This window comes from Pantoea sp. BS_8 (genome assembly GCF_041954965.1).
In the GTDB taxonomy this organism is placed as follows: Bacteria; Pseudomonadota; Gammaproteobacteria; order Enterobacterales; family Enterobacteriaceae; genus Pantoea; species Pantoea stewartii.
Map to the genome: position 1 here is coordinate 1 of NZ_JAVAXU010000010.1, position 56630 is coordinate 56630.

Here is a 56630-nt window from a genome sequence, read left to right on the forward strand (position 1 = left end):
TGAGAACCTCCGCCACCAGCCCCGCATCTTTAATCTCTGCCAGCGCTTTAGCCGTTTGCAGATACTGGCTATGAGGGTTTGCCGCATCGACATGCTTCTTCATCACGTCGTCGGTATAGGCTTTCACTTCGATGACTTTGTCATCCACATACTGCCGCGTGGCCAGCACCACCGAAGGATCAATCTTTAATGTGACGGCACTGGTGCTGTTCACGATCAGAATCATGCGCACGGTCTGGGTACGGCCGCTGCCTTCCTGAAGTTGTGGCTTATAAGTTTCAGCGCAGTTTGCCACCGCAACCATAACGCCATCGGCGTCATACAGGCCAATTTCGCGGATCCAGAAGCCACCTTCGCCTTCAGGGATAATCTGCTCAGCAATAATCTGACTAGCGTTCGCCGCATCCACCTTCAGTGAATTCAGCGCGGCGCGTCGCTTTTCGCCGACCAGTTTGGTCTGTGCAGGATCGGGCGTGGGCAAAGTGCCGCCGCCATCCCCCACCGCCATTTGGGTGATTTGCAGTTGGGTACCCAGGGCCGCGGCATTGGCCAGCTTTGCCGCGCCCTGATTGGTCAGTAGGGCAAAATATTTCGTTGTCATGCTCTCACTTCCGTCAGGTCAATAAGATGGACCGCTGCGCCGGTGTAACCGGAACCGCCTGCGGTGATAACTTCAGGTGTATAGGGATAAACGGTAAGCTCATCGCCACTGTAACTGGCGGCCGCAACAGGAACGGTGCCGGTGCTGTCCAGATTGATGGATAACCCCGTCAGATGACGGCTGACCGGTTTGGCATCGGCAATTAATCGCTCCAGCTCGTTGTACATGGCCTCAGTGATACCGGTTTCCAGCACGCCCACGTCCAGGCGGAACGTGCCCGGCGCTTCGTTGGTGTTCCACCATTCCTTGATGCGGATTAGATAGCCAAGCGGCTCCACCACACGGCGCAGCGATCCAATCGTTCCCTTGTGCTTATGGATGTATTCCGATGCGGCAACCACGCTGCGCTTGGTGCTTTCGCTCCAGCCTGAATCCCAACGGTCAACCGACCAGGCCCAGGCCAGATAAGGCAGCAGCTCGACCGGGCAGGTCTGAGCATTCCACAACATGCGCATCGGCGCAGGGATGGCCTCCAGCGTTGCGCAGGCTTCCGCCGCCGCCACTTCCAGTGCCGAAGATCCGGTGGGCAGCAGGCGTTTACTCATCAGAACCTCCTACCGTGATCTGATAACCGGTGCAGAACGCCGCCTGGGTTTTATCCAGCACCACATCCGCAGTCGGCTGCGCCAGTTCGACACGCTGTACGCCTTCGACGTGCAGGGCGGCGTAAAGCGCAGACTTACGGATATCGCGGCCCAAACGTGCCTGGGTGTTCACGAACGCCTGCAGTTTTGCTTCTGAGGCAGCGCGAATAGGTTCGGCTTCGGGGCCGGGATAGAGGTACAGCGTGGCCTCGACGCGATAATCCACAATCTGAGCCGACTGAACAGTGACGCGGTCGGCGACCGGTCGTACATCTTCATCGTTCAGGGCGGCATCCACGATTGCCAGCAGATCGTTATCCGCCACGCCGTTGCCCTCGCGTGACAGCACGGTAATGGTGACGCTGGCAGGAGACGGACTGATGGCGGAAGCATCGGCGACGCGTCCGTCGGCACTGCGCGCATGAAACTCATAGGCACCCGATGGCCCTGCCACACTCAGCCCCTCAAAGGCGGCAGCAATGCGGGCGCGAAAATCTTCGTCGCGCTCCATTACGGCTTCAACAGGCGGCGTGGCGGTGGGATCTGCAGGGATCAGTACCAGCCGCGTCACGCCGTTATTTGCGCCCAGTTGATCCAGATCGCTGCCGTTGGCCCAGGCAACCATCACCGCCTTTGCCGCCTCGTTAACGCGCTGGCGCAGGATAACTTCCCGGTACGCGTTCTCCTGCAGGAGCTTCACCAGCGGATCCGACTCCAGCGCCAGTACGCGGGCAACCGACGCCTGCTGGTCAGCAGGATAGAGCGAAATCAATGTCGCCTTGCGTTCCGCAAGCAGCGTTTCATAGTCCAGCGTTTCCACCACATTTGGCGCAGGCAGCTGGCTCAGGTCGATAGTAGGCATGGTTCAACTCACAGGGACGGTTAACGAAAAATCCTGCGCGGTATCCGCACGGTTGCCGGTGATTTCCACCACCATCCCGCCGTCAAACGCAGACTCAAAATTGATGCCGGTCAGGCTGATGCGCGGCTCCCACTGCAGCAGCGCCATATAACAGGCCGACATGATTTGCAGACGCAGCGTGTCGTTTTGTGGCTGGTCAATCAGCGCCGACAGTAGCGAGCCATAATCACGGCGCATCACCCGCGACCCGAGTGGCGTGGTCAAAATGTCGCGCACGGATTGTCGGATGTGATCCAGCTCTTCCAGCGTCGTACCCGTTTCGCGGCTCATACCGCTGTAGCGTGCTGTTGTCATAATGGCGCTCCTGTTATCCCACCGCTGTCGCCCGGATGTTGGTGCGTATGCAGCACTTTGCCATTGGAGGCGAAACTGCCGCCGCTGTGCGATACGTCGCCCTTCATGGTGCCGCCCTGTGTGACTTCCAGCGTGGCGGTTTTGAGTAACGTTGTGCACTCCACCTCGGGCGTATCCAGCAAGATTTTAACGGCCGCCTTGAGAGTGGCAGTCTGGATCCCCTCCGCTTTTAGCGCGCCGGTCTGGGGCTCATATTCAATAACCGCCCCATCGGGAAAGGAGCAGTGCAGCGCATCCGCAGAGGCCGATGGCGCCGGGCTGGCATCCGAAAACACACCGGGCAAAACAAAGCCGCTGTTCAGCTCGCCGCCCAGGCTCATGATCAACACCTGCTCGCCAACCGAAGGGGCATTCCAGGTACGGGTGCGTCCCGCCCGGGCTGTCAGCCAGTGCAGCCAGTCAGTGGTGTTATCACCGGTCTTTACACGGCAGGTGCCCGCCTCCAGATTGACGTCGGAGACAGTACCGATGCGGACCATGTTGCGCAGCAAGCGCTTGATTTCTAATATTTGCTCGTTCATGGCAGTAGTTTCACGTTGCAGGAGAAAAGCAGCAATCGAATGCCGTTTACTCAGAAATGACTAAACAGCGCCTCAGCAAAAGCGGCAGTGGCTATGCCTTCCATTCGCTGACCAGCTTGCCTTTGATATACAACTGCCAGGGCCGCGCATCGTTTTCTGGCAGCGCAGGTTCCGGCAGATGCGTGATGTGTAATCCACCTTCCTGCAGCTCTACCCAGACACGTTCGGTCAGCTGGAGCGTGACCGTCACGGTGTGCTTCCCCTCGCCCGTGGCATCGAGCGTGAAGGTAAAGCCGGTGCGGCGTTTTTCCTCCGACACCATGATGTCGGGCTGGTTTTCCCGCAGCCAGGCCAGCACGGGCACCATGATCAGATCAATATCGTCGGCATACTGAGTAATGACGACAGCCAGCTGAAAGTGGTATTCAAACGACAGCGAGCTGGCGAGGGTGGAGACCAGACTGCCGGACTGAATATCGATGGTCAGGTTGTCAGGATTTTGCTGTAGCAGCGGAACGCTGTTTATCAGCACCTGACGGAGTTGGGTTGCTTTCAACATCATGCTGCTCCTGGCACGCTTTAATCATCTCTACCTGCAACCCGCACGATGCGAGCGCAGCCTCTAACTGGCGGTTATCTGCCGCCAAATCACCCTGCGTTTGCAGGCGGTTCTCCGGGATGGGGCAACTGGTCACGCGTGGACAGCCAGTCCAGATAATCTCGGGCATTGCTGAAGGCGGGACGGCTGTGCAGCCGGATAACGTCAGCAGGCAAAGCAGTCGCACTCCAGGCACGTAAAGCGGGATTCGCATCGGTTTCTCTTCTGATTGTCGTTTCGCGGTTCAGCGCCTGAGCGCTGGCCTGGTTTTGCTGTAGCCGCAGTTCGGCCTCACGTTTTCGGCTGGCCTGACTGTCCCGGTTGAGTTGATCGATGGCCTTCTCCCGGTTGCTCAGGTCGGCGGCCAGCGCCGCGGCCTTGTGCTGTGCCTTGTCCAGCCGCGCCTCGATGACGCTGAGACGCCAGCCGCCGACCCCCAGTGCCGCAAGTAACGTCACGATCGCAAACACCATCAGTCGCATCATCCTGCCCCCTTCAGGCACCAGGCCATTTCACGCTGGCGACGGTTATCCAGCCCGGCGTTATACGTCCCTTTGACATAGACCCAGCGTCTGAGCTGCAGGCAGGCATCGCGCCAGCGGCCACGGTTAATGAAGCCCGCCAGCGTGGAGTTACAGGCGGCATGTACGCCGACGTTAAAGCCAAAGGACACCACCGCGTCGTAGACCTCGGAGGGCATGTCACGTGTCATGCACTGATCAATGCCGCGCTCAACGCGCATGACGTCATAAACCAGGTTGACTGCCGCCTGGCGCTCGTTCACCACGCTGACAGGCGTAACGCCCTGCGTATGGCCAATGCCGTTAGTCCAGACGCCGGCGCTGCACTGATAAGGTGACGTGCGGCACCCTTCGGCATCAGCAATCAGCCTGAGTCCGGCTTCGGAGGTTTTTAGCATCTTGATTTGCGGTAGCAGTGCGGCCATGGCCAGCACGGCGACGACGGCACATCGCTTAGCGGTCTGGCTCAAAATTCAGCCCCTTAACGTTGCGCTGCTGCAGCTCGTAGGTTTTGCGGCGGTAATACCAGTTGATAAAAAAGGTTGCGACATTGATGCACATCGTTAACACAGCAACGCCAGAGCCCACCATAAAAGCGATATCCTGTGGTGTGTGACGTCCAAACCACATCAGGACAATCCCGATGAGGTAATTAATCAGAGAACTGATTTTTTCCATTGGCACTAATCCCACAGATTGAGCGTCTCACCAGTAGCCGCCTGGGGCAGATCCGGTAAGACCACTTTGCATCCGTGCGGTAAGGTTGGGCCTTTTTCTGCCAGGCCAGGATTGGCGGCATAAACCTGTTCAACCGCCTGCTGCGTGCGTCCGTAATAACGCCAGCAAATCTCATCAACCGTTTCTTCCTGTCGTGCATAAATCAGCATTGATTGGCCCCTTATGAGCATAAAAACCATGGTTGGCTGGGCGAAATATTGTCGGTAGCCTGCATTACCGGCACCGCATCGCCAGGCCATATCTCCTGTCGCAAAAGCAGGTTTCATAAAGCTCAGGCCATGCGGTAAACAGGGGGCATGTGCTCAGCGCGGCCTGTCTGGCTTGCGTTGCCAGCGCGCGACAGGAGTAGTGTCTGCTTCAGCAGCGCATTGCTCAACGCGGGAGCGCCCGCTCAACAGTGAGCGGGCAAAGGCAGTAAAAATGGGATGACTCCGGCTAAAAAAACGGCAGGAAGGAAGAAAAGCGCACGTTTTAACGATAAGGTTCAACGACCGGAAGAGGCAATAAAACGGGAAAGGAAGGTGCGTGTTTTAGCCGTGATGATCCGCAGGCGGAAGAGGCAGCGAAACGGGAAAGAAAAATGCGTGATTAACGATGAGCGTCTGCGGCCGGATGAAGCAGTGAAACGGGAAAGGAACGTGACAACTGCCTGGCGTTTTTTGTGGCCTGACATGACAGAAAGGAACGCTAAAGACCGATCGAAGTGAAGGTCTGTTTGCCCGGACCGCTGCCCGCGCCTGAACCCACATCATCCTTTGGGTGGGCTCAGGCGACGGACAACCCGCTGACGTTACAGTGAGAACGCCGGCATCATGGTTTTTTTAAAGGCGTAGCCGAAAAGACAACGGAAAATCGGTTATCGGAAAGGGTGTAGTTAGCTGCGAGTTCAGCAATCAAATTTAACGCAATTTCCCTGTCTCGTTCGCCGCAGGCCCCTTCACTGGTGAGCCTGGCGATAAGCTCAACGCGCTCAAGCATAACTCGCTCATGTAATTCATTTCCCACAATTCCCTCCCTCAAAATAAACACTGTACATACATACAGTATCATAGCATTGATTAACTGTGGAAGCGTTTTAAGATAGTTGGTAAAAAATTATATCATGTTGATAGGCATCAACTTTTATTAACCTTCCCTTAAGACAAACCTGCGGCACTGACCTGCAGAAGCGTAAGAAAAATCAATAGATTTTCATCGTTTATAGTTTAAAAATCTGGCCTTTTAACCCGCCTGTTTTCGTCCGGATCAGGCCAGGCCTGCCTGTCACGATAACGCGGCGGTACCGTCAACGCTGTCCGGCTGTCCGGCTTAAAAACAGTGCCGGAGAATGCGACAGACTGAGTTGTGCGTGGGCACTGAAAAGGCTTCTGACCTGTACCGTTCCCGAACCCGACTTTATTCCGCGCCTCCGCAGATAATGTCCCGCTGTCAGAAAGAAGATATGTCTGGGACGTACAGTTATTAACAGAACTCCAAGACCGCAACGCCGGCTGCGGTTTTTGGCCGCCCTCTTCTTCAGCGCGTTTAGGCACAACTTTCCATGCTTTCAGCCGGGTCAACACGGGCGCGCCGGGCCCTGTCGCCGTGGCATAAACGCCTTTAATCGACTGCGTTTCCTCGCCAAAGGCATTACAATTTTCGTCGGGCTGATACCAGACACGCACGGTAAGTGCGTCACGTTTAACGAAGGGGCCGCCCTGGGCATCGGTGTACGCAGCCCATTGACCGGCATCAGCCGCAGCATGTACGGCAGCAAACGCCTCGCCCGCACCATGAGCGCTTTGCAGATCAGCCAGGCGGCGCAGTTCGCGATAAACCGTGACGGGAGCACCGCCAATAAACTGGAACTGGCGGATGCGCCAACGGGCCGCCCAGGCCGAGACGGCCATCGCCGTTTCCTTCAGCGGCTTTCCGCTTTCATGATCCCGCTCGCCTTCGAGCGCATAGCCATCAATGTTTTTTGCTACGTATTTAGCGATATAGCCTGTCGCGCTGCCTTTTGCTGGATCAATGGCTTCCGCATGAAAACGCGCTTTGCGTGCGCGGGCGCTGTTCAGCTCATCGCTGTCCTGCTGGCAGGCATAATCACGCAGGATCTCACTTACCCGACTGACGTCCTCAGGGCGCATAAACATCAGCATGTGCCAGTGCGGTGTACCATCGTGATGAGGCTCAGCAACGCGCAGACCAAAAATACTGATGTTATTTCGATGCAGTTTGGCACGGACTCGCTGCCAGAGCGTGCAAAGATAGCGCTGCGTGTCCGCCGGGCTGGCCCCGTTCCATTTCGCATTGCGGTGGCCCGTTTGCAAGGTGGCGTGATAGCGAGAGGGGGCGGTTAAAGTATAAAACTCCGCCCGGAAGCCCATATTTTGACAAAGGGTTTCAAAGCCACGAATGCGTGTCATGAGTTCCGCACGACGAATGGCTGGATTGGCCACACTGCCGTCATATTTTTCGATCAAGCTGATGCGGTTCCCCTCCTCATCTTCCAGATCCATACTCTGCAGGAAGTCACGAGTGCGTCGACGCTGTTCCCGCCATTCCGCAACCGCCATCGGGCTGGCATAAGGTGACCGCTTTTTGCTGACGTTGGCTAAGGCAATATGCAGATGTTCTCGCCAGAAGGCGCTGAGACGACGCAACTGTCCTTTCCACCATTTCTCTGCCTGCATACGCAGGATGGCGGCGGTAACATCGTCGGGACAGAAGAAGCGAGTACTGACCGTTTCCCAGAGCGGTGGCGTTTGTCCCAGCTCACGGGTGATGATAGCCGCGGTTGTGTAGAGGTGATGGACATAACGGTAATCCGTCCTGTCACTGATGCTGGCATGCAACTGCACCAGTTCTGCATGAATAAAGCTGGCAATATCGCCCGCGAGTAAATCAACATCAGCACGGGACATATCCGGCAGGCGGTTAAACCGCTTCATCAGTTCCCACAATGTGCCGGCCGCTCTGGCTGCGCCTTGCGGGCACGACAGCGTTCGGGATAGCTGCGCCACGATGCCGGGACGCATGGCATGCAACTGGTAGCGCTGGTTGACTGACTCAACACGCGGTAATGTACGCTCAACAAAGGTTTTTGCTAAGTACGCATTAGCCCGGGCTGTGCCCTGTTGCTTTTCAAGTAACGCCATGCGACGCCGGACGTCCAGTTGCACCATCCTGGCCTGGACGTTAAGGGTTTTCTGCCCATGCAGCCACGCCGCAATCAGGCGATCGCGGTGTTGCTGCTGGTCATAAGTGGGATACGGGCTGGCAATCGCCAGCCGGGGGGCATTCCAGGGGTAAGCAAAAGTCATCATCGCGCCTGTCCGTGGTGAAGACGTGTGCGTAACTCGCAGACTTCCTGACAGGACAGGCAGCGGGTGACACCCTGAACGGCGCGACGGCGCGCCTCGGGAATCGGTGCATCACATTCTTCACAAAACGAAGCGCTGATTGCCACGGGCCGTTGCGTGACCTGGGCAATATTGTGCGCCAGGATTTCTTCGCTGCGCTGCTGCGCGACATCAATGGTATCGGCCATCAGCGCAGCGCTCCTGATTCGTTTTCATAACGTTCAGCTTCGTTGCGCAGCAGTTCCGCAGCCTCAATGCCGTTTAATGTCTGACGCGTAATATGCGCCGCCATAACATTCAGCCGTCTGGCGACCGCCAGTCCGCAGGCTTTTCTTTCGTTATCAAGTAGTTTGTTAAGGGTAAAGGTTGTGGCGTCATTCAGTGAATGGGTTTCGCTGTTCATCATTTCTCTCCAGATTTTGGGCAAAGTCATGCCCGACGGGTTTACGTCATTGCGTTACGATTAGGTGGTTTATTCAGGCAAAAAGCAGTCCGCCGTTGAGAACTGTCGCGGCAATATCTTTCCCCAGCGCGCCAGCTTGTTCATCGCCATGATGATGCGTTCACGACGTAACTGATCGAAACACTCGAAAGGTTTGCCAATATCTTCCTGCCTGAAACTGCCGGGCCAGTCACGATTGACCAGCGTTAAAACACAGAATTTGAAATCGTCATTTTGGTGATTGAAGTACCGCAGCGCAGGGTTACGGTTGCTGTCGCGCAGCAAACGCCAGCGCTGACGAAATTCATCAAAGGTCATCTTTTCGCTGCTGCCGTTGTCAAAACGCGCTTCAGCATGCGAAGCGGATAGCGGGCTTTTTATCTGGACGGTGCGACTCATTGTTTTCCTCCGATAAAGTTTGCATCGGGTTTGACTGACCAGTCGCCACCGTCACTGACATCATGGTGTCTGTACCTGATGACGGATTCGCGCCTGTCTCATCGCTGGCTTTTGTTAAGCATTAAGCGAAACGGTAATAAAACTGGCCTCAGTGTCAGCACGACAAGGCGTTAAACCACTTTCACTCACATCTTGCGTGCAATCGCGGCGCTTACCGACACAATCGCCCGTGTTGCCTTATCTCACCGGTGCTGACCGTTACACGCAGACAGGTGAGCGACGCGATAAGGTTCCGGCATGACGATTGTAAAAATGGGCCTCATCAGGCAAAATCTTTCGTTATCTGATAAAGCCGCCTGCTGCTGCATCAATCAAAGGCTAACTAAAACCGGAGGATACTTAGACTAAATCTAAGTGTCAATGAAAATGAGCGTTTATACTAATTTCAAATTTCCGAACTCGAGCGCTGAAGCTCTGGATCGCGTTGTCGATGCCTATGGCTTTACCATGAAAATGCAGCTTGCAGATCACCTTGGAATTGCCGCAAGCAGCCTGTCTGCACGCTATAAACGTGATGTTTTTCCGTCAGATATCGTTTTGCAGTGCGTTATGGAAACGGGGGCGGACTTGCAATGGTTGATTACGGGTAAAGGAAGTAAGTTCTCAGAAAGCAAACCTGACACACCGACACTGATTAGAAAAAAACTAATCAGCGGAAAAATCGAGGATGCGGGTTATGTGATGCTGGATAAAGCCTTATATGCGCCCCTGAAGCAGGAACCGCGCAACGCTTTTTTACTGTTGGCCGAAACCACGCAATACATCATCGATACTGACTTCGAAGATATGCATGACGGCGTCTGGTTGGTCGAAATCGAAGGCACAGCCAGCGTCAGAACGCTGACGCGTATTCCGGTCAGGAAAGTCCACGTCAGCGGGATTGGCGTGGCCTTTGATTGTGGGATTGATGACATCAAACTGATTGGCCGGGTTGTTCTGACCATTCAGTGACAGGCCCGATTGCCTGGCGACGCGGGGATGTCCTGTCGTGAGGCTGGGCAAGCCAGACTCTGTGATATAAAAAAGGGGCGTTACCGCCCCTGCTAAGCGATCAAACCTGAAATGCTTCAACCATGCCGCGTAAGGCGTGCGCCTGCTCTGACAGGGAGTGCGAGGCGGATGAGGATTCTTCAACCAGCGCCGCGTTATTCTGGGTGACCCCATCCATCTGACTGACGGCAACGCTGACCTGCGAGATCCCCTGCATCTGCTCTGACGAAGCCATTGATATTTCATCCATCGCGCCCGCCAGTGCATTGACCATGCCCACGACCTTCAGAATACTTTCTCCGGTCCCGGCGGCGACATGAACGCCGCTATCCACCTGTTCCACCGCATGTTCGATCAGTTCTTTGATCTCTTTTGCGGCAGTGGCGCTACGCTGTGCCAGGATTCTGACCTCGCCAGCGACGACGGCAAAACCGCGCCCACCCTCGCCCGCCCGCGCTGCCTCAACCGCCGCATTTAACGCCAGGATATTGGTCTGAAACGCAATACTTTCAATCACGCCTGTGATGTCGCGTACTTTTGTCGCGCTCAGGGCGATGTCATTCATGGTATGAGACATCCGCTGCACTTCGGACTCGCCGCTGCGCGCCAGGGTTGCAGCCTCGCGGGCAACGGTAGCCGTGTGTTGTGCACTGGCCGTATTGCTCTTCACCGTGGCGGTGAGCTGTTCCATACTGGCCGCCGTTTCCTGTAGGGCGGCAGCTTGCTGTTCTGTACGTGATGACAGCTCAGTATTGCCCTGAGCGATTTCATCGGATGCCGAGGCGACCGATCCGGCGGTCTCTTTGATTTGGCTAACCAGACGACGCAAACTGGTCTGCATATTCGCCAGAGAGGCGAGCAGACTGGTTGAATCGTTGGCACGCAAGGTGACCGGTGCGGTTAAATTGCCGCCGGCAATCGCCGCAGATAATGCCTGCGCCTGAGCAGGTTCACCACCGAGCTGACGCATCAGCACGCGTATAATCATATACCCCGCTGCGACGGAAACGACCACCGACAGAGAGGCAAGAATCAACAGAATCAGCGTGGCCCGGCGCACATTTTGACTGGTGATTTCAACGGACTTTTCACTGTCTTCCATTTGCAGCCTGGTCATCTCTTTCAGCGACTCAAGTAATTGCCCTTGCAATGGCCGAACCGTTTTTATCAGATAAGACGTCGCGTCCTGCTGCTTGTTTTGTAAGCCAAGCTGGCCGGCATGTTCCAGCGCCGCCAGCACCGGGCCCTCGCTACTTACTATCTTATCAAAGGCCTCTCTGGCCTTTGGCGTTGAATCTCTGGCAACCATTGCAGCCAGACGCTCACGGTTCTCTATATAGCTCGCTTTTTGCGTGACAATACGTTGCCACTCTCGCTGCATTTGGTCGGGATCCGTAATCAGGGCAAGGTTACGCACAATGACGGCCATGTCACGTAACCCACCGTACATGTCCATCCCCACACGGTATTTCTTCATTTTGACATTTACGGCTTCATCCATGCCGTTACGGGCATTATTCATACCGGTATAGGCCACTGAGGTACAGATAATAAACAGCGTAATTAAAAGGCCGAAACTCATCGTCAGGCGCGTTGAAATTTTCATTATGGACTCCCTGCTTATGGTGAAAAACAGGTATCGGTTAAAAAAGTAAAATCCACAGTAAAAATTAAGAGCCCCGCAATAAAAAAATAATAAGCAATTGATAATTATGGTTTTTTAATAAAAACAAAAATAATTTGACGAATATTAAATCTTAAACTAAACGAGAAGAATTTCATTTAGAAAAAGAGAATAAAACATTGTATTGGTTACTTTCTGGCGATAAGAAAAAAATATTCAATCGTGGTTAACAGGGAACACTCACCGTTTGCCGCTGCGGCGTCAGAGCGTGCACCACTTCTTCACTGTAAACAGTGCTTAAGCGCAGGAAAACACGCAGGCGATGACGCACGCAGCGACACAAAACGCGTCACAGGGATTGCAACACAACCCTCAGCTTCGGAAGCGTCTTGCGGGAGTAAGCGGAATGTATGTTTAATCGGTCCTGAGCACGTGGCGATACTCATCGTAAGTCATATGACTTTAATTATCTGACCAGAATATTACCCGGTAAAAGCCCCTGGAAGACTTTATTGTTGGCTAAAAAAATAAGGACCGCCATTATCGTCACCCCTCAGGATAACTTTAATTTTTTTTCATTCTTTGGGATCGAGGCTGCTTTTTTATAACAAGCATCCCATATATACCTATTTATGATTAGATGAAAATTAAAAAAGAAAAATAATTTGGCTTAGCCACATTGAAAAGAAAATTTAGTGAATCTTTAACATGATAAACAGAAGAATGCACTCTATACTGTCTTTCACTGTGAAAAATGGGCCTCGCCCTGCCGTTAAATCAAACAGATCGTTGATAATAAGCGAAAAATTTCCATTCTATTACAGTAAAAACATAACATAATTATATTTTGATGATTTTATCAAAAGACACCACTCCACCTGGACCGTAAGTAATGAAAAACATTCTCGACAAACTCGGCCTGCCGACAAAATTTCTTATCCTCGGTATTTTTGCTCTGGTTTTATTTATATTACCTACCTATCTATTTATTCAGACGGGTAATGAAGCGATTAACGTAAAAACACAAGAGTTACAGGGCGTACCGATCGAAAAAGATATCCTGACATTACTTAACCTGATACAGCGCCATCGTGCGGAAAGTGCCATCGCTATTTCCCAAAATAAGCTGGATAACGCGCCACGCGTAGCGCTGGCTTCTCAGATCGATGCAATGTATGAAAAAATAGCCTCTGAATTGCGTCAATATGATGCCAGCGCACAACCCACTCAGCGTTTTTTAAATGTTCAGACCGCATGGTCACAGCTACAACAGGACGTGTTAACGGGGAAGTTAACGCTGTCGAGCAGCCTGACGCATCATGCCCAACTCATTCAAAACCTGCTGGACACGAATCAAGACATTCTTGATTTGTATAGTCTCTCTTTAGATGCCGACCTGAATACTTATCAGCTTATCATGAGTATTTATGGCCGCCTGCCAGAGCTGACCGAAACGCTCGGGCGCATCCGGGCAAGTGGTACGTCCATCATTGCGGCGGGGGATAAAGCTGACGAATCCTATCGTGGCGCCATGGAATATCAACTTGAAGGCGGCCGAAATGCACTGGAAAAATTCAGTAATGTACTGAATAAAGCCTTTACCGTGGAGCCAGGACTGAAAACTGACTTTGCCGCGCAGGCGCAGGACGCCTATCAACGTTCGGCCAGCGTGCTTAAGATGGCGGAAAACGTCTTTATCACGAAAACCGTGCAGATTACGCCTCTGGACTACGTAAAAGACTTTACCCAGGCGATTAACGCCTATAACGATCTTGGCACAAAACTCAGCCAGCAACTGGCAATCACGCTCAACGATCAAATCGATCAACGTCGTCATTCGCAGTATATCCTGCTGGCCGCATTACTGGTGTTAGCACTCATAGCAGTCTTTGTGGCGTTTATGATTAGTCGTTCGGTCACGCGCCCTGTAAAAGAGGCGGTGGCAGTGGCCAGTAAAGTTGCAGCGGGTGATCTAACCACCGTAATAACGGTATCGGGCAATAATGAGATCGCCGAACTGCTGAATGCCCTGGCGCAGATGCAGCTACGTCTTTCGCTGTTAGTGACCAGTATTAAAAATAACGCGTCAACCATTGCCAACTCGTCGGAAGAAATTGCGATGGGTAATAACGACCTCTCATCGCGTACGGAGGAACAGGCCGCCTCGCTGGCTGAAACCGCCGCCAGTATGGAGCAACTGTCGTCCATTATTAAACAGAATGCCGATAACACACGTTACGCCTCCGATATGGCCGTATCGGCGACTAATGCGGCCTTAATGAGTGGTGATGCGATGAACGCTGTCATGGCGACAATGCAGAAGATTCGTGGCAGCTCAAGCCAGATTGAGGAAATCACCGCCGTCATTGACAGCATCGCCTTTCAGACCAATATACTGGCGCTTAACGCCGCCGTTGAAGCGGCTCGCGCCGGCGAACTGGGTAAAGGATTTGCCGTAGTAGCGGCCGAAGTGCGCGCACTGGCGCAGCGCTCAGCCGGTGCCGCGAAAGAGATTAAAGGTCTCATAGAGCAATCTGTCGTTCAGTCGAATGAAGGCTTAACGCTGGCGCAGGATGCGGGCAGCAAAGTTAAGCAGAGCGTAGAGGCCATAGAGCAAACCTCTCAGCTGATTCGCGATATCTCATCATCGTCTGAAGAGCAGAGCAGCGGCGTAAGCCAGATTAATATTGCCGTTAACCAGATGGATCAGGTGACACAGCAAAATGCAGTACTGGTTGAGCAGTCGGCGTCATCCGCAGATGAACTGGCAAAACGGGCCAGTGATTTGCGCGACATGGTTTCTGTGTTTCGTACAGCCTGACCGCCTGCTCAGTTAACCGGCGATGCAGCAGCATGACCGCCAGAGCCCGGCACTGCCCGGGCTCTTTCTTTGGCAAAGATGAAAAATACGTCAATGTACAATTGAATGATTGCTCAAAGAAACTTATTCTGTTGCCCGCAAAAAAAAGCCAGTAAAGGTTTTCGGTGCCATTGCAGTGCCGCCTGCACATCCGTGCAGTCTCATTTTGATGCTGAGCAAACCCCCACTGGAAAAACCTGTGCTAATCTTTCGGTCTCAGAACCGCCTTCCGGGGAGTATATGAATAACGTTTTTGACGAAAAAATGACGGACATCATCATCGGAGAGATGGTGACGCAGCTACTGAATGAGGATGCGGCAATTTCCTGGCGCCTTCTCCTTGAGCGGCTGCAACAGCTTCTGGATACCGAAAGTGATGAGGTACGCATTCGCGCAGCATTGCGGGCCATTGAAGAAATCCGTGCGGAGATGATTTCTCGTCCGGCTGAATCGCAAACGACAGAACTCGGTGATCCTAGTATCCATCACCTTCATTAAGTCGCTGCCAGGCAGCGGCTTACCCCATTTTCTGAAAAACGCTTTGCACGAGTAAGCGCCTTGAAAGGTATTCACATAACCGACGCGCTGATTAATAAAGGCACGTTTTCGCTGACGGAGGTCGAATGAGTGATGACACCGCCATGCAAGACATCTATACCATTATTGGTACGATAGTTGCGCGTTTGCTTAAACCCGATGGCGAGCTCCATCTTCAGGATATTGTCAGTTCACTGCATAATTACAGTGAACAGAGCACAGAGCAGCTTGAAAAGAAAGCGTGTCAGGAAGCGATACGTCTGCTTTCCCGACAGTTTCATTAAGATGATGAAGCACCGGACTAGCGGTGGCACCGATACCGCTTTATCAGTACAGGGCGATGCGCTTTTATTCCATGACAGATTCAGCGAGACCGCGCAGGCTGTATCTTACGCATCGTCCCTGGAGGATGTTCGCCCCACAACAATTTCCAGGCAATGGCGTAACACGGCCAACTCGGTGCTATCTTCCGTGCATTCCAGTTCGGCAATCAGACGTATGATGATGGCCTTACTGGTCACCTTTTGTCCCTGAATGACGATGTCACGAATCACCGCATCCAGCACTGCATTTTCAGCCTGAAGTGTGTCACCCGCACGGCGAAAGAGATGCAGTATTTCTGCTTCTGTCGTGTTTTGCTCAATGTCGATAGTATTCGGCATGATGATCTTCTTAATCTGTATCTGTGAAGGTAAGTGACGTCATACTGACTGTTCAGTGCTGCAATCCTGCGTGCATACCAGCAACCGCTGCGTTTTTACCCTGCATGCATCGCCCTGAAGGCCGCCCAGACTTAGTGCTTACGACTGTTGTCCGGAATGCTCTGACCAAATGCCAGTACGGTGGCATCAATCGGGTCACGTGCGGAGGCAAACTCGTTGCGAACTTCCGTGAGCGCCATTTCAATAGCCTCGTGCCGCTCGTCGTGAGTTTCATCCCGGAGCATGATCTTGAGTCTGTTTGCCAGTGTCGCACCACTGATGGTGTCATTGCTGTCAAGCAACGCGGTAATCGCCTCGCCCATGACAATTTCAATAAGTTTCTCTTGTTTATCTTTTTGCATACCCGCATTCCTGATGACATTGTGCCCCTGTAACCGGGCAAACCAGCCTCAAATGCTCAGGCCTCTGGTGACCTGCTTATTTGACCAATCAGATTACTGCTGCGGGACGTGAATGCACGTGTGAGTCGCAGCGTTCAGCGGTCAAAAAGCATACTGATCAGTTTCTGATAATGTTGCTCTTCAAGCGGACTGGCCGACTGACTCAGTCGACGAATCAGCGCGCTACAAATGGCCTTACGGTTAAGGCTTTTGCCTGCATGAAGGATTTCCACGATGACCTGACCCAGCGTCGCTTTTTCGGAAGGGAGCGTGTCGTTGCCAAAGTAACGGGCAATATCGTGAACCGTATTGGACGTATTTTCGTTCTGACGCATCATGAATCTCCCAAATGAGAAATAGTATAAACGTTAGTCAACGCAATGTTCACTAAACTTATACAACATCTGGAAAATTGTACAGGAATTCTCTTAACTGGCTGGCAGGGTTATTGTGCATAAAGTGCTATATCATACTTAACAGTCACTTGCGTAAGTATCAGATCGCTAACCGTCTTACAGCGTTGCGATTACACCACAGGGCAGAGGCGAGGCGGTAAAGCAGAGGCAGAGAGGTCATTGATTACCTTTTCTTGACTAACTTGCCAACGTTTGGCTATGCACGGTCGTCATCCTCTTCCGGATTAAGACGAATAACATTTTCATCTGTTTTTCCTTCCTGACTGGCTGTCATTAACCAGCGCAGGCCGGAATCCCTCCTGACGGGTGAAGGTCTGAACTGCTTTAGCCAGCGTCGCGCCGAAAAAATGTCGGCTAATCTGTTATCACAGGTTTCTGACTCGGCCATCATATTGAGCTCCGCAATGAGTGTATCAATACTAATTTCTTTCTCACCAAGGGCAAGATTGACCACCGCTTCGCCAAGAATGACATGACTTTTCTCATCGTCGTGAAATAACACTTTACGTTCCTCAATCGGGCAATTAATCACTATTGTTTTTCACATTCTAGTAATAATCAAACAGATGACAAAAGCCTTTTTCTGCCGAAAGAATAGTAGCCTGAAGTGATAAAAATGATACTTTTGAAATGCCTGTTTTAACTTAATGAATTGCAATAAATTTATTAAATTCCTGGCCTGAATGCTGTCTGATAAAGACTATTCTGAATATATCTACAGTACGCCTGACAACACCTGCAGGCCTTGCCAGGCCTGGCCCGGCGTTATGCGTGTATTTTCAAAGGCACGTAAAGACAGATATCCGTCAACGTCGAGATATTATCGTTCAGCATTTTGTAAGAGCAGTATTAATATTTTTTGTTGTGGCGCTGATGGTTATACTTCCTGGCGACTGTTTACGCCCCATGAATAAAACCCTGCTAATGATGATGTTATTCTCTTCGGTAATGCTTCGCACTAAAACGTTATTATTAACGTGCGCCATGTCTGTGCCTGTTCATTTAGCGGCGTTTATGCTCTTATCACAGACTGAAATATTCACGCACAATGGGAAGCCAGTCGCCGCTGTCAGCCAGCTCTGAAGCGCCAGTGCCCGCCTTACATATCGCCGCTTTACCCTGCCAGATCTAAGCCAGACGGCTGGCAACCTTTCTTTCGCCAGCAATCGGTAATACTGCTGTACAGCGGCCCCCAGGATCGGTTAACTTGCGCACAAATATTCCTACTCAGCTTCAAGGAACACTATGCGCCAGGACGGTTTGCCGCCCTCAGGAAAAACCAGCAATCTGGCCCATTATTTCAGCCAGATTGATCACCCATATCAACTTGAAACACTTGGCAGGATCGCAGTCGAAATTCTTCGGGAAAATAAGCCTGTGAGTCGACGCATCATCTGTCTGAAGCTGATTGGTTGTCTTGAAACGGCAACGAATGAGGACGATGCGTCACATTATCGTGAACTTCTGACGCTGCTCTTCAGGCAATAAACGTTACACGCGCCTGCTTACCTGCCTCTCGACTCACCATTACCACGCTGACGTTAATGCCCTTCCTTCTCTTACTCTGTCTTCTGTCGTCATGCACAGAAAACGGGCTTCCGTCAGCGCTGGCCTGCAGGCAGATTTACGGCCTTCCCTGACGCGTTGAACGTGTAACAGAGAGGCAAGGCGCTGTTTAAAGTGCAAAAAAATGCCCGAACCTCGTTAAAGGTCCGGGCCGGAGTTCTCAGGGAAATCCTAAATGACTTCCAAACAGCGTTATTACACTAGTTCACGCTTTGGATTGTCGCCACCCGGGATCAAACAAATTTTCTCTATACCTGAAATGCCTCTCTCTTTTTTTGCGGATAAATGCCCTCAGACCGCTTAAAACCTGCGTCGCGTCACGTTTTCACAAACGTGTCATCGGTTCGCTCAATCTTCCTGGCACAGGGCCGATAATCTTAGTGTGAGTTGATTATCACAATGATTGTCCTGACAAACGTTGCTCACTTCGGCACCCTCGCGGTGCCGTTTTTTCTGCCACATCGGTCAGGACAGCGTCATCTTCGTTAACGCTCAGAACCCTGAGCGTTAACGCCGGAAGAACAGCAAATCAGGGTTGGGGGCAATTGAGCGGCGTAACATAAAGCTTTTCGAAGCGAGGCGCGCTGACGGGTGCCCCCATCTGTTTGCCCTGTAAAATGTCACATGCCGCAGCACAAATGAATTCATGCTGTGCATGGTTCTCAATGCCTTCAGCCGCGACCGTGATGCCCATATTTTTGCCTAACGAAGCAATCGCGTTAAACAGCAGTCGGGCTTTGTTGCTCTGCTCAAGTTGGCCCGTCAGCGATTTATCTATCTTGAGACCGGCAACACAGCGATGCTGCAACAGGCTGAGCGAGGCCAGGCTGCGACCAAAATGGTCGATGATAAATAACGCCCCTGTATTTTTAACCGCATCCAGAACCTGTAATTTTGTCTCATCGGCGTCGGTAAGCAGCGGTTCATCGATTTCCAGTTCGATAAAGCCTGCATCTTCTCCGGCACAGTGACGGATAACATCGGCCAGGCCCGTTTCCAGCAACTGACGTGGGAACAGATTAATACTGACACGCAAGGCCGCGTGTTGACGCCGCCACTGCTTAATTTGACTGACAGCGGACTGAATGATCCACTCCCCAAGTTTGACTGACAGCGGACTTTTAATCAGCATATCAATAAACTCAGCGGGAAAAAGGATGCCACGCGCGGGATGCATCCAGCGCACCAGTGCTTCGCAGCCGATCAATGTCCCATCGGCCCCATTAAAACGCGGCTGGTAATGCAGAACGAACTGATGCTGACGTACCGCAGCTTCCAGTTCACGCTCAAAACGGCGTCGTCCCTGTTCCGCCTCACGAAATTCAGGCTGAAAGAGAACAGACTGGCCTTTCCCACGCGCTTTGGCGCGGTACAGCGCTAAATCGGCGGCTGACATGACCGATGACGTGTCGGTGCCATGTAAGGGAAAACAGGCCACACCGGTGCTGGCTCCCACCGTCAGCACCGATCCCATGTAATCAAATGGCATCTGGATGGCCGCAGTGAGTATGTGCGCTATCCCCATGGCCTCATCGCAACCATTGGGTAGCAGGACAATAAACTCATCGCCGCCAAGTCGGGCTGCCGCAATCGCATGGGTACAAACCGCGCGAATCTGCTCAGCCACATGGCACAGCAAGGCATCGCCTGCGGCATGGCCTAGTGTATCGTTCACCTCTTTAAAACTGTCTAAATCCGTCATCAGCAAGGTATAAGGTACGCCGGATTCCGTCAGCTTACTGAGTTGGGTCATAAACGCACTGCGGCTGGCAAGACGCGTCAGCATATCCAGTGACGCCAGCTCACACAGTCGCGCCTCGCTTTCATAACGCAGCGTAACATCACGGATAATCATGCCGACATAGCGTTCCTCCCCTTCGCGCCAGCCCGAGAAAGAAACTTCTGCCGGAAACTCTTCACCGTTGCAGCGTTTCCCCCAAATCTGCAGAGTGCGGGGGACTGCGATCGCGTCATCGTCATGCTCAAGCCGATCAAGTTCGTTGCGGTAGTCGGTCTGGCAGCGTTCCGGGATCAGTCCGGCGACATATTTTCCCATCATTTCGCTGGCGTCATAGCCAAACATGTTGGTCGCGGCAGGGTTCCAGAATGTAATCCCGCGATTCAGATCGGTACAAATAATGGCATCAGGCGAGGTGACCGATATGGCTTCAAGCCGCTGCTGACTCGCGTGGCGCAGCACCTCCATACGATGAACCTCCATGCGGTCCATCACCAGCGCAGCCAGATCGGTCAGGTTCTGACGATCCGTTGGACTCATTGCAGGGCGGGGATGATTATCGGTCAGACATAATGTCCCAATCCTGTGCCCGTCGGGCGTAATCAGCGGGACGCCAGCATAGAATCGAATATAGGGATAACCCAGCACCAGCGGGCTGTTACAGAAGCGGGGATCGTTGAGCGCGTCAGGCACACAAAGAATTGAGTCACTCTCAAGCGTATGATGGCAGAACGCCACGCTCCGCGAGGTTTCAGTAATCTGCAGACCATAGCGAGACTTGAAAAACTGGCGTTTTTCATCAATAAGCGACACAAACGCCACCGGCACGCTAAACAGTCGCGCGGCCAGAATCGTCAGGCGATCGAACGCTTCATTCGGCGGCGTGTCCATCAGGTGATACTGTGCCAGCGCACGCAAGCGCGCTTCTTCAGCGCCGTTTTCGGTTGAGTGCTTCAGAGTATGTCCTCCTGAGGTCGTATACTGTGGCCGGGCATCTCACAGTAAAAAGAGGACGCCTGCAATCAGACAGAACCAGGTAAACGTCATCTGCCAACCTGAAACCGCAACAAAGGCCCGCCTGTACAGCAAAAATCCCAATCTCAGTCATCTGCTCTGATCACGGGATCGCCTTTAACTTCGACCCCGTTTTTACTGTTATCGTCCTCTCAGAGATGAACTTCATAGTCTGAGGCTGCTTATCTGTGTAAAACGGTAAAAAACGCTATTTTTTGGACTGTGGCACCAGTTCATAATAGGGATGCTTGCCTGCCAACAGCAGCAGCAATTCATACTCGCCCTGACTCAGTAACGCGACTTTCGCCGTGGCTTCTTTTGTCTGCCAGGCGCGTAAGCTGAGATCAAAGCGTTCGGCTGCGCCCTCCTGTGACAGACCTGCCGCAATACGCAACTCCCGGACGTTATTCTGGACGGGCACGGGCCGTCGGACGATTGAATTTCCCAAACCAGGCTCCCTGTTGTTGACTTAGGGTAACAGTGCCTTAGCGCAGCCCGTATCGGTTCTCTCACACGGTCATCAGCCACCGCCGCAGCACACATTTCATAAGAATACTTAATCTTAACAGGGGAAATGTCAATCGAGGGAAGGCCGTTCTGGCAGGAATTTTATGGGTCCGAATCTATGCTTTGATCAACTTATATCACTTTCCCTTAAGCGAAACGGCATGACTTTTAAAAAAACCAATAATTTGAGTTTATTTCGTAACGTAAGATGTAAGGAAATATAAATTTAAAACAGGGCGTTCAACAATAAATTCCCCCGCCATAAGGCGGGGGCATGAAAACCACAGTGGTTATTTTCAATTGAAAAACAGACCACCGGCTGGCTTATATATCTTTATTTGCCAAACGCAATCCAGGCCGCATCATCTTTTGTCGCCACAGAGACCGAAGGACGAAGAGGTTGCGTGGCCTTATGGCTGGCTGAACGGACAACAGACGAGGTTGTCACGGGCAGTGTAAACCGTGTAATGACGCTGGTCAGTGTCTCAGTCTGGCTGCTCATGCTTTCCGCAGAGGCTGAGATAGTCTGCACCAGACTGCTGTTTTGCTGCGTAACCCGGTCAATTTCCGCTACGGCGAGTGTGACCTGAGAAATACCTTTACTCTGTTCTTCGGAAGCCAGAGCAATCTGACCAATCAGGTCGTTCACGCTGCCGACGTTACGTAACACCTCTTCCATCGTGCTGCCCGCCGTGTTGGCCGCATCACGTCCTTGACTGATACCGGCGACCGTATCCGCAATTAACCCTTCAATCTCTTTCGCCGCTTCGGCACTGCGTTGCGCCAGAGAGCGTACTTCGCTGGCCACTACAGCAAAACCGCGCCCCTGCTCTCCGGCGCGCGCCGCCTCGACGGCGGCATTGAGCGCCAGAATATTGGTCTGGAACGCAATACCATTAATGGTAGCCGTAAACTGACGTATTTTTTCTGCGCCCACAGACAGGCCTTCCATCGCGCCAACCACCGTTTTCACCAGTTGTTCCCCCTGCTGAGTGGTTTGCGCAGTGATGCCTGACAGCGCGCGCGCTTCACGGCTGTTTTCTGCGTTATAGCGCACGGTCGCGGTTAACTGCTCCATGCTGGCCGCCGTTTCTTCCAGCGCGGCTGCCTGAGTCGCCGTCCTGTTCGACAGATCGGCATTGCCTTTAGCGATATCGCTGGCCTCATCCCGTAACACGGATGCATTGTCGCGAATCGCCAGAACGGTCTTCAGCAAACTTTGTTGCATTTCTTTAAGTAACGGCACCATTTGCCCGACACAATTCCGACCAAGATCTTCGGGTTCCTGGGTCAGATCGCCGTCAGCAATGATGCGGAAGTGATTACGCAGTTTTGCTACGGGGCGAACAAGATGGACAACCAGATAGCGGTCACAAAAGAAAAGCAGCCCCGTGACCGCAGCCAACGTAATTAAAAAGAGTTCTACCAGTCTCTGATGCTCTACGCTCAGCGGCGCGTTATTGCTGGAAATCTGCTGCGTCAGAGCACGGAGTCTTTCCTGCGCAGCCGCAGGATAATCCTGTGGCGCGCTGGTCAGCGCGGCACGGTAGCGCTGCCACTCATCACCCGCAGGCACGTCTGCCGCCAGCGCAGCACGATTCGCTGTCGCATTCTCCTGCATCTGCAAACTGGCACGATTGAGGAAAATAAGCTGCTCTGTCAGGCTGTTACTGCGCGTAACTTCCCGATTAATGTCTTTGAGAATCACCGAACCATAGGCACCCGCAAGCGCAATGACGATCACGGCGATAATGAGTATCCATAAGACGACACGTCTTATCGTAAAATTTTTTAGAATATTCATAGTATTTCCCCGGTGTGGCTGTGTAAAAACGTCAATAAAAATATTCATGCCTAATAGTTGCGGGCAAAACAATAGCGCGCTACTCTTTATAAAAATAATTGTGGCAGTGTTAATGAAAAAATAAAACGTAAAAATTGATTAAATGTGTGCATCGTTCATAACTAAGAAATTTATTAAAGAAAATAAAAAGAGACATAAACCCAGAACACGCCTATTATTTAGTGAAAATAAAATTATTTCCTGTTTTTCCTTTCGCGCCCTTTGGCCAGCGTTGCGGTGCTTCTATCCGACACTTTTTCTTTTTAATTTCGCGCCGTTATCAGTACGGAGCGGAGGACACACATGCTTATGAGTCTCGACGGCGATCCTGAACGCCGCATCCGTGCCCTTGAGGCACTTCGTCATCCTGATGAAAGTCGGGATGACATACTGAGAAAATTTGTCAGACTGGCCAGTCAGGCACTGAACATTCCCGGCAGTTTTATTTCTATCATTGATGATGAGTTTCAGTATGTGCGTGCCTCACACAATTTTAAGCTGGAACGTTCATCCCGGGAGGATTCACTTTGTCGCTATGCGGTAGATGGTGACACCGCCGTCGTCGTGCCTGATACCTATCTCGACAGCCGCTTTGCGGCCCATCCCCTGATCGTTGGGGCGCCCTTTATTCGGTTTTATGCGGGCGTCCCACTGAAAAACCGTGATGGCATAAACCTGGGTACGCTGTGCGTCACGGATGTTCAACCGCACCCCTTCAGCGCCTCACAAATTACGACGCTTCAGTTACTGTCATCATTAGTGATGTCGTTTCTGGAGGCCTGGCATTCTGCGGGCTTTGTCGACCCGGTGACCGGGCTGCCCAACCGCCAGCGCCTGATTCGTGACATGCATTATTTATCGGCAGCAGGCGACACAACCTTACGCCGCCTGGTCCTGATTGACTGTATTGATATGCCGCGCGCCTATGAACTGGCCCGGTCGATGGGCATGGGGCCCGTTGAAAGCCTGCTCAAGGATGTCGCTACCCTTTTGCCCCTTCGGCTGCGTCCTGCGGCCAGTGACATTATTTATACTGTTGCCACCGGGCGTTTTGCGGTGCTGACGCGTGCGGACAGCCGCATCAGTGCGCACTGGGTCGCCTGTCAGATGGAAGGCATCAGCGCCGACCTGGGTGAAGGCCTGTCAGTGGGGCTCAGCACCCACACCGGCGAGGTCGATTTCGTCTCCGGTATTTTCCCGCCCCATGAAACCCTGCGCCAGGCGGTCAGCGCCTTGCACGAGGCCATTGGGCGCGGTTTACCCTCTTTACGCTTTAGTGAAGCCACGGATATCAGACGTACGCAGGATTTCACGTTAATCAACGATCTGGCGCGCGCGCTGCGCGAAGATGTGGGCCTTTATCTGGTTTATCAGCCTAAAATTTGCCTGCAAAGCGGTAAACCCATCGGGCTTGAAGCCCTGATTCGATGGCATCATCCTGAACGAGGCGAACTCTCACCGGCCACTTTCATCCCGCTTGCCGAGCAGACCGAAACCCTTACTGCCCTGACATCATGGGTGATTGACAACGTTATCGCCCGCCTGAAGCGCCTGCGCAACAGCTGTATTCAGTTGCCTGTTACGATTAATGTGAGTGAGCGCGATTTCTCGCTTGACGGTTTTGCGGATAGCCTGGAAGAGAAAATGCTTAAAGCAAAACTCCCTACCTCCCTGCTGGGAATCGAGTGTCTGGAAACGGAGCGCATTGTTGAGAGCCCCTCGTCCATGCGGGGGCTTGAGATGCTGAAACTACGCGGCTTTGGCATTTCTCTTGATGATTTTGGTACCGGCTACAGCAATATCAGTTATCTGCGCCGGATGCCGCTGGATGTGATCAAGCTGGACCGTTCGCTAATTAGTGAGCTTTCATCCGATATGGCCTCACGCATTATTGCCCGTAATATTATTACCATGCTGAAAGAGCTGGATTATGTGGTACTGGCCGAAGGCGTGGAATGTGTCGATACCGTGGAAGCGTTAACGGAATATGGCTGCGATCAGGCCCAGGGTTTTTTCTATTCCCGTCCCCTGGCAGACAGCGAACTGGACCACTGGCTGCACTGGAAACTCCGCGAAATGTGTTAAGACGCCGTTGGGTTCACGCCCACGGCGTTACCTGGCAGGATAGCGAGAAATGTTCCCCTCATGGTTCACCATGACGCAGTTACGGCCTCCGTCTTTTGCCGCATACAACGCTTCATCTGCCCGCCTGAGTAGTGAGGCGTCGTCGCCCAAACCGTTTAAGGTAGCGACGCCGAGGGAAACCGTCATGCTGTTGATAAACGGGAACACCGTATGACTGACGGCCTCACGGATGCGTTCTGCCATTGCGGCCGCGTCGCCCATAGAGGTGCCCGGCAGCAGCAGCACAAACTCTTCGCCGCCGAACCGGCTGATTACATCCAGCGTACGGCAGCGCTTTCTTAACAAACCCGCCAGGCTCACCAGGACTTTGTCGCCAGCATCGTGTCCATAGCGATCGTTGATGATTTTAAAGTGATCGATATCAATGGCAATCGCACTCTGCACAGGCTCCTCGCGGTGCTGAGCCGCCTGTGCATAGAAACCGCGACGGTTATTTAATCCGGTCAGCGGATCGGTCATGGCTTTATCGTTCAGGTCCGCAACATGCCCGGCGACCGCACGCCGGTGATGCTGAACCGCTTCTCTTAATCTGTCAGCTTCGTTGTACCAGGTGTTAACGGATGACAGCGGATCCGGGCTGGCCTCACTTCCCCCGTCACGCACCATGCCTGCCAGTTTTTCCAGCGGATAAGAGATGCGGGACGCCAAAAAGGCCATGCAGGTTGCAGTCAGGACGATGATGATCAGAATAAACCAGAAGGCATTTCTGGCCGTATGCATCATCAGGCCATTTACCGTTTCTGAGGTACCGGACATAAAGATATTCCAGTCCGTTTTTTGCAGGCTGGCGTAACCGATAAGGTACTTTTTGCCCGCGTCCTGAATCATAAACTGGCCGCTCATCGTGGCCGCCAGGCGTTTCTGTAACGGCTGACTTAACGCCATGCGCGTCCCGACACGCGTCGGATCCTGACTGAAAATAATCGTGCCATCATCACTGACAATACTGACCGATGTGCCATCACCGTAATAATGCTGGCTCAGGATGTCACTCAACATACTCTGTTTTTTCAGGTAAATCGTTCCCCCAATAAAGCCGAGATAATGACCGTCATGCGCAAACAGGGGATGCGAGATAAAGACCACATAGTTGCCCGAGGGTGAGATAAAAGGCGAAGAAATAAACGGTTTTTGTAGCTTATTCGCCTGTTCCGTTTCAGCGGTGTCCACCTTAACACCCAGCAGAGACAGGCTTTCAGGCGAGATGGAGGCGATAATGGAATGGTTATCCAGCACGACTACCGAGTTGAAAAAACCTGACTGTTGTAACAGGCGCGTAGTTTCGCGATGTAACAGCTGAACGTTATTCAGGTCAGCGATCTGACCGGCGCTCCAGGCCAGTTCACGTTGGGCAATGGCAAGATAGTGATCGGTGGTGTCGGCCAGCTTACGGGCATAGGCAATATTGCTGTCCAGCAGCGACTCTTCAATATTACTTTTTTGAAAAAGAAACAGCGCGCCCAGCAGCAAGCCGGAAGTCACAATGACACTTCCTATCGATAACGCGGTGAGTAACGTTCGAAGATGGATTTTTCTGCGATACATAACGGGATGTGCTGAGAATAAATTATGCAGATAGTAAACGCTAATCAGCCAGACAAAGGGCAGAATAAACGTCACTTTTGTTCTCTACAGTACTGAATGAGTGGCAGTATTCATCCGCAGGCAGCAAGCGACACTTTTTTACCTGTGTGCAGATTCTCACCGTGTTGAGGCGTCATCTGAGCTGGCATCAATCATAGTGGCCCCGCACGCAATACCGCTATAAGAGTAGTTAATTATTTTGCCTTAAACAAAATAATCCAGTTATTCGATGGTAGATTCTTTCTTAAATATACGTCAGTTCGTTAACCCCGTGTTGAGGAGTACGCTGAAAGAAATTCAGGCGCTACTCCTTGCGAAGTAATGAAGCGTTGCAAGCGTTCTGAATCGCGTATCTTCCCCCTTTCTCTCCAACCTTGCCCGGCGTGCTGATCACGACGCACAACAGAAGGCGCTCTCGTTCATCCGGCTGTTTTTTATGATAATGCGCATGCTATGGTAGTGATTTGCGTTTATGTGGATACCTTTGATGAAAAAACAGCGGGTTGGCATCGTCTTTGGCGGGAAATCTTCAGAACATGAAGTGTCGTTGCAGTCAGCAAAAAATATCGTTGATGCCATTGATAAGACCCGGTTTGAGGTCGTGCTATTGGGTATCGACAAACAAGGGCAATGGCATCTCAATGACGCCTCCAGCTTCCTGCTGAATGCAGAAAATCCGTCACTGATTGCCCTCAATCGCACGGCAAAACAGATTGCCCTGATTCCCGGCGAACCTGAGCAGTCACTCATTGCCCGTGACGATGCGCATTCCCTTTCACAGTTGGATGTCATTTTTCCGGTGGTTCACGGTACGCAAGGCGAAGATGGCGCGCTGCAGGGGTTACTGCGCATGGCGTCGCTGCCCTTTGTCGGGTCGGATGTGCTGGGGTCGGCGGTCAGCATGGACAAGGATTTCACCAAGCGCCTGTTACGCGATGCCGGCTTGCAGGTTGCCCCCTGGCTGAGCGTGACATCTTCACAGCTGAACCAACTGGACACCGAAGCCGTCATCGCCCGCTTCGGCCTGCCGCTGTTTGTTAAGCCTGCCAATCAGGGCTCCTCGGTGGGCGTAAGTAAAGTGACCCATGCCGCAGCGCTCCTGCCCGCGCTGGAAATGGCGTTTACGTTCGATCGTAAGGCCCTGATTGAAAAAGCCATTAAAGGCCGGGAGATCGAATGTGCGGTGCTGGGTAACGAAGAGCCACAGGCCAGCCCATGTGGCGAAGTGGTGGTGAAAGAAGGCTTCTATTCCTACGACACAAAGTACATCAGCGAAACCGGCGCACAAACGGTGATTCCTGCCGCCATCCCACCGGACGTCGATGCGGCGATTCGCCAGGTTGCGATTAAGGCATTTACCACACTGGAATGCTTTGGCATGGCGCGTGTCGACGTGTTTTATACCGAGGAAGGCGAAATCGTGATCAACGAAGTGAATACACTACCCGGTTTCACCAATATCAGCATGTATCCCAAACTGTGGCAGGCGGCGGGCCTGAGCTATCAGGACCTGATTACCCGACTGATTGAACTGGCTATCGCACGCCATCAACAGAGCGCCCTGCTGAAAACCAGTATTCATTAATGTGCGTCCAGCGACCTGCTCAGGCAACGTCGCTGGTCATTTCATTATGGGCTTTGCCCGGCGATGTCTGATTGCGGCCATTTCGCTTGGAAATATAGAGATTTTTGTCGGCTGCGGAGATCAGGTTGTTAATCGTCTCAGCCCAGGCCGTACCCGGTTGGGCTTCGCCGTTTGCCAGGCCCAGGCTCACCGTGACCGTGACGGCATTGCCCTGCAGCACAAATTTCTCGCGGACAATGCTCTGCCGAATCCCCTCCGCCAGCGAATAGATTTTCTCTGGAGACAGATCGAACTGCACCACCACAAATTCTTCTCCGCCAAAACGGCAAATGTGCCCTTTGCTGCCAACCAGCGGCGAAATGCGGCGGGCAATCTCTTCCAGCACGCTGTCGCCCGCATCATGGCCGAAATTGTCGTTGACTGATTTAAAGTAATCCACATCCAGCAGGATCACGCCGACCTGACGTTGCGCATAGCTGGGCTCGTTACGCAGTCTTTCATACAGGCCGGATCGCGATAATAACTGGGTAAGAAAATCGTAATCGGCGCGCAGAGCCAGCCGCTCATTGAGCTGACGGATAGCATCCACGCTGACCGCCACAATCAGAGGACTGATGGCAAGCGTAGCCACGCCCAGTCGCGCTGACGTCAGATGACTGATGGGCAGCAGGGTTGAATCGCCCTGGATATGCATGACGCCATGGGAAACCAAAATGATCTGGCTGATGCCGGTTATCAGTGTCACCAGGCTGGTGAGCGGGATGGGCAAGACAATGGCGCACCAGATTAACGCCGGCACCGGCAGCGTCAGGCTGCCTGCGCCGCCCATTAAGGCCCCCGTCGTTAAGGACAGCCCCACGGCGATAAGCGGCAGAATCGTCCCCACCTTTACCCGTAGCCCTGAGAACATCACGCGCCAGTTTGGGGTCAACAGAAACGGCAACAGCATTAAGCCGGTCGAAAACTGTTCGCTGAACCAGTTCATCCAGGCATCGGCGAACGCGGCATTGACACTGCCTACCTGTGCCAGTGCGCCCCAGGTGGCGCAACCGAACGCCGCCAGCAGGCAGGCTGGGAAGATCCGTAAGGCATTTGAGATGCGTTCACTGCTGGAATCATGCTGATACTGTTTTCCCATCACTAGTACGCATATCAGGATAAACAGAATATTGGCGACATTGAGCGTAAATGCCGGTAACGTCCAGCCCGAAAAGACCGTATCGTTAAATACCATCGCACTAAAGCAAATAAGATAAAAACGGGTTCGGTGAAGGAAGGGATAACGCAGCATCATACCGGCAATAAACACGTTTACCGGCCAGAACAGGGATAAATCGTGGGGAATGCGCAGATGACCGCCAACGAAACAAAACATCAGCGTAATCATAAACAGCCAGAAGGCACTCTTTTTAGCATTATGCTCTTCAAACAGCTTAGCGCGCATACGTCCGGACCTTGTCACAAAGAGGCTCACTATCTCGCCGCCCACAAAGTATGTGGCGTTATCATCATCATTAAAGCCTGATTCGTGTCTGCGCCATTCAGAGAAAAACAACAGTAAACAGGCGAACGTCAGGGTATTGAAACAGGTTACCGGTAACGAATGGGCTGGCAGACATCCCTGCCTATTATGTCTTACAAATAAAAAAATCGGATATCCGAGATATCCGATTTTTCTGCTGTAAATTCCAGAATACCGATGTCTGGTTATTTCACCGCCACCGGCCACTGACTCAGGCGTATGTTTCGTTTATCAGCATTTTCACCAAAATCTTTCAACACGGCTTTTACATCCGGATCGATATATTCTGCATTATCGTTATCAACAATTACCACGCTATTTTCGGGAATTTTTTCCAGCAGGCCCTGAAGTTTAGGGTTGTGTAAAAACGTCAAATTTTGCTGAAAACGCAGCACATAGTGGTCGTCATAGCGCGTAAGCTGCAAGGCGTTGCGATGACTCTTGTAGATGCTGTAGATAATTTGAGTGGCAATACCTATGCCGATTCCCACCAGCATTCCCAACGTGATAATTCCGATAATCGTCGCCAGGAACGGGACGTACTGCTGTGCGCCCATACGAAACTGTTCGATAAACAGTCGCGGTGCAGCCAGCTTATAACCGGTATAGAGCAGGACCGCAGCCAGACTGGCAAGTGGAATGGCATTCAGCATCTCACTAAACCACATACCGCAAATCAGCAACATCACACCATGAAGCAAAATGGACAGTTTGGTTTGTGCGCCTGCGTTGACGTTTGCTGAGCTGCGAACAATAACCGCCGTGATGGGCATTGCACCCAAGAAGCCCGCGGTTATGTTACCAATGCCCTGAGCAAACATTTCTCTGTTGGGCGATGGCGCAGGATTTTGCGGACGTAGCTTTTTCAGGGCTTCCTGGCTCAGGAGCGTTTCCAGACTGGCCACCAGCGCCAGCGTCACCGCGACAACCCACACCTGCGGATTTTGCCAGGCCATCCAGTCCGGCGTTTCAAGTTCGGCTATCATCGCCGAAACGCTGTCAAAAGCGGGCAGTGAAATACGCGGTAAGGCGTCGGTGAGTGACGGGAACAGTCGCGCCCCCAATACTGTCACCCCACAGCCAAACAGAACCGCAAAGAGCGGACCCGGGATCCAGGCTATCGCCTTGATGCGCTTGATGGGGCCGGTTGTCCACGCAAACAAAATGAACAAGCCCACCAACGACACCAACAGCGCCGAGAGCGAAAAGGTCATTTCACCGTTTACCAGCGACACCAGTTTTACGCTGCCGCCGGCTCCTAGCGCCACCGGTATTTGCTGCATGATCAGTAGCAGGCCAATCGCAGCCAGCATACCTTTAATCACGCTACCGGGCACGAGTGCAATAAAACGGCCAGCGCGCAGCAGACCAAACAGGCACTGTAAAAGCCCGGCGATGATCAGCGCAGTGAGAAACGCGGAAAAACTTCCCAGCGTGGCCATCGAGGCGACCACGATAGTGACCAGTCCTGCCGCAGGACCGCTGACGGCGAAGCGTGACGGACTGAGTGATGTCACGATTATCCCGCCAATCACACCGGTCAGTAAGCCGGCAAAAGGCGGTAAACCGCTGGCCTGAGCAATACCGAGGCAGAGCGGGAGTGCGACCAGAAACACAACCAGCCCTGCCGGCACATCGCGGCGTAACGTATCCAGATTCATGGTGAAGACTCCTCTGCAGATTGCTGAATCAACTCTTTAAGATGACCCGATTGCAGGTCGTAAACACAGCCAAACACATCCAGTTCCTGACCAGATTGCCAGGCCTGACGGACAGGGTCGGAAGCCACCAGCCTGGCAAACTGCACCCGCACGTTTGCCTCCACCAGACGGTTCAGTTTCTCACCCTCTGTTTCCTGCGCCGTCGGGTCGCCAAGATGGCTTGCCAGGCCGTCGCGCAAACAGGTAATACGACGCGCCAGTGCAGAATCCTCCGTCTCTAACGGACTGCCAGGCAGATTCAGAGCCGCCTGAACGCCGCCGCAACCATAGTGACCGCTTAATACAATGCGCTTCACGCCAAGAAAGAAGACGGCATATTGCAGAACACTCAGCAGATTGTCGTCTTCCGCCACGACCATATTGGCGATATTACGATGAACAAACAGCTCGCCAGGGTGGGAACCCGTTAACACCTCCGCCGGTACCCGACTGTCTGAGCAGCCAATCCATAATGAATGCGGTTTTTGCTGATAGAGCGATTTTTCAAAATAGGCGGGGTTACGTTGGCGGCGCTGTAAGGCCCAACTGCGATTTTTCGCTAATAAGGGTTTAAGTGTCGTCACAATCATCTTCTCTTAACTACCGGGAATATCATTTCCAGGCGAACCACGGAGTGAACCCGCTCACCTTATTTGGCCGAGGGGCTAATGAAACCTGAACTCCATCACATTAAAAGGTTATAGCCGCTTATCATTTTCAATGCACCTGGAATATTACACGCGCCAAAATACTGCCTGCCTGTGTAAGGCTTTATTCAACTAACGTCATCAAAACGTAAATAAGATTAAGAGGTCATACCACCAAATTTTGCAGTTATTTTAATTTTATTCATTTAAAATCAAACGCATAAAATTCACGCCATGATTTATAAATTGACAAATAAATACAAAACTTTCATAGCGAACTAAGTAATTAAAATAACAGCGAAGCCACAGACCAGGATTAGTCTTAAATGCAGAATTTATGAATAGCACGATTAACCGCCTTTATTTAATGCAGGCAGTGAATCCGTCTTAATGAAGGGGTAAATTAAAGCGAGAGATAGCTAATTTAATTTGCGTGAAAATAGTGACGGATGTAAGTAAATATTTGAGCCAACGTGAAGGCGCCCGCCCAGTGCAGGCGCTTCATATTGACATTTTATTTACCGTTCCAGGCGTTGAGGCGCGCCTCACGAACGGAAAGCTGTTGTTGTGGTGTCAGCTTATTGTAATTTTCCGCCATGCCGCTTTCCCAGTCGCCATACAATGGATTGGGTAAAACAATAAATTGCGTACCGAAAAGCGCGTGATTATTGTCGACAAATGCCCGACGCTGCGCGTTACCCTGATGCCAGGTTGCGCCGCCAAAATCATTCAGGTTGTCACCGATATATAAAACGACATTGTAGCCCGCATTTTTAATGGCATCGAAACGCGCCTGCTTGTTTGAGGAGTCGGTTTTCAGACTGACCGTTTTCTCACTGACTCCGCTGAAGCCAAGCTGCTGCAGGTTGGCCACCGTGGCGGCATAGTCTTTTTGATCGCGATTGGAGACGTAAAAAACGGTGCCGCCATGGCTGTTGACGTAGCGGGCGAATTCCACCGCGCCGGGAACCGCTTTTGCTTGCCGCGCCTGTGTCCAGGCTGACCAGGTTTTGTCGCTGAAAGGCTGGCCATTCTTCACCTGCCACGCGCTATAGGCACTGTTGTCCAGCATAGTTTCATCTAAATCGACAATGACCGCTTTAGGCTTGCCCGCCAGCGAAGCCGATTGATCAAAGGCCAGACGGGCGCTGTTGAATGCCTGCCAGCAGAGCGCCTGATATTCGCCGGACTGCTGGAACCAGTTCAGGGCCAGGACCGATTGTTGCCCCAGTTGCTGCTGTGCCTGCTGTCGGGCAGGATGCGCGCAACCTGCCAGTGCCAGCGCAACCACCGCCGACAGCGCGAAATTCACTGAATGTTTCATCGTTTTATCCTAAGGTGTGAAAGATTTAAGTGGGTAACGCTTCAAAAATGTAGCAGTTAACGTAAGCTGAGGGCAGCAACATTACACGCTGTTTCAACAGGAGATGAGGATGTCCGCTACACCGCGTTCGCCGTTGCTTGATGCACTTGACTGGGTCGATTATGCGTTTCAGCCCGCAGGCGAACCGCCTCCTGATGATGCCGCCTATGCCCATCAGCGTCACAGCGCCGTCGTGTTAAACGACACTCACACTATTCCACCCAAAAGCGGTGATGCAGATGGCGTGATCGCCACCGGGCACCGCCCCGTCGCGGTTTACACGGCCGACTGTTTACCGGTGCTGTTTGCCGACAGCCAGCAGAAACAGGTTGCCGCTGTTCATGCGGGTCTGCAGGGGACCCTGGCTGGCGTGCTGTATCGGGCGGTAGCGCATCTTTGCGAACGCGGTGCCACGCCAGCGAGCCTGACGGTGGCGATTGGCCCGGCGCTGGCTCCCTGCTGTTTTGAGCTGGATCGTCAACGTCTGGCAGAGATTGAACAGATGCCCGACATGCCATTGCCCCTGCGCTATTATGCGGTTCAGCCCCACAATCCCGGCGCTCAGCGCCCCCAGGCCGTTGCTACCCGTGGCGGTGTCTGGTTTGATCTACCGTATCTGGCGACGCAAATGCTGATAAAAGCAGGCATTCCGGCAGAAAACATTGACCCTGTCCACCAGTGCACCTATTGCACTACCGAGGCGGGCTCCAGTTACCGTTTCAACACGCATCACGGCAGTGGCTATCGTTCTCGCTATTCCTGGATTCGCCGCCGCTGAGGTTGCGCGCACATCCGCCGGCCTTCCCCTGCCTGGCCGTTTTATGTGGCGGCTAAGGCCGCTTTTATGATGTTTCTCACAGCCTGATGCCATTTCACTTTTTTTTAACAGAAAAATGGTTAAAGCTAACTCATCCGACCACTTTATCTGTGAGTGATTATGACTGTGCTGCCCTCATCCTACCCGGCGTTGTTTACGCCCCTTGACCTGGGGTTTACTCAGCTCAGAAACCGCTTTTTGATGGGATCTATGCACACCGGTCTGGAAGAGCGTGAAGATGGCGCGGCCAGGCTGGCGGCATTCTATGGCGAACGGGCACGGGAAGGCGTGGCGCTGATCGTGACGGGCGGCGTGTCGCCCAATCCTCAGGGCGTGACCGCCGCACACGGTGCGGTGCTGAACCAGGATTCACAGTGTGACTGGCACCGGCAAATCACCGCCGCCGTGCATCAGCACGGGGGAAAAATCGCGCTGCAGATTTTGCATACTGGCCGTTACAGTTTTCAGCGCGATCTGGTTGCGCCCTCTGCAATACAGGCCCCCATTAACCGTTTTACGCCGCGGGAACTGAGCGACGCCGAGGTTGAGCAGACCATTGCCGACTTCGCGCACTGTGCCCGTCTGGCGCAAAAAGCGGGCTACGACGGCGTAGAAATCATGGGCTCCGAAGGGTACCTGATTAATCAGTTTCTGGTACCGCACACCAACCAGCGTCAGGACCGCTGGGGCGGCGATTTTACCGGGCGCATGCAGTTTGCTTTAGCGGTCACCCGCGCGGTCCGTCAGGCCACCGGCGACCGTTTTATCATTATCTTCCGCCTGTCGATGCTGGACCTAATTGAGCAAGGCAGTACGCTGGACGAAACGCTACGACTGGCAACAGCGCTGGAACGCTGTGGCGTGACGCTGTTTAACACCGGCATTGGCTGGCACGAAGCTCGCATTCCGACCATTGCGACCTGCGTGCCCCGCGCCGCCTTCGCGTGGGTCACGCGCCGCTTGCGCCAACACGTTGCCGTGCCCGTGGTGGCAACGAATCGAATCAACCATCCACAGGTGGCAGAACAGCTTTTGCAGGATGGCTGCGCGGACATGGTTTCCATGGCCCGACCGTTCCTGGCCGATGCCGCATTTGTCAGCAAGGCGCAACGGGGGGATGACGACAGTATCAACACCTGTATCGCCTGTAATCAGGCCTGTCTGGATCAGATCTTTGCCGGTCACGTCACCGCCTGTCTGGTCAACCCGCGTGCCTGCCACGAATCCCTCATGCCGGTGACACCGGCGCACATGCCCAAACGGCTGGCGGTTGTAGGGGCCGGTCCGGCAGGTATGGCGTTTGCCTTACAGGCGGCTGAACGCGGCCACCAGGTCACCCTTTATGAGGCGGCCGATGAGATCGGCGGACAGTTCAATATCGCCCGACAGATCCCAGGGAAAGAGGAATTCCGCGAAACCCTGCGCTATTTTCGCCATCGTCTGCCGGCGGCGGGCGTGGTAATCAAAACAGGCTGTCGGGTCACCGCTCCCCTGCTGGCAGACGCCGATGAAGTCATCCTGGCGACCGGCATTAAACCGCGTACGCCAGATATCCCCGGTATTGATCATCCCAAAGTCCTGAGCTATCTGGCCGTGCTGGCGGATAAGCGTCCGGTTGGTGCACGCGTGGCGATTATTGGCGCGGGCGGGATCGGGTTTGATACGGCTGAATATCTGTCTGAACCGCCCGCAAACGAAACCACCGGGGATTTTTATCGCGAATGGGGCATCGATCAGAGCCTGACGCAGCGCGGCGGCGTGATTGCGCCCGCGCCACAGCCTTCACCGCGTCAAATCTGGCTGCTTCAGCGCAAGCCCGGCAAGCCCGGTGCCACGCTGGCGAAAACGACCGGCTGGATCCATCGCAGCAGTCTCCAGTCACGGGGAGTTGAAATGTGGGGCGGGATTGAGTATCTGGCGATTGATGATGAAGGGCTGCATATCCGGCGCGACGGCGAGCGCCTGCTCCTGCCGGTCGACAACGTGATTATTTGTGCCGGTCAGGAGCCGCAACGCGAGCTGGAAGCGGCGCTGCGGGCAAACGGTAAACCCGTGCAGGTGATTGGCGGGGCCGACGTCGCGCAGGAGCTGGATGCCCGTCGGGCGATAGCCCAGGCCACCGCGCTGGCGTTAACGCTGTAGTTAACGCATTTTCACTGCACGCAGCACCACAAATTTTTTGTTGGAGGCAACCAGGGTGCAGTTGCCAAAGAGCTTCTTCAGCTTGTGGTGATAATCCAGGTGACGGTTGCCGACAATGCGCAGCTCCCCGCCGTATTGCAGGCAGCGCTTTGCGTCACGGAACATCTGCCAGGCCAGGTGATCGGTCACCGCGTGCTGCTGGTGGAACGGCGGATTACACAAGACCGCATGCAGCGTATCGGAAGGATAACCGCTCAGGACATTATTGACCCGGAACTGACAGCGTGACAGATCGTCCGGGCGGTTGATCTCTACGTTTAACCGGCTGGACGCCACCGCCATGTATGACTCATCAAGAAAATGCACCTCCGCCTCGGGATTTTGTGCCAGCGCCATCAAGCCAATCACGCCGTTGCCACAGCCCAGATCGACAATCTCGCCTTCAATATTTTCCGGCAGGTGCTGCATGAACAAGCGCGCGCCAATATCCAGTGAAGAGCGGGAAAAGACGTTGGCGTGGTTATGGATCTGATAAGGCGTACCGTCCAGCGACCAGACCTGGGTAGGCGATTTTTCGCGCAGCGCAGGCTGGGTGAACTGGCTGTAAATCACGCGCGCTTTTTTGACGGCCAGTGAGGTTTTGGTCTCACCAATGATTTGCTCAAACAATTGCAGAGTGGAGGTATGAATCTCTTTCGCACGCCCCGCCGCCATTATCACGGTCTCTGGCGTGATAACCTGACGCACTGCGCGCAGTTGCTGCTCCAGCAACGCCAGGGTTTTAGGAATTTTGATCAAGACCAGTGCCGGTGCGGCCGGCAACGGTGCCAGGCTGTCAAGGAACTGGACATCGCTGTCGTCCAGCGCATTCAGGCGCAGGTTCTGACGCGTGGCCTGCTGACTCAGCCAGGAGTCACTGATATGCCACAGCGGACGGGTGTTCAGTGCGCAGGTTAACGCCCCAAAGCTGTCGTTAAAGATTAACGTTGGACCAGGCGGCAGGCTTTGCTGCAGGAGATATTCATCAGCGGCATCCCAGGCTTGTAACGGACTTTCGTCACGCATCTGCGGGAAACGGTGCAGGATCAGTGTGCGATCGTTCAGTTCAAGTTGGCTCATGAATTCTCCGGCGTGGTACACTTTGGTTGATTTTCGCCCCAAAAAGGGGGCGCAGTATACTGTCTTTCGCCGGGAATCTCTAATGTCCTCACTGATCTATCTTCAGGGTTATCCTGAGTCCATCCTTGAACAGGTGCAAACGCTCATCGATCGCCAGCGTCTGGGCCCGGTGCTGCAACAGCGCTATCCCGACAGACACGATGTGATGAGTGATAAGGCGCTGTATGACTTTACGCTGGCACTGAAAAACCGCTTCATGCGCAACGCGCCGCCCATCAATAAGGTGATTTGGGATAACAAAATCAAGGTGATGAAGCACGCGCTGGGCCTGCACACGGCCATTTCCCGTGTGCAGGGCGGCAACCTGAAGGCCAAAGCGGAGATTCGTATTTCCACGTTTTTCCGCCAGGCGCCTGAGCCTTTTTTACGCATGATCGTGGTACATGAGCTGGCGCACCTGAAAGAGAAAAATCACGACAAGGCGTTTTATCAGCTGTGCTGCCATATGGAACCGGACTATCACCAGCTCGAATTCGACGCCCGCCTGTGGATGACAGAACAGGCTTTGCAGGGCAATGCGGCTTAGAGAAACTCCTGCGCTTTCTGAATCAGGCTGGTTTTGGTCAGCGCGCCTAAAAAACGGCGCTCCTGGGGATTATTCAGGACAGGAAGACGTTCCAGCGTGACGGCTGCAAAAGCTTCCCATCCTTCCCGCAGACTTTGGTTTTGATAGGCCACCGGGAAATCCTCATCCATCACGCACTGCACCGGCGAGTCCAGATTAATCTCCTGCGCCAGCACCCGGCGGGATATTTCGTGAATGGAAACCACGCCCAGAAACGCGCCCTGCGCATTGATGACGTACACATAGCGCTCACGCTTAAGCGAACTCACCGCCAGTGCTTCCCCAACCGAGGCCTCAGGTTGCAGGGCCGCCCCCGGAATGATCAGTTCGCTGATGCGCATATTATCGAAGTCATATTTGGCTTCAGAACGGTTGAAATGGTGCGTCACAACGGGATAGGTACTGGCCATTTGCAGGCGGTAGACCACCATTGTCGCCAGAACGGACGCTATCATCACCGGAAACAGCAGGCTGCTGTTGAGCGTCATTTCCAGCACCATTAACATGGCCATTAACGGCGCCTGACTGACGGCCGCCAGGACGGCCGCCATGCCAACAGCGGCGAACAGCAGAACATTATTCAGGGGAAGATGCAGGGCAACCCCACACAACGCGATGACCATACCCAGCAGCGCCCCGATCAGCAAGGACGGTGTAAACAACCCGCCCACCGCATTGGAGCCTACCGAGAGGCTGGTCGCGAGCGTTTTTAAGACCAGCAGCAGCAGTAAACCTGATAACACATAATGCCCTGCCATCACCTTTACAATGACTTCATAGCCGTTCCCCAGGATATCGGTCGAGACCAGCGCCAGCAGGCCCACGGCAAAGCCACCCGCCCCAAGACGTAGCGGTAAGGACCGGACCCGACTGAACAGCGTTTTAGCACGGGCGATCAGGCGAATCAGGAGCAAACCGGCCAGCCCGGACAGTAAGCCAATCAGGACGGTAATCAGCAGGCTGCTGACATCCATCGTGAAACTCACCTCGGCCAGCGGATAAAGCGCATTACGAAAGCCCAGCGCCCACATGGTCATGACCGCAACAGCGGAGGAGACCACCAGCGGAATCAGGCGTTGCAGGGCGGAGATACCAAACGCGATCTCTGCCACGAAAATGGCCGATGCCAGCGGCGCATGGTAGACCGAGGAAAGACCAGCTGCGGCGGCCATGGCGACGACGTCGCTGTTTTTTAACTGCACGCCAGGCGGCAACAGGCGGCCGATCATGCTGCCACAGAGCGCGGCCAGTTGAACCATCGGGCCTTCTTTACCGATTGACGCGCCGCTGCCAATACTGGCAACCGAAGACAGCGCCCGGAAAAGGGAGGTTTTCGTCGGCACGGCGTCAAGGCGGGCATTAATGACTTCGAGATAGTCGGTCTTGACGGTTTGCTGCCGCTCTATCGCGACCGCGTAGCGCAGGAAGAAACCGGCCAGCAGACCGCCCACGCCGACCAGAACGGGCCAGAACAGCATGGGCCAGAGATGGATGGATTCGGTGATGTCGTTGCTGCGGCCAAACAGCAGATAATTGATGAACTCAATCGTTTCACGGAACAGCAAAGTAACTAACGAGGCGGCACAGCCCACCGGCACGGCAATCAGTAATGTGGTCCAGTTTAATGCGTGTTTGCTTCCTTTCACCTGCGCTCCCCGTCTTGTGCTTAACGTGCGGTATTCGGACATAGTATTGGAATGGCGATCTCAGGATCAACGTCTGATGTTGCCTGCCGGATGCCAGATGCTACTCTGCACTTTTACCTGCGCAGGAGATCACTGTGATTCGCTTTGCCATTGTGGGAACGAACTGGATAACGCGTCAGTTCATCGAGGCGGCACACGAAACCGGCAAGATGAGGCTGTGTGCCGTCTATTCACGTACCCGGGAGCAGGCGGCGGCATTCTGTCATGACTATCCCTGCGACCAGCGCTTTACGTCGCTGGCGGCCATGGCCGCCTGTCCTGACATCGATGCCGTCTATATCGCCAGTCCCAACGCCCTGCATTGTCAGCAGGCCATGCTGTTTATGTCGCAGGGCAAGCACGTCATTTGTGAGAAACCGCTGGCCTCGAATCTGCACGAGGTCGAAGCCATGATCGCCTGCGCCCGCCAGTATCAGGTGGTGCTGTTCGAAGCCTTTAAGACCGCCAGCTTACCCAACTTTATTCAACTCCAACAAGGGCTGCCTGCGCTTGGCACAGTGCGCAAAGCGCTGCTGAACTATTGTCAGTACTCGTCCCGTTATCCGCGTTACCTGAACGGCGAACATCCCAACACCTTCGATCCTCGCTGGTCCAACGGGTCCATCATGGATATTGGCTACTATTGCCTGGCGGTCGCCGTCACGCTGTGGGGCGAACCCCGGCAGGTGCTTGCCTCGGCCACCCTGCTGGAAAGTGGCGTGGACGGCCACGGCACCGTGAATCTGAATTATGGTGAGTTTGATGTCACGATAGTGCACTCAAAAGTCAGCGACTCGGTACTGGTCAGTGAAATTCAGGGGGAAGCGGGATCGCTGGTGGTGACACGTATTTCTGAGTGTCCATCTGTGACCTTTATTCCGCGTGTCGGGGAGAAACAGGATTGGAGCCAGCCTCAACACATCAATACCCTGCTGTATGAAGCAGAAACCTTTGTACGACTGGTAGAACAGCGCCATGTCAGCCATCCGGCGCTGGACATTTCCCGTAGCGTTGCAAAATTACTGACCGAGATCCGACGTCAGACCGGCGTGGTCTTTCCGGCCGACAGTGCCTGAGTGTAAATATTTCAAAATATGACGGGCAGACGATTGATTCCTGACGGCCAGCCACGTAATTTATCGGCTTGCAAAGGGGAGTAACTTGTAAGCTGATTGATCGTCACTACGTTGCGTACGCATCCGGTCATCAGGCAACCCAGAATCCATTCCTGAGTTGTAAGTGAGACCTTGCCGGAAGGCGAGGTTTGCTTACACAGAATAAGCGGCTGACGTCTTCTGACCTCAGCCGTTTTTTTATTTCAGACAGGATACGATTATGCAAACTGTAGGTACGCCACTTCTCTGGGGCAGTTTTGCGGTTGTAGTACTTATCATGCTGGCGATTGACCTGTTCCTGCAGGGCCGTCGCGGTTCGCAAACCATGTCCTTCAAACAGGCTGCCGTCTGGTCGCTGATTTGGGTCTCCGTCTCGCTCCTGTTCAGTGCGGCGTTCTGGTGGTATCTGGACGGTACCGCCGGGCGTGACGTGGCGACCAGTCAGACGCTGGCTTTCCTGACCGGTTACGTGCTGGAAAAATCGCTGGCGGTAGACAACGTCTTTGTCTGGCTGATGCTGTTCAGCTACTTCTCTGTTCCGGCCAACCTGCAACGCCGCGTCCTGATTTACGGTGTACTGGGCGCTATCGTTTTGCGCACTATCATGATTTTTGCGGGTAGCTGGCTGGTAACGCAGTTTAGCTGGATCCTCTATGTCTTCGGTGCCTTCCTGCTGTTTACCGGTATCAAAATGGCGATGGCGAAAGAGGACGATGCAGCCGTAGGTGACAAACCGGTTGTGCGCTGGCTGCGTAAACATCTGCGCATGACCGATACGCTGGACGGGGAAAAATTCTTTACGCGGAAAAACGGCGTGCTGTTTGCGACGCCGCTGCTTTTGGTACTGATCATGGTCGAACTGAGCGATGTCATTTTTGCCGTCGACAGCATTCCGGCCATCTTTGCCGTCACCACCGATCCCTTTATCGTTCTGACCTCAAACCTGTTTGCGATTCTGGGTCTGCGCGCCATGTACTTCCTGCTGTCTAACGTGGCGGAACGTTTCTCGATGCTGAAATATGGTCTGGCTGTCGTGCTGGTCTTTATCGGTATAAAAATGTTGATTGTCGATATCTACCACATTCCGGTAGCGATATCGCTGGGCATCGTTGGAACGATTCTGGCGTCGACGCTGCTGATCAACGCCTGGGTTAACCGTCAGAATGACAAAAAGAAGCTGAATAAGCCGTAACGGCACGGCAAGGAAAAACACGGAACAAGGGCGGCATGGGTGCCGCCCTTGTGATTTACAGCGTCACACCGCTCTTGAAAATCGCGAGCTCACGAAAATCATTTTGTTCGTTACGGGTGCGTTGCCCGTTGGCAATGGCCACAATCGTGTCCACGAAATCCGCCAGCAGCGCCTCCATGCTCATGCCCTCAACCAGCCTTCCGGCATTAAAATCAATCCAGTGCGGTTTCTTTTCAGCCAGCGGCGTATTGGTGGCCAGCTTAACGGTCGGTACGAATCCGCCGTAAGGGGTTCCGCGTCCGGTGCTGAACAGCACCATATGACAGCCTGCGCCCGCCAGGGCACTGGTCGCCACTGCATCATTGCCCGGTGCGCTTAACAGATTAAGGCCGGGTACCGTCAGGCGTTCACCGTACTTCAGTACGTCCACCACCTGACTTTGCCCCGCTTTTTGTGTGCAACCGAGCGACTTCTCTTCCAGCGTAGTGATGCCGCCGGCTTTATTGCCCGGAGACGGATTTTCATAAATAGGTTGATGGTGATCGATAAAGTACTGTTTGAAATCGTTGATCATTGCCACGGTTTTATCGAAGGTCGCGCGGTCGCGACAGCGCCCCATCAGAATGCGCTCGGCACCAAACATTTCGGGGACTTCGGTCAGCACCGTGGTGCCGCCGTTGGCGATCATCTGATCAGAAAAACGCCCCAGCAGCGGATTGGCGGTAATGCCTGAGAAGCCATCAGAGCCGCCACATTCCAGACCAAATTTCAGCTCGCTGAGTTTGCCCGGTGTACGGCGATCGTGACGCATTTTTTCGTACAGTGCGTGCAGGCGTTCCAGCCCGGCTTCTATTTCATCGTCATGCTGCTGGCAGACCATGAACGCAACGCGGTCGCTTTCAAACGCCCCTAATGTTTCACGAAAGGCATCGACCTGATTATTCTCACAGCCCAAGCCAATCACCAGCACCGCGCCCGCGTTTGGATGACGCACCATGTTTTGCAACATGGTGCGGGTGTTCTCATGGTCCTGACCCAACTGTGAACAGCCAAATGTGTGGCTGAAAAGAAACGCCCCGTCGGTTCCGGCCGCGTCCTGGGTTTCTTTCAGGAAACGCTGCAGAATTTGCCGGGCAATTCCGTTAACACAGCCGACGGTCGGTAAGATCCACAGCTCGTTGCGAATGCCTGCCTCACCGTTGGCGCGGCGGTAGAGCTGCACGTCGCGATCGCCAGGTTGAGGCGTTAAGGCTGGCGGCTCTGGCTGGTAGTCGTACTGGTCGAGATCGCTAAGATTGGTACGTGCATTGTGCGAATGCACCCGTTCTCCGGCCCCGATAGCCTGCGTGGCGTGCGCGATGGGCAACCCGTATTTCACGACCGTTTCGCCTTTCTCCAGCGAGTGTAAGGCAAACTTATGCCCCCGCTCCACGGCCTGTCGTAACGTCACGGGGTGATCCGCCAGCGCAATTGACGTCCCGATGTCGATATCCTGCAACGCCACGGCGACATTGTCCTGCGGATGAATTTTTATGGCGTCTTGCATCATGATCTCCGGTGGCTCAGCACGTCGCGTATTCCATACGCGAGAATGCGTTGCAGATGGTGGCTGACCGTTTCGGTCAGGCCGGGTAGCTGAGTTAAATCCTGTCCCCAGTGCGATGCCTCACCTAAAACCTGCTGAACCAACGCCGCGGGAGAAAGACGTTGTGCGCTGACGGCAGCCCAGCTCTCTGCATAACGCTGCAACCAGCACGGCTCGTCCTGCAAGGTCCAGCGCTTGTCTGCCTGTTCGCCCCGGTAAAACGCGATCAGGGCGGCAAGCGCAAACGTCAGGTTTGTTGGCCACTGGCCGGTTTGCTGATGGGCAGTCAGTAATGGCTGCAGCAAACGTGTGCGAAATTTGGTCATGCCATTAAGAGCGATAGACAGCAGCGCATGGTGGATAAAGGGGTTACGAAAGCGGCGCAGTACCGCGTCGGCGAAGGCGTTAAGCTCATCAGCGGGCAGATCGAGCGTTGGGATGATCTCTTTGCGCAGGAGATCGTCAATATACCCAGCGATCTGTATATCCTCCATCGCCTCGCCCACGCTCTCCAGGCCCGCCAGAAACGCCACCGGCACCATTGCGGTGTGCGCGCCATTCAGAATGGCCACTTTTTGGGCTTTATACGGGGCGATATCCTCCACCCGGCGCACGTTGGGTGCCAGCGCCGTCAGCCTGAGTTCGTCAAACAGCGCGGCGGGGCCTTGCAGAACGAACTGATAATAGACCTCACCCGCTACCAGGAAGTGATCCTGATAACCCAGTTGTGCCTCAAGCGCGGCGCTGTCGGCCGGAAACCCGGTGACGATGCGATCCACCAGCGTGTTATAGAACGCACAGCTTGTCATTACCCAGCGTGTAAAGGCGTCCGGTAACTGCCAGTGTTCGGCATAGCGCAGCACCAGCGCGCGCAGCATATCGCCATTATGATCGACCAACTCGCACGGCACGATAAGCCAGCCTTTGCTTTCGTCACCGGCAACGTGCTGATAACGCGCCCAAAGCAGTTGCGTCAGTTTGCCGGGAAAGCTGGCGGCGGGCGAATCGGTCAGCCGATCCGTTTCGCTAAACGCGATGCCCGCTTCGGTGGTATTCGAGAAAACAAAGCGTATGTCGGGCTGGCGCGCCAGCGCCATAAACGCATCGAACTGCGTGTAAGGCTGGATTTCACGGTTCACACTGCGGATCAGGCGGCTTTCGCTCACCGACTCACCCTGCGCGTTCAGGCCACGAACCAGGGTCGTATAAAGGCCGTCCTGCTGATTTAACGTGTCGCTGACTGCGCGATTGCGCGGCCTGACCACCACCACACCGGCATCCGTTCCCTGATGCTCATTGAGCCAGTCCAGTTGCCAGTCGATAAAAGCACGCAGAAAATTGCCTTCACCAAACTGAATCACGCGATCGTGGTAGACCGCGCCGGGAAAGTCGTGGCGGTTCAGCCGCGTCATCATCAGGCTCCCAGCTCAATGCCAAAATAGTCGCGCGCATTGTTAAAGCAGATGTTTTGCACCATCTGTCCTAACAAGGCTTCATCGGCCGGGGCTTCGCCGTGATCCACCCAACGACCAATCATCTGACACAGCAGACGACGGAAATACTCGTGGCGGGTATACGAGAGGAAGCTTCGGCTGTCGGTTAACATGCCCACGAAACGGCTCAGCAGACCGATTTGGGCCAGCTGCGTCATCTGACGTTGCATGCCATCCAGTTGATCGTTAAACCACCAGGCGGAGCCAAACTGCATTTTCCCGGCCTGGCCTTCTCCCTGGAAGTTGCCGGCCATAGTTGCCAGCACTTCGTTGTCACGCGGATTCAGGCAATAAAGGACCGTTTTAGGCAGCGCATTATTGAGGTTTTGCGCACCCAGCAAACGAGCCAGCGGTTCTGCCACAGGCTGATCGTTAATGGAGTCAAAACCGACGTCCGCGCCTAACAGCCGGAACTGGCGCTGATTAGTATTGCGTAACGCACCAATGTGGTATTGCTGCACCCATCCGCGACGGGCGTACTCGCCGCCCAGCCAGACCAGCACCGCCGTTTTGAACTGGGCAATCGCCTGTGCATCGGGTTTGGCACCACTGCGACGGTGCGCCAGAATCCTGTCCAGCGTCGTTTCATCGGCCTCGGCATAACACACGACATCCAGCGCATGATCGGAAATCTTACAGCCGTGTGCGGCAAAGTGGTCCAGCCGTTTGCTGAGCGCCTGACGCAAATCATCGAAGCGTTGCACGCTGACATCGGTAAGGCTTTCCAGCTTTTCAATCCACGGCAGGAAGGTGTCCGCTTCGATGTTGAACGCTTTATCCGGACGCCAGCTTGGCAGCACCTTAACGTTGAAACTGCCGTCTTCGGCGATCGCACGATGGTGCACCAGATCGTCCAGCGGATCGTCGGTGGTGCCGACCATTTTCACATTCATCTGCTGCATGATACCGCGCGCGGTGAAAGCGTCCTGAGCCAGCAGATCGTTACAGCGCTGCCAGATCTCATCCGCCGTTTTTTCTGACAACAGGACGCCGGTAATCCCGAACGGGCGGCGCAGCTCCAGGTGCGTCCAGTGGTAAAGCGGGTTGCCGATGGTGTGCGGTACGGTCCGTGCCCAGGCATTAAATTTCTCGCGATCGCTGGCATCACCGGTGCACAGCGCCTCAGCCACGCCGTTTGCCCGCATCGCGCGCCATTTATAGTGATCCCCTTTCAGCCAGATATCGTAGAGATTGGCAAAACGGTAGTTTTCAGCGATCTGCTGCGGCGGTAAATGGCAGTGATAGTCGTAGACAGGCTGGTCTTTGGCGTAGTCGTGGTAAAGACGACGGGCAAACTCTGTGTCCAGCAAAAAATCCTCGGTCATGAAACGCGACATAAAAAGCTTCCTTATGGGATACACCCTGAATGGCTCAAAGTTATCATACCAATTTTCACTGACTGCCGTTTTTTTTACGACTCAGGTCACATTTAAGCGAGATTTGTCCCCCGAAAAGCGACCTTTTTGCCGCTGGCAGCGCGCTAACTGGCTGTGTTCTCATCTGTTTGCAGTATCCCACATGCGATTACGGGTTTTTGTGATGGCTTTCAACTTTTAAAGTTGTATAACAAGTTAGGCTCTCGCTTTACCGCAAGGTAACAAACTTCTGACATAAGGCAAGGCAGATAACGGTCGCTCAGGCAGGGCCGGCGGGCGTGAGCAGAGCTGTATCACGAGATGTCCCGCTCCAGATAACAACAGCGGTTTGACCGCATACACAACTGGAAGAGGTACAGAATGCGTAAGATCAAAGGATTACGCTGGTATATGATTGGCCTGGTGACGCTGGGGACGGTACTGGGTTATCTGACGCGTAACACTATTGCCGTAGCAGCGCCAACCTTACAGACCGAGCTGCACATTACCACCCAGCAATACTCGTACATTGTGGCGGCGTACTCCGCCTGCTATACCGTGATGCAGCCCGTTGCGGGTTATGTGCTCGACCTGCTAGGCACCAAAGTCGGTTATGCGGTCTTTGCCGTACTGTGGGCCACATTCTGCGCCGCGACCGCGCTGGCAGGCAGCTGGGGCGGACTGGCCCTGGCGCGTGGCGCTGTCGGTGCCGCCGAGGCAGCCATGATCCCCGCCGGGCTCAAAGCCAGTAGCGAATGGTTCCCGGCAAAAGAGCGCTCCGTCGCAGTGGGCTACTTCAATGTGGGCTCATCCATTGGTGCCATGGTCGCGCCGCCGCTGGTCGTGTGGGCTATTGTGGCGCACAGCTGGCAAATGGCGTTTATCATCGCAGGCGTACTGAGCATGATTTGGGCGCTGTGCTGGCTGGTGTTCTACAAGCATCCTAAGCAGCAAAACAAGCTGAGCGACGAAGAACGTAACTACATCATTTCAGGTCAGGAGTTACAGCATCAGACAGGTAACACGACCAAAATGTCGGCACTGCAGATCCTGCGTAACCGCCAGTTCTGGGGCATTGCGCTGCCGCGTTTCCTGGCCGAACCTGCGTGGGGCACCTTTAACGCCTGGATCCCGCTGTTTATGTTTAAGGTTTACGGTTTCAACCTGAAAGAGATCGCGCTGTTTGCCTGGATGCCCATGCTGTTTGCTGACTTTGGCTGTATCCTGGGTGGCTACCTGCCTCCGCTGTTTCAACGCTGGTTTGGTGTAAACCTGATCGTGTCGCGCAAAATGGTGGTCACAATGGGCGCGATATTGATGATAGGCCCGGGCACCATTGGTTTGTTCACCAGCCCGTACGTTGCCATCGCGTTGTTATGTGTTGGCGGCTTTGCCCATCAGGCGCTCTCTGGCGCGTTGATTACGCTCTCGTCTGACGTTTTTGGCCGTAATGAAGTGGCCACCGCCAATGGTTTAACCGGTATGGCGGCCTGGACAGCCAGCACGCTGTTTGCGCTGGTGGTTGGCGCGCTGGCAGATACGTTAGGTTTCAGTCCCCTGTTCGCTGCGCTGGCCGTGTTTGATTTGCTGGGCGCCATCGTCATCTGGACCGTCCTGAAAAATCAACCGGTGTCGGAACTGCAGACGCCGCATTCGCCTTCTCAGGCTGCGCCCGTTCGCAGCTAATCTCCCGGGCTGGCCTGCGCCAGCCCTTTTCTTCAGTTACAGCAAAGTGGTATAACAACTTATCTGCTTGTTACTTTGGATCGTGCTATGGACCTCACCGAATCGCGTCGACTTTATCAACAACTGGCCAGCGAATTAAAACGGCGCATTGAAAATGGCGTTTATCAGGTGGGAGACAAGCTGCCCGCAGAACGTCTGATTGCCGAAGAAATGCAGGTCAGTCGCACAGTGGTCCGCGAAGCCATCATCATGCTGGAAGTAGAAGGCTATGTTGAGGTGCGCAAAGGCTCGGGTATTCATGTGATAGCCAGCCAGCAGCAAACCCGTGTGGCTGAGTCCAGCAGTCAGTTGGAGTTCGCCACCTTTGGTCCCTTTGAACTCCTTCAGGCGCGTCAGCTGATTGAAAGTAATGTCGCCGAATTCGCCGCCACGCAGGTAACGCGTCAGGATATTGTCGACCTGATGGCGATTCAGGAGAAAGCCCGTCAGGAGGACCATTTCAGGGACTCAGAATGGGATATGCACTTCCATGTTCGTATTGCGCAGTCCACGCAGAACAGTGCCCTCGCGGCCATTGTCGAAAAAATGTGGCTGCACCGGTTACACAATCCCTACTGGCTCAAACTGCACGAGCATATCGATCAGCGCAGTATTCTCAGCTGGTGTGACGATCACGATCAGATTCTTAAAGCACTCATCCGCAAAGATCCTGCCGCCAGTAAGCTGGCAATGTGGCAACATCTCGAAAATACTAAGCAGATGTTATTTAACGCCACCGCCGACGATTTTGAATTTAATGTCGACCGCTACATGTTCAGCGAAAATCCGGTTGTCTTACCTGATGCCGATACGATTCAGCGCTAATCTGGCCTAAAAACAGTCAGTTAATCTGCAATAGTGTCAGAACATGTAAAACTCCTTTTTACATCGTAATGGAGAGGGTAAAACTCCTGTTCGTTTAGGAGTAGTTCTGTCTCCGAAGCTGGATTTTTGTTACAGTTATCACCCTTTTCTTACCTTTTGCGTTAAGGGCTTATCAAATCGCTGATTTAACAATCAGTTCTGGAAGGATCCAGACATGCATGCTCAGACGGTCACCCCAGAATTTATAACTAACTGTCAGTCTGCGCTTTAGTCCCTGTGGGACATGTTCAACGATGATGTTCGGGAATGATTGATGGAAATTTTGCAAGCGCTGCTGCATGCCTTATGGCAACAGGATTATGAAACGCTTTCTGATCCAACACTGGTGTGGGCGATTTACGGCGTTTTATTCATGATTCTTTTTCTGGAAAACGGTTTACTGCCCGCCGCTTTCCTTCCCGGGGACAGTCTGCTGATTCTGGTTGGCGTGCTGATTGCCAAGGGGACAATGAGCTTCCCGCTGACGATCCTGGTCTTAACAACAGGTGCCAGCCTTGGCTGCTGGGTCAGCTATATTCAGGGCCGATGGCTCGGCAATACGCCCACCGTACAAAACTGGTTATCGCACCTTCCCGCCCGCTATCATCAGCGGGCCCATAATCTGTTTCATCGCCACGGATTATCCGCCTTACTGGTTGGCCGTTTTATCGCCTTTGTCCGCACCTTACTGCCCACGATTGCCGGGCTGTCCGGTTTAAGTAATGCCCGTTTCCAGTTTTTTAACTGGATGAGTGGCTTCCTGTGGGTGGTGATTCTGACCGTTCTGGGCTTCGCGCTGGGTAAAACCCCTATTTTTCGGCGTTATGAAGATGAGCTGATGTTCTTTCTGATGATGCTGCCGCTGGTGTTACTGGTGGTGGGATTAATCGGTTCGCTGGTTGTTCTCTGGCGCAAGCGCCGTGCAAATCAGCGGGGGACCGGCTTATGAAAACATTACAGGCCATACCTAAACACTGGCGGCCCTGGTTGATTGGCGGTGCATTCGCGCTGATTGCGATAAGCCTGGTACCAGGTCTGATGCGCCATGAAAATGTGGTACAGATTCGTGTTTCGCATGCGGGTGCCCCGATGCCGGACGGCTTTTATTTATACCAACAGTTGAGCGCGCAAGGTATTCGCATCAAAAGCATCACACCGGCAGGTGATGCGCTGGTTATTCATTTCGACAATGAAGAGCAGAGCCTGGCCGCGCAAAAAGTGTTGCGTCGCTTGCTGCCTGAGGGCTTTATCGTCGCGCAACACGATCAATCGCCTCACCTCTCTCTCGCCTGATGCGCGTTTCTTTATACGTTCAGCGTTTATCGACTGCGCGCTGAACGTTTCCCCGTATATCGGTGATCTTTGGACTTTTTCCACCTGATGTCTATGCTTAAACTAAGTCGGGTTTCAACGCACACCGTGAAGCGGTTGCGCCGCGTTGATGTAAATCAGGCAACAATGGAAGGTACTACGCCTAATGAAAAATAAATTACTGCTGGGCATCGTGTTGTTTTCGCTTTCAGGTTCATTGATGGCGGCGGAATCGCTGTGCCAGCAAAAAGAACAGGACATACAGCACGAAATTGAGATGGCGAAGAAGCATAACAATCAGCGCCGGGTAAACGGCCTTGAGCGCGCCCTTACTGAGGTGCGCGCGGGCTGCACGGACAAAAAGCTGAAAGCTTCACATCTGGAAAAAATCAACGCGCAGAAACAGAAAGTGGCTGAGCGTGAACGCGAACTCAAGGAAGAGCGCGATGAAGGTCATGATAAGGACAAGATAGCAAAACGCGAACATAAGCTGGAAGAAGCACGCCAGGAGCTTAAGAAGTTACAGGCGGAGCCCTATTAATCGGATTCACTCTACTGATGTTAAAGGAGTATTTTATGTCTAAAGACACATCATCGGAACATTTGCGTGCTGAGCTGAAAAACCTGGCGGATACGCTGGAAGAAGTGCTGAGCAGCGGCACAGAAAAATCGAAAAGTGAACTGGATAAACTGCGTCATAAAGCGCGCGTGGCGCTGGACAGCTCCCGCGAGCGTTTAGGTGAATCCGGCGAGCGCCTGGCAGCCACTACGCGCGAAGCGGCACAAAAAGCAGACGGTTATGTACGTGATAACCCGTGGCATGGTGTCGGTATTGGCGCGGCGATCGGTGTCGCTATCGGTATGCTGATCTCGCGTCGTTAACCATGACCGATTCACAGCAGAACCACGGACCAGCTAAAGGGGTGATCACGATTGGTCAGCGTATCGTTACGACGCTGGTCAGTATGGTCGAAACACGCGTTCGTCTGGCAGTGGCAGAGCTGGAAGAAGAAAAGGCCAATCTGATACAGATGTTGTTGATGCTTGGCCTGACGATGCTTTTTACTGCTTTTGGCCTGATGAGCCTGATGGTGCTGATTATCTGGGCAGTCGATGCGCAGTACCGTCTTATGGCGATAGCCATCACCACCGGCGTACTGTTCCTGCTGGCGTTGATTTTTGGGCTCTGGACACTGCGTAAATCACGCCAGTCGACGCTGCTGCGTCATACGCGTAAAGAGCTGGCCAACGATCGTGATTTGCTTGAGGATAACCGCTAATGAGCCGCCGCGAACGTGAAGCGCGTATAGAAGAGTTGCTTAAACAGGTTCAGCAACAGCGCCTTGATCTCAGCGCGGCGCGGCGTGGCTGGCTCGAAATCACGGCACCTTACGACCGTGGCTGGTTTACCTTTTTGAGCCTTAAACGCTATCTGGCCATTGGCAGCAGCGCGTTAGCGATTTACTCCATCCGCAGTCCCAACCGCCTGTTACGCTGGGCTAAGCGCGGCTTTGGCCTGTGGAGCACTTGGCGCATGGTTAAGTCAACCTTCCCCCCGCGCTGACATCACCAGGCCAGTCCATTGTGGCTGGCTTTTTCTTTTGTCAGATTTACTGAATAACATCGACAGTTTATATCGCTTACAACTGTCACGCCTCGCGACTATCATCTCCAGCTATCAGCCCAGCGGTTTGCTATCAGGCGGCCAACGGGAATATTCACTGCGGGCATTCCTGCCTTGCAAACTTATAGCGTTGGAGTAGATGATGAAAAAATTCGAAGACAGTGGTTTGTTGGCCGCCCGTATCCTGATGACCATTCTGTTTATCACCGCAGGCTGGGGCAAAATTACCGGTTATGCAGGTACACAGCACTACATGGAAGCGATGGGCGTCCCCGGCTTCATGTTGCCACTGGTTATCCTGCTGGAGTTTGGCGGCGGTCTGGCGATCATGTTTGGCTTCCTGACCCGTTTCACCGCGCTGTTCACCGCGGGCTTTACGATTCTGACCGCTTTCCTGTTTCACAGTAACTTTGCCGAAGGCGTGAACCAGTTGATGTTTATGAAAAACCTGTCTATCGCTGGCGGTTTCCTGGTGTTGGGTCTGGTTGGACCGGGCGCGTACAGCATCGATCGCCTGATCAGTAAAAAGCCACAGGGTGTTCTGGCGCGCTAATTCACCGCCAGCAATCCCGCTTTAGCTGAACGCACCGGCTGCTTTTTCCGGTGCGTTTTGCTTTTTTGCTGCCTGCCGTCTCGCCGCTTTTCCGGTACCGCGGAGAAACGCTTAAGGTAAGCCTAATCTACGCATGAAAATATAGTGTCCTGTTCTTTTCATTTCAGGATTGCTATGAACATGTCTTACAGGCAGTGGCTCCCTCATCACGATGCGCCTTTTTTTCGACGTCTCCATCTCTTCGTTGCCGTCCTCATCCTTTCCCAGATCATCAATTCCGGTTTCACCGAACGTGAAGCGCTGGGCGGGCACAGTCTGGAAACGGTGATCACCTGGTTTCATATCCTGTCTGGCCTGTTACTGATTGTCGCCGGATTCGCTATGCTGATCTGGATGCGCATGCAGCGCGGCTTACACTGGTACTTTTCGTGGCTGACGCTGGATTTTCGCGGTATTCGGGACGATCTCGCCTGTCTGGCGCGCATGAAATTACCCGACGCGCACAGTGGCGGCATCGCTGCCACCGTACAGGGGCTGGGCGTTAGCGCGTTGCTTGTGGTGGCCTGCTCGGGCGCGCTATGGTTTTTACTTAACAGCACATCGTTCGCGTCGCCGGGTCTGACGCATGCAGTGCTGCACTGGCACAGGTTCCTGACCACGTTTGTCGAAATCTATTTCTACAGCCACGGTGCAATGGGCGTGCTGCATATTCTGCTTTCGCACTATGAAAATAAGCGTACCCGTCGGGTCGCTGATCACAGGGATAACGAATGCAAGACAGTGAAACGCATAAAATAGAACACGCAGGCTGGCTGCGCGCGGCCGTTCTGGGGGCTAATGACGGGATTGTCTCAACCGCGAGCCTGCTGGCAGGCGTGGTGTCAGCCAGTAGTGCCCCCCACACGGTGTTGCTCGCCGGGCTGGCGGGAATCGTCGGCGGCGCGATGTCGATGGCCACGGGAGAATATGTCTCCGTGTCTTCACAGTCAGATAGCGAACAGGCCTCTCTGCAGCAAGAAAAAGCCGAGCTGGAGGCTGACTTTGCGGCGGAAACCGTTGAACTGACGGCGATTTACCAGGCGCGCGGGCTGTCTGCTGACCTGGCTCATCAGGTAGCAGAGCAACTGATGGCCCATGATGCCCTGGCCGCACATGCCCGGGACGAGCTGGGCATTACCGACTTCAGCAGCGCGAAACCTCTTCAGGCCGCGCTGTTTTCCGCTATCAGCTTTGCCTCCGGCAGCGTGCTGCCGTTTGCTGTCGCCCTGCTCATTACCGGGCCCTTCGCCCTGCCCGCGATTGCATTGTCGGCCCTGCTGGCGCTGGCACTACTGGGTGCCCTGGCAGCTAAAGCGGGCGATGCGCCCGTACGCAAAAGTATCATGCGCATCTGCTTCTGGAGCCTGCTGGCAATGAGCTTTTCGGCGACCGTCGGCTACCTTACGGGTCAGGTACTGGGCTAGCCGCATAAGGCCGTCCACGAGCCCCATCAGGCATTCACGGGCTGGCCCACCACCAGCCCAAGCTGACTGGCCAGAACCCGGCCTGAAACAGATTCACCGTCCGGGCCCTGCCCTTGCAGGATTTCGAGTTGCCCTTGTCCACAGCGAATGATCAGGGGCGATAGTGATACAACCTCACCCGCACGCCCGCTGTTATCGCCGTTCATCACCCGGGTTTGCCAGACGGTAAACCTTTGCGTGCGGGTAAAGCTGAACGCCCCCGGCCAGGGAAAGTCCAGCGCCCGAACCAGATTGTGGATATTGACGGCACTGTCCTGCCAGTGGATCTCGCCGTCCTCGGGTTTGCGGCTGCCCCAGCAGCTGGCGGCCCGTTCATCCTGCGGTGTTTCTGTCAGCTCGCCCGCCACCAGCGCCTTAAGCCAGCCCGGCAACATCTTGCCCGTCGTTGCCACTAAGCGCGTATGCAAGGCCAGAGCATTATCTTCCGGCAGAATATCCACCGCCTGCTGCGCCAGTATGGGACCGGCATCTGGCCGTTTAATCATGCGGTGCAGCGTAACGCCTGTACGGGTTTCGCCCTTGATAATGACCCAGTTGAGATGGGCGCGGCCACGGTAGGCTGGCAGCAGCGCGGCATGAACGTTATAGGCGCCTTTTGTTACCGAAGACAGAATGGCCTCGCTCAGTACCTGACGGTAGGAGAAGCAGAACAGGTAGTCCGCGTCGAAACTGGCGATACGGGCCTGCCACTCGGCGGTATTCACCTCCTCGGTGATAAATACCGGAATAGCGTGACGACGCGCCAGCTCAGCAACGGAACCATAAAATGGTGTGGCGTTGCCGGGATCGGCATGGGTAAACAACGCACTGATACTGAATCCGGCATCCAGCAGCGCCTGTAATCCGGTACAGGCCATTTCATGGTATCCAAAGACGACGGCTTTCATTGCACTTTCCTTTTTCTCTCCGCCTCTCCGCACGGACAGGCTGGTGGAATGAGATGCCTGGGGCAGGCAGAATGTCCGACATCATAAAGGAATCGTTACCGGTTTACGTCATCAACCCTTCTCTCAGTGAGAGGCCGTTGAGACGATGGCACAAAATGTCTGACGCCATGCGCGCACAACGCTGTCGCAGTCGCGCATCACCACCTATGGTTAATCAGACGAGAACATTTCATTGCACGACAGAGAGTGGAGACAAGATGGGCCAGTTAATTGATGGTGTCTGGCATGACACCTGGTATGACACAAAATCAACCGGCGGGCGTTTTAAGCGCTCGGAATCCGCATGGCGCAGTTGGGTCACGCCGGATGGCAGCGCCGGCCCGAGTGGCAACGCCGGGTTTGCGGCAGAGCGCGATCGCTATCATCTTTATGTATCGCTTGCCTGTCCCTGGGCACACCGTACCTTGCTGATGCGTCAGTTAAAAGGGCTGGAGAACATGATCGATGTGTCAGTCGTGCATCCGCTGATGCTGGAAAATGGCTGGACCTTCGATGACAGCTTCCCGGCGGCAACCGGTGACAAGCTGCATCAAAATGAATTTCTTTATCAGCTCTATCTGCACGCGGATAAGGACTACACCGGTCGGGTGACCGTGCCCGTGTTATGGGATAAGCAGCAGAATACCATCGTCAGTAATGAATCTGCCGATATCATTCGCATGTTTAACAGCGCCTTCGACGGCGTGGGCGCACGTGCGGGCGACTATTATCCGCCGGCACTGCGCGACAAGATTGATGACCTCAACGGCTGGATTTACGACACGGTCAATAATGGCGTGTATAAGGCGGGGTTTGCCACGTCACAGGCGGCTTATGATGAAGCGGTTACGGCACTCTTTCAGTCGCTGTCCCGTCTGGAACAAATCCTGGGCCAGCACCGTTATCTGACCGGCGACACGTTGACCGAGGCGGATTTACGTTTATGGACTACGCTGGTGCGCTTCGATCCGGTCTACGTCACCCACTTTAAATGTGACCGTCACCGTATCAGTGACTACCTGAATCTGAGCGGTTTCCTGCGGGATATTTACCAGATGCCTGGCATTGCTGAGACCGTGAATCTGGCCC

59 protein-coding genes (1 of these 59 running past the window's edge) are annotated in these 56630 nt (G+C 53.8%); 24 read left to right on the top strand and 35 right to left on the bottom strand.

Annotation, left to right across the window (positions count from 1 at the left end; genetic code table 11):
- The 16 genes from RAC65_RS16735 to RAC65_RS16810 all read right to left on the bottom strand — a co-directional run.
- Positions 1-601, bottom strand: a 601-nt coding sequence (locus RAC65_RS16735; protein ID WP_375096920.1) for a phage tail protein, incomplete at its 3' end; no start/stop codon positions are given.
- Positions 598-1206: a phage tail protein I gene (locus RAC65_RS16740; protein ID WP_033739917.1), complete on the bottom strand. Its 609-nt coding sequence runs from the start codon at positions 1204-1206 to the stop codon at positions 598-600. The genes RAC65_RS16735 and RAC65_RS16740, both read right to left, overlap by 4 nt.
- On the bottom strand, positions 1199-2107 hold the full coding sequence (locus RAC65_RS16745; RefSeq protein ID WP_205958853.1) for a baseplate assembly protein: 909 nt from the start codon (positions 2105-2107) through the stop codon (positions 1199-1201). The genes RAC65_RS16740 and RAC65_RS16745 overlap by 8 nt, the downstream gene beginning before the upstream one ends.
- Positions 2108-2110: 3 nt before the next feature.
- Positions 2111-2461, bottom strand: a complete 351-nt coding sequence (locus RAC65_RS16750; RefSeq protein WP_172913629.1) for a GPW/gp25 family protein — start codon at positions 2459-2461, stop codon at positions 2111-2113.
- Positions 2458-3042, bottom strand: coding sequence for a phage baseplate assembly protein V (locus RAC65_RS16755; RefSeq protein WP_375096921.1), 585 nt, complete (start codon positions 3040-3042; stop codon positions 2458-2460). The genes RAC65_RS16750 and RAC65_RS16755 overlap by 4 nt, the downstream gene beginning before the upstream one ends.
- A gap of 91 nt (positions 3043-3133) precedes the next feature.
- Positions 3134-3604, bottom strand: coding sequence for a phage tail protein (locus RAC65_RS16760; protein WP_375096922.1), 471 nt, complete (start codon positions 3602-3604; stop codon positions 3134-3136).
- Complete coding sequence (lysC, locus tag RAC65_RS16765) at positions 3534-3809, bottom strand: Rz1-like lysis system protein LysC (protein ID WP_226374589.1); 276 nt, start codon at positions 3807-3809, stop codon at positions 3534-3536. The genes RAC65_RS16760 and lysC overlap by 71 nt, the downstream gene beginning before the upstream one ends.
- Entirely contained in the window at positions 3691-4125 is a 435-nt protein-coding gene (gene lysB / locus RAC65_RS16770) for an Rz-like lysis system protein LysB (protein WP_375096923.1), read from the bottom strand. Before lysB ends, lysC begins: the two co-directional genes overlap by 119 nt.
- Positions 4122-4631 (bottom strand): lysozyme, encoded by a 510-nt coding sequence (locus RAC65_RS16775; RefSeq protein ID WP_375096924.1) that lies wholly within the window; start codon positions 4629-4631, stop codon positions 4122-4124. The genes lysB and RAC65_RS16775 overlap by 4 nt, the downstream gene beginning before the upstream one ends.
- Positions 4615-4839: an HP1 family phage holin gene (locus RAC65_RS16780; RefSeq protein ID WP_033739930.1), complete on the bottom strand. Its 225-nt coding sequence runs from the start codon at positions 4837-4839 to the stop codon at positions 4615-4617. The genes RAC65_RS16775 and RAC65_RS16780 overlap by 17 nt, the downstream gene beginning before the upstream one ends.
- Positions 4840-4844: 5 nt before the next feature.
- Positions 4845-5048 (bottom strand): tail protein X, encoded by a 204-nt coding sequence (locus RAC65_RS16785; protein WP_033739932.1) that lies wholly within the window; start codon positions 5046-5048, stop codon positions 4845-4847.
- 661 nt (positions 5049-5709) lie between these two features.
- Positions 5710-5904 carry a hypothetical protein gene (locus tag RAC65_RS16790; protein ID WP_072021722.1) on the bottom strand — a complete coding sequence of 65 codons (195 nt, stop codon included), beginning with the start codon at positions 5902-5904 and terminating at the stop codon, positions 5710-5712.
- Between the two features lie 200 nt (positions 5905-6104).
- A complete protein-coding gene (locus RAC65_RS16795; RefSeq protein WP_375096925.1) occupies positions 6105-8207 on the bottom strand; it encodes a replication endonuclease in 2103 nt (700 codons plus the stop codon).
- Positions 8204-8431 (bottom strand): TraR/DksA C4-type zinc finger protein, encoded by a 228-nt coding sequence (locus tag RAC65_RS16800; RefSeq protein ID WP_006118222.1) that lies wholly within the window; start codon positions 8429-8431, stop codon positions 8204-8206. Before RAC65_RS16800 ends, RAC65_RS16795 begins: the two co-directional genes overlap by 4 nt.
- Positions 8431-8649, bottom strand: coding sequence for a DUF2732 family protein (locus tag RAC65_RS16805; protein WP_375096926.1), 219 nt, complete (start codon positions 8647-8649; stop codon positions 8431-8433). Before RAC65_RS16805 ends, RAC65_RS16800 begins: the two co-directional genes overlap by 1 nt.
- Positions 8650-8715: 66 nt before the next feature.
- The gene (locus RAC65_RS16810) at positions 8716-9084 is read right to left on the bottom strand and encodes a hypothetical protein (protein WP_033739936.1); all 369 of its coding nucleotides are present in this window, start codon (positions 9082-9084) and stop codon (positions 8716-8718) included.
- Between the two features lie 426 nt (positions 9085-9510).
- On the opposite strand from RAC65_RS16810, the gene RAC65_RS16815 reads away from it, so the two are divergent.
- A complete protein-coding gene (locus RAC65_RS16815; protein WP_006118225.1) occupies positions 9511-10095 on the top strand; it encodes a phage repressor protein in 585 nt (194 codons plus the stop codon).
- A gap of 100 nt (positions 10096-10195) precedes the next feature.
- Here RAC65_RS16815 and RAC65_RS16820 read toward each other — a convergent pair whose 3' ends face one another.
- Positions 10196-11740 carry a methyl-accepting chemotaxis protein gene (locus tag RAC65_RS16820; RefSeq protein ID WP_006118226.1) on the bottom strand — a complete coding sequence of 515 codons (1545 nt, stop codon included), beginning with the start codon at positions 11738-11740 and terminating at the stop codon, positions 10196-10198.
- Between the two features lie 910 nt (positions 11741-12650).
- Between RAC65_RS16820 and RAC65_RS16825 the strand changes: the two genes are divergently transcribed.
- The 3 genes from RAC65_RS16825 to RAC65_RS16835 all read left to right on the top strand — a co-directional run bounded on the left by RAC65_RS16825 (position 12651) and on the right by RAC65_RS16835 (position 15439).
- Entirely contained in the window at positions 12651-14579 is a 1929-nt protein-coding gene (locus RAC65_RS16825) for a methyl-accepting chemotaxis protein (RefSeq protein ID WP_162285869.1), read from the top strand.
- 279 nt (positions 14580-14858) lie between these two features.
- Positions 14859-15116 (top strand): hypothetical protein, encoded by a 258-nt coding sequence (locus tag RAC65_RS16830; protein WP_039341935.1) that lies wholly within the window; start codon positions 14859-14861, stop codon positions 15114-15116.
- Positions 15117-15241: 125 nt separating this feature from the next.
- Positions 15242-15439 (top strand): hypothetical protein, encoded by a 198-nt coding sequence (locus RAC65_RS16835; RefSeq protein ID WP_033739941.1) that lies wholly within the window; start codon positions 15242-15244, stop codon positions 15437-15439.
- Between the two features lie 105 nt (positions 15440-15544).
- Here the strand turns inward: RAC65_RS16835 and RAC65_RS16840 are convergent, their stop codons facing one another.
- The 4 genes from RAC65_RS16840 to RAC65_RS16855 form a co-directional block, all read right to left on the bottom strand.
- Positions 15545-15817, bottom strand: coding sequence for a biofilm development regulator YmgB/AriR family protein (locus RAC65_RS16840; protein ID WP_054633066.1), 273 nt, complete (start codon positions 15815-15817; stop codon positions 15545-15547).
- A 131-nt stretch (positions 15818-15948) separates the two neighbouring features.
- Positions 15949-16218, bottom strand: coding sequence for a hypothetical protein (locus tag RAC65_RS16845; protein ID WP_033739952.1), 270 nt, complete (start codon positions 16216-16218; stop codon positions 15949-15951).
- A 134-nt stretch (positions 16219-16352) separates the two neighbouring features.
- A complete protein-coding gene (gene ycgZ / locus RAC65_RS16850) occupies positions 16353-16592 on the bottom strand; it encodes a regulatory protein YcgZ (protein ID WP_033739954.1) in 240 nt (79 codons plus the stop codon).
- A gap of 277 nt (positions 16593-16869) precedes the next feature.
- On the bottom strand, positions 16870-17175 hold the full coding sequence (locus RAC65_RS16855) for a hypothetical protein (RefSeq protein ID WP_033739956.1): 306 nt from the start codon (positions 17173-17175) through the stop codon (positions 16870-16872).
- 743 nt (positions 17176-17918) lie between these two features.
- Between RAC65_RS16855 and RAC65_RS16860 the strand changes: the two genes are divergently transcribed.
- On the top strand, positions 17919-18161 hold the full coding sequence (locus RAC65_RS16860; RefSeq protein ID WP_058702157.1) for a biofilm development regulator YmgB/AriR family protein: 243 nt from the start codon (positions 17919-17921) through the stop codon (positions 18159-18161).
- 607 nt (positions 18162-18768) lie between these two features.
- Here RAC65_RS16860 and RAC65_RS16865 read toward each other — a convergent pair.
- The 3 genes from RAC65_RS16865 to RAC65_RS16875 all read right to left on the bottom strand — a co-directional run bounded on the left by RAC65_RS16865 (position 18769) and on the right by RAC65_RS16875 (position 23302).
- On the bottom strand, positions 18769-20868 hold the full coding sequence (locus tag RAC65_RS16865; protein ID WP_039342340.1) for an EAL domain-containing protein: 2100 nt from the start codon (positions 20866-20868) through the stop codon (positions 18769-18771).
- 331 nt (positions 20869-21199) lie between these two features.
- A complete protein-coding gene (locus RAC65_RS16870; protein WP_033739962.1) occupies positions 21200-21439 on the bottom strand; it encodes a hypothetical protein in 240 nt (79 codons plus the stop codon).
- A 393-nt stretch (positions 21440-21832) separates the two neighbouring features.
- Positions 21833-23302, bottom strand: a complete 1470-nt coding sequence (locus RAC65_RS16875; protein WP_039341927.1) for a methyl-accepting chemotaxis protein — start codon at positions 23300-23302, stop codon at positions 21833-21835.
- A gap of 342 nt (positions 23303-23644) precedes the next feature.
- On the opposite strand from RAC65_RS16875, the gene RAC65_RS16880 reads away from it, so the two are divergent.
- Positions 23645-25426: a GGDEF and EAL domain-containing protein gene (locus RAC65_RS16880; protein ID WP_006118233.1), complete on the top strand. Its 1782-nt coding sequence runs from the start codon at positions 23645-23647 to the stop codon at positions 25424-25426.
- Positions 25427-25453: 27 nt separating this feature from the next.
- Here RAC65_RS16880 and RAC65_RS16885 read toward each other — a convergent pair whose 3' ends face one another.
- On the bottom strand, positions 25454-27031 hold the full coding sequence (locus RAC65_RS16885; protein ID WP_375096953.1) for a diguanylate cyclase: 1578 nt from the start codon (positions 27029-27031) through the stop codon (positions 25454-25456).
- Positions 27032-27557: 526 nt separating this feature from the next.
- Here RAC65_RS16885 and ddlA point away from each other — a divergent pair.
- Positions 27558-28655 (top strand): D-alanine--D-alanine ligase, encoded by a 1098-nt coding sequence (gene ddlA / locus RAC65_RS16890; RefSeq protein ID WP_054633059.1) that lies wholly within the window; start codon positions 27558-27560, stop codon positions 28653-28655.
- Between the two features lie 19 nt (positions 28656-28674).
- On the opposite strand, the gene RAC65_RS16895 is transcribed toward ddlA, so the two are convergent.
- The 4 genes from RAC65_RS16895 to RAC65_RS16910 all read right to left on the bottom strand — a co-directional run bounded on the left by RAC65_RS16895 (position 28675) and on the right by RAC65_RS16910 (position 33848).
- Positions 28675-30099 (bottom strand): diguanylate cyclase, encoded by a 1425-nt coding sequence (locus tag RAC65_RS16895; protein WP_375096927.1) that lies wholly within the window; start codon positions 30097-30099, stop codon positions 28675-28677.
- 263 nt (positions 30100-30362) lie between these two features.
- Positions 30363-31838, bottom strand: coding sequence for a SulP family inorganic anion transporter (locus RAC65_RS16900; protein ID WP_006118229.1), 1476 nt, complete (start codon positions 31836-31838; stop codon positions 30363-30365).
- Positions 31835-32467, bottom strand: coding sequence for a carbonic anhydrase (locus RAC65_RS16905; protein WP_039341920.1), 633 nt, complete (start codon positions 32465-32467; stop codon positions 31835-31837). Before RAC65_RS16905 ends, RAC65_RS16900 begins: the two co-directional genes overlap by 4 nt.
- A gap of 571 nt (positions 32468-33038) precedes the next feature.
- Positions 33039-33848: a 5'-nucleotidase, lipoprotein e(P4) family gene (locus RAC65_RS16910; protein WP_375096928.1), complete on the bottom strand. Its 810-nt coding sequence runs from the start codon at positions 33846-33848 to the stop codon at positions 33039-33041.
- A 109-nt stretch (positions 33849-33957) separates the two neighbouring features.
- On the opposite strand from RAC65_RS16910, the gene RAC65_RS16915 reads away from it, so the two are divergent.
- Both RAC65_RS16915 and RAC65_RS16920 read left to right on the top strand, forming a co-directional pair.
- The gene (locus tag RAC65_RS16915) at positions 33958-34665 is read left to right on the top strand and encodes a polyphenol oxidase family protein (protein ID WP_375096929.1); all 708 of its coding nucleotides are present in this window, start codon (positions 33958-33960) and stop codon (positions 34663-34665) included.
- Positions 34666-34824: 159 nt separating this feature from the next.
- Positions 34825-36846: an NADPH-dependent 2,4-dienoyl-CoA reductase gene (locus tag RAC65_RS16920; protein ID WP_110268779.1), complete on the top strand. Its 2022-nt coding sequence runs from the start codon at positions 34825-34827 to the stop codon at positions 36844-36846.
- Here the strand turns inward: RAC65_RS16920 and rlmG are convergent, their stop codons facing one another.
- Entirely contained in the window at positions 36847-37965 is a 1119-nt protein-coding gene (gene rlmG, locus RAC65_RS16925; RefSeq protein ID WP_375096930.1) for a 23S rRNA (guanine(1835)-N(2))-methyltransferase RlmG, read from the bottom strand.
- 82 nt (positions 37966-38047) lie between these two features.
- On the opposite strand from rlmG, the gene RAC65_RS16930 reads away from it, so the two are divergent.
- Positions 38048-38551: a M48 family metallopeptidase gene (locus RAC65_RS16930; protein WP_006118297.1), complete on the top strand. Its 504-nt coding sequence runs from the start codon at positions 38048-38050 to the stop codon at positions 38549-38551.
- On the opposite strand, the gene RAC65_RS16935 is transcribed toward RAC65_RS16930, so the two are convergent.
- Entirely contained in the window at positions 38548-40236 is a 1689-nt protein-coding gene (locus tag RAC65_RS16935; protein ID WP_039341905.1) for a chloride channel protein, read from the bottom strand. The genes RAC65_RS16930 and RAC65_RS16935 overlap by 4 nt on opposite strands.
- Before the next feature lie 134 nt (positions 40237-40370).
- Here RAC65_RS16935 and RAC65_RS16940 point away from each other — a divergent pair, with 134 nt between their 5' ends.
- Positions 40371-41351: a Gfo/Idh/MocA family protein gene (locus tag RAC65_RS16940; protein ID WP_375096931.1), complete on the top strand. Its 981-nt coding sequence runs from the start codon at positions 40371-40373 to the stop codon at positions 41349-41351.
- A 259-nt stretch (positions 41352-41610) separates the two neighbouring features.
- On the top strand, positions 41611-42582 hold the full coding sequence (locus RAC65_RS16945) for a TerC family protein (RefSeq protein ID WP_033739986.1): 972 nt from the start codon (positions 41611-41613) through the stop codon (positions 42580-42582).
- 55 nt (positions 42583-42637) lie between these two features.
- On the opposite strand, the gene RAC65_RS16950 is transcribed toward RAC65_RS16945, so the two are convergent.
- Genes RAC65_RS16950 through uxaC form a run of 3 tightly spaced genes read right to left on the bottom strand, consistent with a single transcriptional unit; the run spans position 42638 to position 46997 of the window.
- A complete protein-coding gene (locus RAC65_RS16950; RefSeq protein WP_375096954.1) occupies positions 42638-44128 on the bottom strand; it encodes a UxaA family hydrolase in 1491 nt (496 codons plus the stop codon).
- Complete coding sequence (locus RAC65_RS16955; RefSeq protein ID WP_375096955.1) at positions 44128-45579, bottom strand: tagaturonate reductase; 1452 nt, start codon at positions 45577-45579, stop codon at positions 44128-44130. The genes RAC65_RS16950 and RAC65_RS16955 overlap by 1 nt, the downstream gene beginning before the upstream one ends.
- A gap of 2 nt (positions 45580-45581) precedes the next feature.
- Positions 45582-46997: a glucuronate isomerase gene (uxaC, locus tag RAC65_RS16960; RefSeq protein WP_205955704.1), complete on the bottom strand. Its 1416-nt coding sequence runs from the start codon at positions 46995-46997 to the stop codon at positions 45582-45584.
- A gap of 399 nt (positions 46998-47396) precedes the next feature.
- On the opposite strand from uxaC, the gene RAC65_RS16965 reads away from it, so the two are divergent.
- The 11 genes from RAC65_RS16965 (at position 47397) to RAC65_RS17015 (ending at position 54555) form a co-directional block, all read left to right on the top strand.
- A complete protein-coding gene (locus RAC65_RS16965) occupies positions 47397-48701 on the top strand; it encodes an MFS transporter (RefSeq protein ID WP_039341892.1) in 1305 nt (434 codons plus the stop codon).
- A gap of 87 nt (positions 48702-48788) precedes the next feature.
- Entirely contained in the window at positions 48789-49565 is a 777-nt protein-coding gene (gene exuR / locus RAC65_RS16970) for a transcriptional regulator ExuR (RefSeq protein WP_006118304.1), read from the top strand.
- 313 nt (positions 49566-49878) lie between these two features.
- Positions 49879-50553: a DedA family protein gene (locus RAC65_RS16975; RefSeq protein ID WP_006118305.1), complete on the top strand. Its 675-nt coding sequence runs from the start codon at positions 49879-49881 to the stop codon at positions 50551-50553.
- Positions 50550-50897, top strand: coding sequence for an EnvZ/OmpR regulon moderator MzrA (gene mzrA, locus RAC65_RS16980; RefSeq protein ID WP_006118306.1), 348 nt, complete (start codon positions 50550-50552; stop codon positions 50895-50897). Before RAC65_RS16975 ends, mzrA begins: the two co-directional genes overlap by 4 nt.
- A gap of 184 nt (positions 50898-51081) precedes the next feature.
- Complete coding sequence (locus RAC65_RS16985) at positions 51082-51456, top strand: DUF1090 domain-containing protein (protein ID WP_033739991.1); 375 nt, start codon at positions 51082-51084, stop codon at positions 51454-51456.
- Between the two features lie 35 nt (positions 51457-51491).
- Positions 51492-51797 carry a YqjD family protein gene (locus RAC65_RS16990; protein ID WP_006118308.1) on the top strand — a complete coding sequence of 102 codons (306 nt, stop codon included), beginning with the start codon at positions 51492-51494 and terminating at the stop codon, positions 51795-51797.
- Positions 51798-51799: 2 nt separating this feature from the next.
- Positions 51800-52195 (top strand): phage holin family protein, encoded by a 396-nt coding sequence (locus RAC65_RS16995; RefSeq protein WP_006118309.1) that lies wholly within the window; start codon positions 51800-51802, stop codon positions 52193-52195.
- Positions 52195-52479, top strand: coding sequence for a YqjK-like family protein (locus RAC65_RS17000; protein ID WP_006118310.1), 285 nt, complete (start codon positions 52195-52197; stop codon positions 52477-52479). The genes RAC65_RS16995 and RAC65_RS17000 overlap by 1 nt, the downstream gene beginning before the upstream one ends.
- A 202-nt stretch (positions 52480-52681) precedes the next feature.
- Positions 52682-53092, top strand: coding sequence for a DoxX family protein (locus RAC65_RS17005; RefSeq protein WP_033739992.1), 411 nt, complete (start codon positions 52682-52684; stop codon positions 53090-53092).
- Positions 53093-53266: 174 nt separating this feature from the next.
- On the top strand, positions 53267-53890 hold the full coding sequence (locus tag RAC65_RS17010; RefSeq protein WP_375096932.1) for a cytochrome b/b6 domain-containing protein: 624 nt from the start codon (positions 53267-53269) through the stop codon (positions 53888-53890).
- Positions 53863-54555, top strand: a complete 693-nt coding sequence (locus RAC65_RS17015; RefSeq protein ID WP_375096933.1) for a VIT1/CCC1 transporter family protein — start codon at positions 53863-53865, stop codon at positions 54553-54555. Before RAC65_RS17010 ends, RAC65_RS17015 begins: the two co-directional genes overlap by 28 nt.
- Positions 54556-54581: 26 nt before the next feature.
- Here the strand turns inward: RAC65_RS17015 and RAC65_RS17020 are convergent, their stop codons facing one another.
- Positions 54582-55502 carry a formyltransferase family protein gene (locus RAC65_RS17020; RefSeq protein ID WP_054633049.1) on the bottom strand — a complete coding sequence of 307 codons (921 nt, stop codon included), beginning with the start codon at positions 55500-55502 and terminating at the stop codon, positions 54582-54584.
- 257 nt (positions 55503-55759) lie between these two features.
- Here RAC65_RS17020 and RAC65_RS17025 point away from each other — a divergent pair, with 257 nt between their 5' ends.
- Positions 55760-56630, top strand: partial view of a glutathione S-transferase family protein gene (locus RAC65_RS17025; protein ID WP_006118315.1) — the 5' portion only. 104 nt of this gene lie beyond the right edge of the window; the window shows 871 of its 975 coding nt (coding positions 1-871); its start codon is at positions 55760-55762; the stop codon falls past the right edge of the window.

Bases quoted from the DNA above. Each gene is read 5' to 3' on its own strand.
- RAC65_RS16930 (WP_006118297.1), top strand. From the start codon at position 38,048: ATGTCCTCACTGATCTATCTTCAGGGTTATCCTGAGTCCATCCTTGAA.
- ycgZ (WP_033739954.1), bottom strand. From the start codon at position 16,592: ATGCGTCAGAACGAAAATACGTCCAATACGGTTCACGATATTGCCCGT.
- lysB (WP_375096923.1), bottom strand. From the start codon at position 4,125: ATGATGCGACTGATGGTGTTTGCGATCGTGACGTTACTTGCGGCACTG.
- rlmG (WP_375096930.1), bottom strand. From the start codon at position 37,965: ATGAGCCAACTTGAACTGAACGATCGCACACTGATCCTGCACCGTTTC.
- RAC65_RS16945 (WP_033739986.1), top strand. From the start codon at position 41,611: ATGCAAACTGTAGGTACGCCACTTCTCTGGGGCAGTTTTGCGGTTGTA.
- RAC65_RS16740 (WP_033739917.1), bottom strand. From the start codon at position 1,206: ATGAGTAAACGCCTGCTGCCCACCGGATCTTCGGCACTGGAAGTGGCG.
- RAC65_RS16760 (WP_375096922.1), bottom strand. From the start codon at position 3,604: ATGATGTTGAAAGCAACCCAACTCCGTCAGGTGCTGATAAACAGCGTT.
- RAC65_RS16835 (WP_033739941.1), top strand. From the start codon at position 15,242: ATGAGTGATGACACCGCCATGCAAGACATCTATACCATTATTGGTACG.
- RAC65_RS16750 (WP_172913629.1), bottom strand. From the start codon at position 2,461: ATGACAACAGCACGCTACAGCGGTATGAGCCGCGAAACGGGTACGACG.
- RAC65_RS16985 (WP_033739991.1), top strand. From the start codon at position 51,082: ATGAAAAATAAATTACTGCTGGGCATCGTGTTGTTTTCGCTTTCAGGT.
- RAC65_RS17020 (WP_054633049.1), bottom strand. From the start codon at position 55,502: ATGAAAGCCGTCGTCTTTGGATACCATGAAATGGCCTGTACCGGATTA.
- RAC65_RS16875 (WP_039341927.1), bottom strand. From the start codon at position 23,302: ATGAATATTCTAAAAAATTTTACGATAAGACGTGTCGTCTTATGGATA.
- RAC65_RS16780 (WP_033739930.1), bottom strand. From the start codon at position 4,839: ATGGAAAAAATCAGTTCTCTGATTAATTACCTCATCGGGATTGTCCTG.
- RAC65_RS16865 (WP_039342340.1), bottom strand. From the start codon at position 20,868: ATGGACACGCCGCCGAATGAAGCGTTCGATCGCCTGACGATTCTGGCC.
- RAC65_RS16805 (WP_375096926.1), bottom strand. From the start codon at position 8,649: ATGATGAACAGCGAAACCCATTCACTGAATGACGCCACAACCTTTACC.
- RAC65_RS16860 (WP_058702157.1), top strand. From the start codon at position 17,919: ATGCGCCAGGACGGTTTGCCGCCCTCAGGAAAAACCAGCAATCTGGCC.
- RAC65_RS16825 (WP_162285869.1), top strand. From the start codon at position 12,651: ATGAAAAACATTCTCGACAAACTCGGCCTGCCGACAAAATTTCTTATC.
- RAC65_RS17015 (WP_375096933.1), top strand. From the start codon at position 53,863: ATGCAAGACAGTGAAACGCATAAAATAGAACACGCAGGCTGGCTGCGC.
- exuR (WP_006118304.1), top strand. From the start codon at position 48,789: ATGGACCTCACCGAATCGCGTCGACTTTATCAACAACTGGCCAGCGAA.
- RAC65_RS17000 (WP_006118310.1), top strand. From the start codon at position 52,195: ATGAGCCGCCGCGAACGTGAAGCGCGTATAGAAGAGTTGCTTAAACAG.
- RAC65_RS17005 (WP_033739992.1), top strand. From the start codon at position 52,682: ATGAAAAAATTCGAAGACAGTGGTTTGTTGGCCGCCCGTATCCTGATG.
- RAC65_RS16990 (WP_006118308.1), top strand. From the start codon at position 51,492: ATGTCTAAAGACACATCATCGGAACATTTGCGTGCTGAGCTGAAAAAC.
- RAC65_RS17010 (WP_375096932.1), top strand. From the start codon at position 53,267: ATGAACATGTCTTACAGGCAGTGGCTCCCTCATCACGATGCGCCTTTT.
- RAC65_RS16785 (WP_033739932.1), bottom strand. From the start codon at position 5,048: ATGCTGATTTATGCACGACAGGAAGAAACGGTTGATGAGATTTGCTGG.
- RAC65_RS16815 (WP_006118225.1), top strand. From the start codon at position 9,511: ATGAGCGTTTATACTAATTTCAAATTTCCGAACTCGAGCGCTGAAGCT.
- RAC65_RS16830 (WP_039341935.1), top strand. From the start codon at position 14,859: ATGAATAACGTTTTTGACGAAAAAATGACGGACATCATCATCGGAGAG.
- RAC65_RS16955 (WP_375096955.1), bottom strand. From the start codon at position 45,579: ATGACGCGGCTGAACCGCCACGACTTTCCCGGCGCGGTCTACCACGAT.
- RAC65_RS16845 (WP_033739952.1), bottom strand. From the start codon at position 16,218: ATGCAAAAAGATAAACAAGAGAAACTTATTGAAATTGTCATGGGCGAG.
- RAC65_RS16965 (WP_039341892.1), top strand. From the start codon at position 47,397: ATGCGTAAGATCAAAGGATTACGCTGGTATATGATTGGCCTGGTGACG.
- RAC65_RS16995 (WP_006118309.1), top strand. From the start codon at position 51,800: ATGACCGATTCACAGCAGAACCACGGACCAGCTAAAGGGGTGATCACG.
- RAC65_RS16900 (WP_006118229.1), bottom strand. From the start codon at position 31,838: ATGAATCTGGATACGTTACGCCGCGATGTGCCGGCAGGGCTGGTTGTG.
- RAC65_RS16915 (WP_375096929.1), top strand. From the start codon at position 33,958: ATGTCCGCTACACCGCGTTCGCCGTTGCTTGATGCACTTGACTGGGTC.
- RAC65_RS16885 (WP_375096953.1), bottom strand. From the start codon at position 27,031: ATGTATCGCAGAAAAATCCATCTTCGAACGTTACTCACCGCGTTATCG.
- RAC65_RS16795 (WP_375096925.1), bottom strand. From the start codon at position 8,207: ATGATGACTTTTGCTTACCCCTGGAATGCCCCCCGGCTGGCGATTGCC.
- RAC65_RS16895 (WP_375096927.1), bottom strand. From the start codon at position 30,099: ATGCGCGCTAAGCTGTTTGAAGAGCATAATGCTAAAAAGAGTGCCTTC.
- RAC65_RS16910 (WP_375096928.1), bottom strand. From the start codon at position 33,848: ATGAAACATTCAGTGAATTTCGCGCTGTCGGCGGTGGTTGCGCTGGCA.
- RAC65_RS16950 (WP_375096954.1), bottom strand. From the start codon at position 44,128: ATGCAAGACGCCATAAAAATTCATCCGCAGGACAATGTCGCCGTGGCG.
- RAC65_RS16975 (WP_006118305.1), top strand. From the start codon at position 49,879: ATGGAAATTTTGCAAGCGCTGCTGCATGCCTTATGGCAACAGGATTAT.
- RAC65_RS16880 (WP_006118233.1), top strand. From the start codon at position 23,645: ATGCTTATGAGTCTCGACGGCGATCCTGAACGCCGCATCCGTGCCCTT.
- RAC65_RS16755 (WP_375096921.1), bottom strand. From the start codon at position 3,042: ATGAACGAGCAAATATTAGAAATCAAGCGCTTGCTGCGCAACATGGTC.
- RAC65_RS16920 (WP_110268779.1), top strand. From the start codon at position 34,825: ATGACTGTGCTGCCCTCATCCTACCCGGCGTTGTTTACGCCCCTTGAC.
- RAC65_RS16820 (WP_006118226.1), bottom strand. From the start codon at position 11,740: ATGAAAATTTCAACGCGCCTGACGATGAGTTTCGGCCTTTTAATTACG.
- uxaC (WP_205955704.1), bottom strand. From the start codon at position 46,997: ATGTCGCGTTTCATGACCGAGGATTTTTTGCTGGACACAGAGTTTGCC.
- RAC65_RS16810 (WP_033739936.1), bottom strand. From the start codon at position 9,084: ATGAGTCGCACCGTCCAGATAAAAAGCCCGCTATCCGCTTCGCATGCT.
- RAC65_RS16840 (WP_054633066.1), bottom strand. From the start codon at position 15,817: ATGCCGAATACTATCGACATTGAGCAAAACACGACAGAAGCAGAAATA.
- RAC65_RS16800 (WP_006118222.1), bottom strand. From the start codon at position 8,431: ATGGCCGATACCATTGATGTCGCGCAGCAGCGCAGCGAAGAAATCCTG.
- mzrA (WP_006118306.1), top strand. From the start codon at position 50,550: ATGAAAACATTACAGGCCATACCTAAACACTGGCGGCCCTGGTTGATT.
- RAC65_RS16905 (WP_039341920.1), bottom strand. From the start codon at position 32,467: ATGATTGTGACGACACTTAAACCCTTATTAGCGAAAAATCGCAGTTGG.
- ddlA (WP_054633059.1), top strand. From the start codon at position 27,558: ATGAAAAAACAGCGGGTTGGCATCGTCTTTGGCGGGAAATCTTCAGAA.
- RAC65_RS16745 (WP_205958853.1), bottom strand. From the start codon at position 2,107: ATGCCTACTATCGACCTGAGCCAGCTGCCTGCGCCAAATGTGGTGGAA.